Raw genomic sequence first — 48,471 nt, 5'->3', positions numbered from 1 at the left:
CTCACCCTGAGCATCACCAACACCACGGACCGGCCGGACCACAGCCACACCCACGCCGCACTCATCCTCGCCGCCGCCATCATCTGGGCCGCCAGGCACAGAAGATGACCCCGCTCCCGACCACGGCACCTCCGACACGTCCGGATGCGGAGCACGACCCCGGCCAGACCTCCACCGTCACCGGCCCTGTCGCGCATCCTGGGGAAGGCACCGACACAGGGGCGACGTCGTTCTCACCCGCGGTGCGGCTACTGAGCGGGCCGGGTGGCGCCAGGCCACCGCTTTGCACTGCGGGGCGCTGTCCGGGCCCGGGCACTCTCACCTCCCGGACCGCCCGTGAGCGCCTGACACTCCCGGGGATCCTGACCAGACCGGCGCCGGCCCGCCCGGCGGGGCGGACAGCACCGACACCGCCCTGCCCCCGCCCGCCTCCCTGGAGCTCTACGCCCGGGTACTGGCCGGCTCCGCCGAGGCGTTGGCGCACGGCTGGCTCCGACTCTGGCTGACCCCGGAGACCGGCGCGACCACGCCGGTGCGACCATCGGCAGGTTCTCCCACCTGCTGCCGGACGCCGCGCAGCGGGTCACAGCGGCCTGCGCGGAGGCCGAGACCACCGCCGCCGAGGGCGCCGCGCAGGCGGAGGAGTGGCTGCTGGCCACCTGTCCCAGGTCCGCCGTCCACGCCCAGCCGCACGACCTGCGGACGGCGGCGTGCTGAACCCTCGGCTGCGGGAACCGGTCGTGGCCACTGCCGGGCTACCCCGCGACCGGCTCGGGCCGGAGGGCCTGGTCGATGTTCTCCTCGACCCAGGAGCGAAGCGCGTTCAACGGCACCGCGGCACTCTGGCCGAGGCGGGTGAGGGAGTACTCGACGTGCAGGGGGACGACGGGGTACACGGTGCGGTCGAGGATGCCGAAGTCCTCCAGGCGGCGCAGGGTCTGGGTCAGCACCTTGGGGCTGACGCCCTGGAGGCGGCGCTGGAGTTCGCCGAACCGCTGGGGACCGTCCTCGAGGGCGCCGATGGCGAGGGCGGCCCACTTGTTCGCGAGCAGGTCGAGCAGGATGCGACAGGGGCACTGGGCGGCGTAGACGTCGTGCTGCGAGTGCTCGCCGCTGGGGCAGGTGGTCGTCATGCTCACTCTCCTCACCAGGACACTTCCCGATGGGAAGTACTAGCCCTTGAAGGTAACCATACCCGCGGGGATAGCGTCGCCGGCATCGAGGAACGGCCGCTGAACGGCCTTCCGCACTCTGATGCTTCGGGAGATGACGCATGTCCGCAGACACGATGCGCGCGGTGGTCCAGGACACGTTCGGCGGGCCGGAGGTGCTGCGGGTCGCCGAGGTGACGCGTCCGGTGCCGCTGCCGACGGAGGTGCTGGTACGGGTGCACGCGGCCGGGATCAACCCGGTGGACTGGAAGACCCGCGGCGGCTCCGGCATGGCCGGCCTGCTGGGTGAGCCGCCGTTCACGCTCGGCTGGGACGTGTCCGGCGTGGTCGAGGAGGTCGGCTTCGGCGTGACCACGCTGAAGGCCGGTGACGAGGTGTACGGCATGCCGTGGTTCCCGCGCGCCGCGAACGCCTACGCCGAGTACGTGACCGCCCCGGCCCGGCAGTTCGCCCGCAAGCCGGCCACGCTCGACCACGTGCACGCCGCCGCCGTGCCACTGGCGGCACTGACCGCCTGGCAGGCCGTCGTCGACACCGCCCAGGTGCGAGCCGACCAGCGGGTGCTGGTCACCGCAGCCGCCGGCGGGGTGGGCCACTTCGCGGTCCAGTTCGCCCGCCACCTGGGCGCCCACGTGGTCGCCACCGCCAGCGCCGCCCGGCACCCCTGGCTCAAGGAGCTCGGCGCCGACGAGGTGATCGACTACACCAGCACCCGCTTCGAGGACGCCACCACCGGCGTCGACGTCGTCATCGACCTGGTGGGCGACGAGCACGACCTGACCGGCACCCGCTCCCTGAAGGTCCTGCGCCCCGGCGGCCTGCTGGTCGCCGTCCCGGCCGGCGTCTCCCCCGAGCTGGCCGCGGCCGCCGAGGCGGCCGGCGTGCGGGTCACCCCGTTCCTGGTCGAGCCGGACGGCGCCGCGCTGACGACGATCGCCGCGCTGATCGACGCCGGCGAGGTCGCCGTCGAGGTGGAGCGGACCTTCCCGCTGGAGCAGGCCGGGGCCGCTCATGCCCGCGGCGAGGCGGGCCGCACCCGCGGCAAGCTCGTCCTCACCACCGGGGTCGGGCCCGGAGCCAACTGACCGCCGATCAGGAACGGACGGGATTCCCCGCTCGCCCCTCCCCCGTCCTCCGCCCTCCCTGTCGCGGGCTCACCCCACCTCACCGGACTCGCTCGACGCTCCACCCCGGCAGGTACTCGAAGAACGCGACGGCCTCCTCCCGCCACCTGGGGCGCCAGGCCGCGGCTTCCGCGGCGGCCGCGTGCGCGAAGCGCCGCATGTCCGCCCGCATCCGCTCCGGGACGCCGTGGCGGTGGGCGATGTCGCGGATGGCGGCGACGGTCTCCTCGGTGCAGGCTCCGTCGCCGAGTGCGGACTCCACCACGGCCCGCTCGGCGTCGGTGGCCGCCGCCAGGACGGCGCGGACGGTGTAGTTGCGCCGCCCCTCCCGGAGGTCCGTTCCGGTGGGCTTGCCCATGGTCCCCGCGTCGCCGAAGAGGTCCAGGTAGTCGTCGCGCAGCTGCCCGCAGATCCCCACCAGCCGGGCGTAGCGGCGCAGTTCCTCGTCGTGGCGGGCGGGCTGGACGCCTGCGGCGAGCAGTCCCAGCTGGAGCGGGGCGAGGACCGAGTAGCGGGCGGTCTTGTAGTCGGCCACGTCGTGCAGCACCTCCTCGCCCGGGTCCGCGGTGAAGTCCCGCTCCAGGTCGATGATCTGGCCGACGAACGTGGCCGTTGCCGCTCGCGTCTGCACCTCGACCATGGCCTGTCGGACCGGGAGCGGGGCCCGGGAATCGAGGAGGACCTGGAGGGACAGCGCGAGTGCGAGGTCGCCGGCGAGGACGGCGAGCCCGAGCGCGGTCTGCGGCCGGTCGGGGAACCGCCCCCGGTAGGCGTAGTAGGTGGAGGGCCCGCCCCGGCGGGTGGGGCTGTCGTCGATGATGTCGTCGTGGACCAGCCCGTGGGTCTGGAGCAGTTCGATGCTCAGCGCGGCGTCATCCAGCCCCGCCACGGGCTCGGCGGTCACCAGCCGGGCGGCCTCGAAGAGCAGGGCCACCCGCATCCGCTTGCCGCCGCGCAGCGACAGGTCCCGCAGCAGGGCCAGGCAGTCCGGGGTGAACCGGCTGAACGACGGAGCGTCGAAGGCGGCGGCCAGGTCCTGGAAGTACTGCTCGGACAGCGTGCTGAACCGGCGCTCGTACCCGGCGAGACGGGCCCGGATCTGCTCGGAGGGGACGGCGGCGGTATCGGTCACGAAGATGTCTTCCGTTCGGGCGGGGATGCGGGCCCGCGCAGGCGCGGAGGTGCCACGGATCCCGGTGGTGGTCCGTCACCCATGCTGCCCCATCGGCCTCCCGGTCCGAGCACCCGGTCCACCTCGCCCGGGCGGGCGGTGAGCCGCCGATCGAGAGCGGGGTCAAAGTCATCATGATCATCCGCAACTCGACCTCAGGCGAACTCGCCTTCGCCACAGGACTCCAGAAAACGGACAGTGGTGCACCCGCAGGGACCACGGCTGTCCGGAACCGGGTGTTGTCCGCGGGCCGGGTGCCCCCCAGCATGGATGACGCGGCCGGTACTGCCGCGACCGACCATGGACCCGTCCGCGCTGGGAGGTCCCGTGCACCACGGTGCGACCCGATCGGAGAACCGAGCACAGAGCCGCGAAGGCCGGTGGCTGAGCGTGCACCGGGTGGGCGGCGAGATCCGCGCACGCGGGTGTCCCACCGCCGCGCTCGGCCACCCCCTGCCGCGCCCCGGCAGGGTGGAGGGCGTCTTCGCGTACTGGGCCTGGGACGGGACCGGGGTGACGGCCGGCACCGACCGCTACGGCATGCTGCCGCTGTTCTACTGGGCGGACGAGGAGCGCCTCGTCCTGTCTCCCGAGCTCCGCGACGTACTCGCGCTCGGCGCTCCGCGCTGCTGGGACGACGACGCGCTCGCGGTCTTCCTCCGGCTCGGCTACTTCGTCGGCGACGACACACCGTTCGCCGCCATCCGCGTCCTGCCGCCCGGAGGGGTGCTCACCTGGTCCCCGGGGGCGCCTCCCCGCGTGCGCTCCCGACCGCCCGTCACGCCGCCGTCGCCGGGCATCACCCGCGCGAAGGCCGTCGACGCCTACATCGACCTGTTCCGATCCGCCATCGCCGCCCGACTCCCCTGCGCCGAATACGTCCTGCCGCTGAGCGGCGGCCGGGACTCCCGGCACATCCTGCTCGAACTGCTCCGGCAGCAGGCTCCGCCCCGACTCACCGTCACCACCGGGAAGTTCACCCCGTACGACGCGGACGTCGGAGTCGCCGGCAGGCTCGCCGCGGCGGCCGGGGTACCGCACCGGTACGTCGACCGCGCCGGGTCGGACCTCCAGGCCGACCTGACGACCAACCGCCTCCAGCAGATGTGCACCGCGGAGGGCGGCTGGGTCCTGTCCCTGGGCCGGTTCCTGAGCACCCGCACCCCGCTGACCTACGACGGCCTGGCGGGCGACGCCCTGTCCCAGGACCCACACGTGTACTTCCCACCGGTCCACGACCGCCGCCGCCTGGGGACGGCCGAAGGTCTGGCCGCCTGGATCATCGAGGCGACCGGGCTCTCACCGCTGCTGCCGCACCTTCTCCGCGCCGGCCGACTGCGCCGGTGGAGCCTCGAACGGGCGCTCGCCAGGCTGGCGGCGGAGACGGCGCGGCACCTGGACGCGGCGATCCCCCTGCTGTCCTTCGTCTTCTGGAACCGCACGCGCCGGGCCATCTCCCTGCACCCGATCCGGGTGATCGGCGACGGTGGGCTGCCGGTGCACCTGCCCTACCTCGACCACGCGCTGTTCGATCTACTGACGGCACTGACGGAGCAGGTGTTCGCGGACGGCCGTCTGCACACGGAGGTCATCAGCCGTGCCTACCCCGGCTACGCCCACCTCCCGTACGTGGAAGGGCCGATGCGGCACGGCCCGCGCGTCGCCCTGGCCCGCGCCCGCTACCTGCGCGAGCTGCTGCGCCACACCACCGGCCCCCGCCGGGCCTGGTGGCACGGCCACGACGGGATGCTCCCGCCCCTGTTGCGCGGCGCCGGTCACGGCCCCCGGCTCCACGCCGTCGACCGGATGGCGCCCTACGCCGTCTACCTGACCCAGCTCGCGGAGCTGACCGTCCATCCAGGCCCGGTCGGCCCGCCGCCCGCCCGTTGACCGGGAGCCCCCCGGCCGCAGACCGCGTCCGCCGAAACCCCTCGAAGGGACGGATCATGCTCGCAGACCCGCACGGAACCGCCCAGTGGCCGCCGCGGATCCGGATGGCGACCGACACCGCCACCGGCCTGGAACGCCGGTTCGGCGCCATGACCGGCGAGGACCTCACACCCCCGGCCGCCCAGCGCGAGGCACTGGCCGAGGCGCTCGCGACCGTCCCCGGCCTCGGCGCCCTCCAGCGGGACCTGGTCGCCGGTGTGCGCGACCACGGCGCGGCGGTACTCACCGGCATGCCCCTGAACGACGGTTCGCTGATCGCCGTGAGCAGCTGTCTCGGGGTGGTGACCGCCGAGGACAACGGTTTTCCGTGCCGCATGGTGTGGGACATCCGCGAGGACCCGCAGGCGTCCGAGGACCCCCATGCCCAGCAGCGCGACCGGTTCGACCTCCACACCGACTCCACCTTCTCCGCCCGCCCGCACGACACCATCGGCATGGTGTGCGCCGAGCCCGCCGCGGACGGCAGCGGGCGGTCCCTCCTGCTGACCGCCGACCGCCTCGTGCGGGCCCTGCGGGCTGCCGGGCACGAGGGCGAACTCGCCAGGCTCGGCCGGCCGGACTTCCCGTTCGGTCCCGGCCGCGTGGCGGGCACCGCGCCGCACCGCGCCGCTGTCCTCAGCCTCGTGGGCGGGCCCGCCCGGGTGCGCTACCGCTTCGACCTCCTGCACCGCGCGCTCGACCGGAGTACCGCGCACGGCCTGACCGACGGCGAGGTGCGCAGCGCGCTGGCGGCCATCGCGGCGGTGGAAGGCGTCCTGGCCGGTCCCGGGCTGGTCACCTCGCTGTTGCTGGAGCGTGGTGACTACCTGCTGCTCGACAACTCGCGGGTTCTGCACGGCCGGACGGCCGTTACCGCGTCCGCTGGCCGCCACCTGCGGCGCCTCAAGCTGCGCGACCACGCGGCGGCCGACCCAACGTCCTCCCTGTCCCTGTCCTGAACGGGCGGTATCCGATGGCTGACACTTCCCCTCCTGGCGCCTCCCTCGGCGGCGACTACCGCATCGTCGGCGGGCGCCTCCACAATCCTGAGGGCTGCGAACTCAACGTCGTGCTGCACTGCAACCTCCGCTGCCGTGCGTGCAGCCACCTCTCCCCCGTCCTGCCGCCGTGGTTCGCCGACCCGGCGCAGATCGCCCGGGACCTGGTCGGGCTCGCGGGGTCGTACTCCTGCGGGCACGTGAAGATCCTCGGCGGCGAACCGCTGTTGCACCCCCGTCTGCCCGAGGTGATCGCGGCGGTCCGCGACTCCGGGATCACCGACCGCGTGGCGGTGTGCACCAACGGCCGGCTGTTGTCGTCCCGCGATCCGTGGCTCTGGCGGCTGGTCGACGAGATCGAGATCTCCGTCTATCCCGGTCAGGCCCCCACACCGGTGGAACTGGACGCCCTGCGCCGACGGGCGGAGGAACACGCGGTCCGCCTCGACGTGAAGCTGGTGCCGGTCTTCCGCGAGTCCTACGCGGAACAGGGCAGCGAGGACCCGCACCTGACGGCCCGGATCTACCGCACCTGCGAGATCGTCCATGTCTGGCGCTGCCACACGGTCCACGAGGGGGTGTTCTACCGGTGCCCGCAGAGCTACTTCCTGCACCGCCCGGAGGCCCCCGGTGCCCGCGTGCCGTCGGACGGCCTGCCCATCCGCAGTGACCCGGGCTTCCTCGTGGACCTCCACGCGTATCTGACCTCGTCGCGCGGGCCTGCCGCGTGCCGCTGGTGCCTGGGGACCGTCGGCCGCCGCCGGCCTCACAGCCAGCTGCCGCGCGCCGGGTGGCGCGCCGCTCAGGACGCGCCGAGCGAGGAGCTCGTCGACCTGCGTCTGCTCGCGGAGCGCGAGCAGACGCAGGTCGCGAGCCGGTACGAGAAGCGGGTGCTCGGCAGCGGCGACTACGCGCCGTCCGAGTGGCTGCGGCGGCGGCCGACCTCCTAGATCCGGACAGGACCTAAGGGAGCACCAGGGCCCGGGCCAGTGCGGCCGCCCCGTCGGGTTCGGACGGGGCGGCCGGCATCGGACGGCGGCCGCTCCGCAGGAGCAGGTACAGCGCCTGGGCGATCGCGTCCGGGTCCGGCTCGGCGACCATCGCGTTCAGCCGGCCGGCGGCGGCCCGCAGGTGGACTCGCTGGTCGTCGAAGTCGCGCACGCCCGGGACGATCACTGCCGGCACGCCGGAACGGGCCAGTTCCTGCACGGTGTTGTAGCCGCCGTGGGTGATCGCGGCCGTCGCGTGTCGGTACACGTCGTGGTCCGGTCCGAGGTACGGGGTCACCCGGACCGGGCCGGACAGGCCCGGCGGGACGGTCACCCGGCCCCGGAAGTTCGGGCCGGTGAGGACCAGGAGATCGGCGGGCCGCGGGTCGTGGCGCGGCCCGGCTGTCCGCGACCCGTACGTCCGCACCGCGTCGAGGGCGGCGTCGAGGAAGGCGGGCGCGTCCGCGTGCCCGCCGCCGCCCGCGACCACCGCGATCCTCGGCTCCCCGGTACCCGGGGGCCAGGGCGAGCGGGTGCCCAGCAGGCGCCGGACCACGTGCGGGATCCCGGTCAGCCGTACCCCGTGGGCGGTCTCCTCCCGGCCGGGCTCGCCCAGCAGGTAGACCTGCACGATCGCGGGGGTGTGGCGGGCGACCCAGGCGGCGGGGTCGGGCCGGTTGCGCTGAAAGCGGTGCACCAGGACCTGCCGGCAGCCGAGCCTGGCGGCCCGGTCGTACAGCTCCCGCTGCACGGTGACGTCGTGCAGCACGACGTCACCGGTGGTGAGCGCCTGGTCGACCAGCGCCCGCGCCAGTCGGTGGTCGACGCTCGGCCCGGTGCCGCACAGCGGCTCGCCGACCAGGCTGTCGGCGTCGGTGGGAATGGTCACCTGGGCGAATCCGTGATCCTCGGTGAGTCGCTGCTCGCGGTCGGTGAGCAGCAGGGAATCCCACCCGAGGGCGCGCAGTTCGGTGTGGACGGCGATCAGCCGGGACACGTGGCCGAGGCCGCGGCCCCAAGCGAAGGAGACGACCCGCCCGTTCATCGCCGGACACCGTTCACGGGCAGCACCACCGCCGGGTCCGCCCGCACACCGCTCAACGCGGTGACCGTCGCGTACCCGGCGGCGAGGGCGGCGACGTCGCCGACCCGGCCGGGGAGGCCGGTCGTGCCGGTCCTGCCGGTCCTGCCGGTCTCCTGGTAGCCGATCCTGATCAGGTCCGGCCCGATGCGGACGGCCGACAGCCGGACGGCGGGGTCGTCGGCGAGGCCTGCGGCCCGGACGCCGCGCAGCCGTTCCGGAGGCACGTTGGGCGCGTTGACGTTGAGGACCACCGGGGGTCGGGCGGCCGGCAGCACCTCGCCGGGGCCCGGTACCTCGACGAGCGGCAGCACCTCGGCGAGGGCCAGCAGCGCGGTCTGCCAGTGCAGCACAGCCCCGAGGTCGATCGAGACGGCCACGCCGGGGCGGCCGAACCGCGCGGCGGTGAGCGCCGCACCGACCGTGCCCGAGTGCAGGACCGAACTCCCGAGGTTGGCTCCCGGATTGATGCCGGACAGGACCAGGTCGGGCGGCTCGCCCCAGAGCCCCTGGCAGGCGAGGGTGACGATCAGCGCGGGTGGGCCGGCGACGGTGTGGACCAGGGTGTCGTCGACCCGCCGGGTGCCGACCCGGACCAGCCCGTCCGCGGGCACCGCCCGGCTGGTTCCGCTCCCGCTGGCCTCGCCTTCGGGTGCCGCGGCCAGCACGTCCATGCCCCGGTCGGCGGCGAACGCGGCCAGCCGGTGCAGTCCCTCCGCCGCGGCCCCGTCGTCGTTGGTGACGAGTACCCGCACCTCAGCCGCCGATCATCGACATGCTGCGGGCCGGCCGGACGAAGTCCGGATGGTTGATCTTGTGGCCGGGCCACTTGTGCCACAGGGCCTCGCGGACCAGGCGTTCGAGCTCCGCGTCGTCCGCGTCGGAGCGCAGCGCGGCGCGCAGGTCGTGCTCCTCCAGGGCGAAGAGGCAGACCCGGAACTGCCCTTCGGAGGTCACCCGCATCCGGTTGCAGCTCGCGCAGAACGGCCGGGTGACGGACGGGATGAACCCGATCGAGCCGGGTGCGCCGTCCGCGAAGCGGAACACGCTGGCTGGCTGCGGGCCCTCGGCGGCGACCGGTTCGAGCGGGTAGGCGGCCGCGACGGCTGCCATGGACTCGTCCGCCGGGACCACCTTGCCGCGTTCCCAGGACTGTTCGGCGTCCAGCGGCATGTACTCGATGAACCGGACGTCGTAACCGTGCTCGCGGGCGAGCCGGGCGAAGTCGACCGCCTCGTCGTCGTTGGTGCCGCGGATCACCACACAGTTGATCTTGACCGGGTCGAAGCCCGCCACTCGGGCGGCGGCCAGGCCCGCCCGCATCCGTTCGAGCGCGTCACGCCTGGTCATCTCCTGGTACCGGTGGCGCAGAAGCGAGTCGCAGGAGACCGTGACCCGGCGCAGCCCGGCGGCGTACAGCGGTTCGGCGAGCCGGTTCAGCAGCAGCCCGTTGGTGGTCATCGACACGTCGAGGTCCGGTCCGAGCGAGCAGATGCGGCGGACGATCTCCGGGAGCTCCCGCCGTACCGTGGGCTCACCTCCGGTGATCTTGAACTCGCGGACGCCGAGGCGGTGGAAGAGCCGGGCCAGGCGGTCGATCTCGTCCACCGTCAGGATGTCGTCGCGGCCCAACCACGGCAGGCCCTCGGCCGGCATGCAGTAGGTGCATCGAAGGTTGCACTTGTCGATGACGGAGATCCGCAGGTCCCCGGCGACACGGCCGAGGGTGTCGACGAGTGGCCCCTCGGTGGGAGCCGGGCCGGGGTTGCGCCAGTCGGCGGACACGCTCATGTGGCTGACTCCTCGGGATCTGGATCGGGTGCGCATGCGTAGGTGTCGGGCAGAAGACGGCGGAAGCGGCTGAGCACGTCCTGGGGGCTGAGCTCCGAGGCGTCCACGCGGTGCACGGGCACACGCGCGGCCAGGTCCTCGGCGACGTCCTCGAAGCACTGGGCGACGAGGGCCACGTACCGGCTGGTGAAGGTGCGCTCCAGCTTGCGGTTGCGGCGACGCATCCGGCGCATGAGCACCTCGGTGCGGGCCGTCAGGTGGACGACCGCGGTGGGCGGCGGCAGCATCGCGGTGACGAGGCAGTGGTAGCGGTAGTACGCCTCGTACTGGTGAACTGACAGGTCGCCGTTCAGGTAGAGCGCCTTGGCGTAGGCGAGCGAACTGTGCACGTCCTGGTCGAGGACGCCGGCCCGGCCGGTGCGCAGGTTCTGCAGGACGCGCAGCAGCAGCGTCTCCAGCTGGCAGAGGAACGCCGCCGAGCCGTCGCCGAGGAGGTAGCGGGTGAGGTAGTTGTCCCGGCCCGGGCCCCGGGTGACGGGAACGATGTCCGGGACGTGCTCGATCCCGGTGTCCTGCGCCGCGAACCGGTTGAGCAGGGTGCTCTTGCCGACCGCCGGCGGCCCGAGGACGACCACGGCGGCCGGCGCCTCCGGCCGGTCGAGGACCGGCACCTCGCCGATCAGCCGGTGTGCGGCGGCTTCGATGACCGCCGGCGGCGGCCGGTCCTTCGAGAACCCGGCCAGTGCGACGGCCAGGGCGCCGAGCCAGCCGGTGTCGGCGTCCTCGCCTGCGGGTACGGCGCCGAGCCGGTCCACCGCCACCCAGTGGTACCCGGGCGTGGCCGTACGACCGGCGGTCCGGCCGGGCGGCCGCCAGCCGAACACCCGCAGGTTGCGGGCCGGCGTACCGGCTCGGCGGTCGGCCTCGGCGTACAACTCGCCGAGGTGGACGAGCTGTTCGGCCGGAGCATGCAGTCCGCTGCCGCGCGCCAGGGCGGTCGCGGCCGCCTGGCGGTACGAGGTCCCGGGCTCGACGGTCACCGACGGCGGCTCGGCCCGGGTCTCGGCGAGCAGGATCCGGCCACCCTCCAGGACGAGGCAGCAGGCGTCGGTGCGGGCGGACCGATGGCGTGGTGGCGGGTCGGTGAGCATCACACTCCCGGTCGATGGGGTTCGCGGGACATCGGGACCCCACTGGGGGCTGCCTGGGTGCAGGCGAGCAGGAAGACGCGCTCGGCGAACGCGGCGGGACTCAGCCCCTGGCAGAGCTCGGCGGTCTCCCGGGGCGGCAGCAGCCAGGAGAAGCGGGTCTCGCCGGTGAGCAGGGCGCACAACGGATCCCCGGGGGCCGGCAGCAGGCGGAAGGCGGCACTCGCCGAGTCTGGCTCGGGCGCACCCGCCGCCGGCTCGGCCGCGTCCACGACCGAGCCGGTCAGCGGGCGGCCGGGGGCCGCCTCCAGCCGCAGGGTGCGGACCGCCCCCGGCGGAGCGGTCCGCCGCGGTACGCCGAGCCACCACTCCCGCTCCGCGCCCGCCCACGGCGGCGGGGGTGCCGTCAGGCGGCCGTCCCAGCCCTGGCGCAGCAGGTCGGCGAGCAGCCGCTCCGGGGTGATCGGGAACAGCGCGGCGGCCCGCCAGCGGGGGACTGCCACGCCGGCCGGCAGCGTCCACAGCACCTGCCAGTCACGGACGGGCGAGCGTCGGAGGTTGGCGAGCAGCGCCCGGTACGACTCGCCCGGGAAGCGCACCCCGCCGCCGAGCTGCGGCTGCGCCTCGGTGAGGCAGGTCAGCACCAGCACGCCGGTCGCCGGGGCACCCGGACCAGGCTCCGGCCAGTCGGCGCGGCCGAGGATGCCGACGTACACGGCCCCGCCCTCGTACCGGAGGGGGCCCGAGGCGGCGGCCGGGTCCTCGCCGACGGCCAGGCGGGCGGCGATCCGGCGCCAGACGACCTCGGCGATCGGCGGACGGTCGGACGCGCGCAGCGGTGCCGGGGGGTGCGCCGGGCCGGCCCGGCGCGGATCCGGCCGGCGCGGCGCCGACAGGCGGGCCCCGGTCTCGTCCGCCCCAGCCTTGAGCAGGGCGTCCACCTCGGTGTCCAGCTCGGCCAGCGGGGAGCCGAGCCGGGCCCGCAGCAGCAACGCGAACAAGCCGATGCCGGACAGCACGACGCGTCCCTCGGCGGGCACCGGGTCGTGTCGGCTGGTGATCACGGTGAGCCCGGGTTCGGCCTCGGCGTCCAGCCCCGGTCGGATCTCGCGGAGCCTGCCACCGTACTGCGCGGCCGAGTAGCCCAACCGGGCGGCCAGCAACCCGTCGAGGTCGTCGGCACAGACCGCCAGCTCGACGTCGGGGCGGGCGCTGGGCGGCGTCCGGGTGAGGGCACCGTCCGCGCCGAGCCGGACGAAGCGCTCGGCCACGGCACGGCCCTCGGCGCCGACCAGGGCAAGGCGGTAGCAGGTGGGGCGCAGCCGGTCCAGCGACGGCGGCAGTCCGCCGAACCCGGTGCAGGGCGGGCCGAGCAGCCGGTCGAGACCGTCGTGCTCCGCGGCCTCATCGGCCTGGTGACGCGCCGCCAGGCCTTCGATCCACTCCCCCGGTGCATGGGACCGGTCCTGCGGCTCGCCGGTGGCCCGGACCCAGTCGGCGGCGCGGGCGACGACACGGACCGAACCGTCCGGCCGCACCTCGATCCGGTCCCCGGGATCGGGACGCAGGACGACCCGGCTCGCGTCGTCCGCGAGGATCAGCCGGTCGACGGTCTCGGGCGGGACCGGGAACTTGTGCCGGTTGAGCCACGCGGCCGCACCGAGCGCGTACTGTCCCTCCGGCAGCGGGACGACGTGGCGCGGCCTGGCCCGGGCCAGCAGGGCGGCCGGCGGGTCGGCCCAGTCGGGATCCGGGCCGAGCGGCACCCCGTCGACACTGCGCGTCTCCAGAATCGGCTGACACGGCGCCAGGAGCAGGTCCGGCGGGCCTGCGGAGGCCACCAGCCGGTCCACCCACTCGGGCCGGACGATGCTGTCGACCAGGTGCCAGACGAAGGTGCGGCCGCTCCGCACGGCCAGGCCGTGTTCCGGCCCCTGGAAGGTCGACGGCGTCCAGGTCAGGCGCAGGCCGGGGCGCGGGGCGAGCTCGAACCAGTCGTGCACGACGGTGGTCCGGGTGAATCCGAGCCGGTCCAGGACATGGGTGATGCGCGCATCGGCCGGGTGCAGCACGGGCACGCCGCGATCGAGCGCGTGCAGGGAGGCGGGGTCGAAGTGGTCGCGGTGCGAGTGCGAGATCCACACCGCGTCCGGCCGGGGCAGTCTCGGCACGGCGATCCGGCGGGCGGGGGCGAAGCCGAGCAGGCCGGACCGGTAGGTGTCCCCCACCAACGGGTCGCACAGCAGGCGGAAGCCGTTCGCCTCGATCAGCAGCGTCGCGTGCCCGCCCACGTCCACGGTGACTGCCATCCGTTCCCCCCTCGTGCGGTCGGTCCCGGTCGGTCGCTCATCGGGCGCTCATCAGTCGGGCGGTCATCGCCCGGGCGGGCATCAGTCGGGCGGTCATCGGCCGGGCGGTCATCGGCCGGGCGGTCATCGGCCGGGCGGTCATCGGCCGTTCAGGCGTGCGAGCAGGTCGCGGAACGCCCGTCCGCGGCAGTAGTAGTGCGCCTTCTCCCCTGCGGACATCTCGGCCAGCGTGCGTCCGTCGCCCTCGCCCGGCACGAACACCGCGTCGTAGCCGAATCCGGTGGTACCGCGCGGCTGCCGGATGACCGTGCCTCGGGCGACCCCGGTCCCCACCAGCCGAGTGCCGTCCGGATAGCCGAGCACGGCCACGGTCCGCACCCAGGCGCCCCGCGACTGCTCGGACACGCCGGCGAGTTCGCGCAGCAGCTTGGCGGTGTTCGCGGCCTCACCGGCGTGGTCGCCTGCGTAGCGGCCGGAGCGCAGTCCGGGCGCGCCGCCGAGCGCGTCGACCTCCAGGACGGTGTCGTCGGCGACGGCGGGCAGCCCGGTGGCCGCCGCCACCGCCGCCGCCTTGGCCCAGGCGTTCTCCTCGACCGTGCTGCCGTCCTCCGGGGTGTCCGGGAGCCAGAGCGGGCGCGGGACGAGGTCCAGGGCGGAGCCGAGCAGCACGGTGATCTCGGCGGCCTTGGCGGGGTTGGCGGTGGCCAGCACGACGCGGATCATGTCGAACTCCTTAACGGGAGTTGTGCATTGACCTTGCCTCTGATTGCCTCAGGCGGCACTCCCGCGTCGCCCCGGAAGTACGCCGGGTTCGGACCGGATGTGCCCCATGGCCAGGTAGCCGCCGTCGACCGGGAGGTCGGTGCCGGTGACGAAGGTCGCGCCGGGCCCGCACAGGAACAGCACCGCCGCCGCGATCTCCTCCGGCTCGCCGACCCGGCGCAGGATGTGGTGATCGCCGAGCACCGGGCCCCAGCCGGCCCGGTCGCCGCCGGTCATCCGGTCCAGCTCGGGCGTCCAGACCAGGCCCGGGGAGACGCTGTTGACCCGGATACCGTGCTCGGCCAGGTCGAGGGCCTGGCACCGGGTGAGGGCGAGCAGGGCGCCCTTGGTGGCGTTGTACGTCCACTGCGCGGGCTGTGCGATGTGCCCCGAGACCGAGGCGATGTTGACGACCGCGCCGCCGCCCGCCCCGCGCATCAGCGGAACGACGGCCGAGGTCATCAGCGCCGTGCCCTTGACGTTGGTGCCCAGACTGATGTCCCAGTCCTCGGCCGTGGCGTCCTCGCCCCGGGACAGGAACGTCGCGGCGCAGTTCACCAGCGTGCGGACCGGCAGGCCGACCGCGCCGGCGGCCTCGGCCGCCGCGAGGCAGTCGGCGGGCCGGGAGATGTCACCGTGCACGGGGGTCGCGCCGCCCTCGAACTCGGCGGCGGCGAGGCGCAGTGCGGGCGCGTCCCGGTCCACCAGCACGACGTGGGCTCCCGCGTCGGCGAAGGCGTGCGCGGTGGCCCGCCCGATCCCGGACGCGGCTCCGGTCACCACGCACACCGTTCCCGAGGGTCTCGCGGCCGACGGTCTCGGTGCGTACGGCCGGGGTGTCGGCACTGGAGCCACGGACGTCCTCCTGTCCTGGGTGCGCTCGTCGCCCGGCGCACACGACGCCGGTCGACGGGACTCGCGTCGAAGGGACTCGCCGAATCGTCCCCGGAATCGTCACCGAGCCCCGCCCCGGGGACAACGGGAAATCCGGACATCTCAGCCCTGGACGACCGGAGCATGCCAGGGCAGGACCGGGCGGACCAGGAGTTTCCGCCCGTCCGGCCACGCCAGGCGGACCTCCGTACCAGCCACGCGGACCGTCACGTCCGGCGCCTCGAGCGCCCCCGGCGCGCCGGTCAGCAGCACAGCACTGACCACCACGGTGAAAGATTCTGACGTTCCGTCAAATACCTCTGCCGAAGCGGGCGGAAGCACGAGGAGGGGCACGGCGGAACAGTGGCCGAAGGCGTTCGCTCGCACGCAGCGGTACACCTCCGCCGCCGCCCAGCCGTGCAACCCGGCCACCGCGCTGACCAACCCCGGTCCGTTCGCACCGGGCGCCACCCGGACGGCCGCGCCCGGACCTCGACCCACCGCTCCCCACTCGGCGGGTACCGCCTCCGGCTCCTCCTCGGCCGCCAGCGCGTAGCCCCCCTCGCGCACTCCCCAGCCGGCCGGCCGACACAGGCCGTGCACCCTGATCTCCCAGGGCCCGGCCGGCACCGAGACGCTCACCACGGGCGGCGGCAGCACGCCGGGTACGGGCCCGCCCGGAGGCAGCGGCCGGTGCCAGGAGGCGGCGTACCGGTCGGTCAGGGCGAGCGGGTGGATGCGCTCGCGGCGAGTGGCGGTGCCGTCCGGCAGGAGCAGCGCCAGGTGGTTGTCGAGCCGCAGCGCCTCCGTTTCCGGGCCGATCAGCGGCCCGGTGCGGGTCGAGTAGGCGAACCTGGCGTAGTGGGGGTCGTCGCGCTCGACCGCCGGCGGAGCCGTCAGATAGCAGGAGCCGTGGTTGAGCACCCGGACGAGCCCGTCGGCCGAGGTCCGCTGGACCAGGAACCCGGGAGCGGGCAACGCGGCCGACACATCCGCGCGCTCCTGCACGAGCTGCTCCTCGGGCTCCGTCCACACCGGGTGACCGGCCGGGAGCAGCAGCCCCAGGAACCCCATGGCCGCCGCGTACGGCGAACCGGGCGAGCTGTAGACCTGGGCCGCCGCGCTCTGCTCCCCGTACCAGCCGAGCGGAAGCAGGCCCCGCGGATCGGGCACTCCCCGCTCGGTGAAGTGCCGCAGCACGCCGGACGCCAGCCGTCGGGTCTGCCCTGCGGTGAGCGGGGTCGCGTCGTCCAGCGCACCGAGCCAGAACGGGGCCAGACAGGCGAAGCGGTAGCTCAGCGACCGCCCCTGGTGCAGCACGGCGCCGTCCGGCCCGAACAGCAGCCGGTACTGGGTGAGGAAGCGGTACAGCCGTTCGCGGTGGAGCGCCGCCCTCGCCCCGGCGCGTTCGCCCGCGATCCGCGCCCACAGCAGCGGGTAGAGGTGCAGCCCCCAGGCGTTGTAGTGGTCGAAGCGGCGGCCGGCATCGTAGGCCGCCGCCGGGCCGACGGCGTACTCCCCCGGGCCGCCCGAGCGGTAGTCGTGGCGGATCTCCGGCCCGTCCAGGTACCAGCCGTCGCCCGAGTACCAGGGCTCGATCTGCTCCAGCCGGGACTCGATCTCGGCCCGGTCGTGCCCGGCACCGACCGAGGCGAGGAACTCGCCGACCACCGCTTGGAAGAGCACGTGGTTGTTCTCCCGGACCCCCCGGCCGACCGTCCCGCCGAGCCACCGTGCCACCTGCTCCTGCTGACCGGACGTCAGCCGGTCCCAGATCCACGGGCGGGACTCGTGCAGGGCCACCGCGATCGACGCGGCCTCGACGATCTGCTGCGAGTAGTCGGTGACCATCGGCCAGCACTCCGGCCCCCCGGGGTCCGTGCCGGCGAGCAGCCCGGCAGTGACCTGGCCCGCGAGCTCGGCTAGCCGGCCGTGCCCGGACTCGTCCCCGGCCGCCGACCGGAGGGCTGCCAGCACCGCCATCCGCGCGAACCCCTCCAGGCCGTCGGTGTCGCCACCCGACCAACTCCCGCGCCCCGGCGGCGAGATCCGCGCCCCGAGCGGGCTGCGGTAGGGCCGCAGGGACGCCAGCAGATGATCCGCGACCGCGATCCAGTGCCGACGGGTCCAGCCGGTCACCGGCGCGCCGTCCCGGTCCTCGGGAGGCAGTTCGAGCCCGGGTGTCGGTCGACCTCGCATACGGCGGCCTCCTCGTGTCGGCGGTGTCGGCGGTGTCGGCGGCACCGGCGCCCCTCGCGCGTGCGACCGAGCACACCTGACCGAAGACCGGACAGGCCCGCTCATGCTGCCTGCGCGACGTTGCCGCCTGCCGAGTGCACGGTAGACGAGCCCACGGAGCGGGGGAACTCATGCGCGGCGGAACTGGGAGGAGGTCGATGGCGCTCTGACGCCGACGCCCCGGGCCCGGCCTGCCGGACTCCCCCGGCAGGTCCGACCTGATGGTTCGTCAATCGCGCTTGATGGTACCGGTGGTGATGGTGATGTGCTTGTACTCGACGAAGTCGTCCATCACGGCCATGCCGTTCATCCGGCCGAGACCGGACTGTTTGAAGCCGCCTTCCTCGAACTCGTCGTAGACCTTGGCCCAGTCGTTGATCCAGATGGTGCCGGCGTCCAGTTCGCGCGCGACCCGTAGCGGGCGGTCGATGTCGCGGGACCAGATGCTGGCGGCGAGGCCGTACATGTTGTCGTTGGCGAGCCGGACGGCCTCGGCTTCGGTGTCGAAGACCTGGAAGGTGAGGACCGGGCCGAAGGTCTCCTGCTGGACGATGTCGAGGGAGTTGTCGGTGACCTCCAGCAGACTGGGGTGGTAGAAGGCGCCCTTGGCGAGCGGCCCTTCGGTGTACGGGCCGCCACGGACCAGGGGTTTGGCGCCGGCGGCGATCGCGGCCTGGACGACCTGGTCGATGCGTTCGGTGTTCGGCTTGTCGATGACGGGGCCGAGTTCGCTGGCCGGGTCGGCCGCCGGGCCCACCCGCAGGTTCTCCAGTCGGTCGGTCAGGCGCTCGCGCAGCGCGTCGGCGATGCCGCGTTGGGCCAGGATGCGGCTGCCGGTCATGCAGAACTGGCCGTTGAAGACGACCAGGGCGTTGACCAGGGCGGGGACGGTGGCGTCCAGGTCCGCGTCGTCGAACACCAGCATGGGGGTCTTGCCGCCGAGTTCGAGGCCGAAGCGCTTCAGGTGCTCGGCGCCGGTGGCGGAGATCGCCCGGCCGACCTCGGTGCTGCCGGTGTAGCTGATGCACGGCACGTCGGGCGAGGCGATCAGGTAGCGGGCACCGTTGCCGTGCAGTTCGGTGAAGGCGTTGACCACACCCCGGGGCAGCGAGCGGACCTCGGAGATGATCCGGTAGATCAGCGAGTTGATCTGGGCGGTCTGGCCGGGCATCTTCACCACCGTGGTGGTACCTGCGGCGAGTGCCGGGGCGAGCGAGCGGATCAGGAGCACGAGCGGCGAGTTCCAGGGCGTGATGATGCCGGACACCCCGCGCGGCTGGCGCAGCACCATGGAGAAGGAGCCGGGCTTCACCTCCAGCGCGCGGCCGTACTCGGTGCGCACCAGTGAGGCGTAGTAACGCAGCTTGGGCGGCACCATCTCCACTTCGAAGCGCGCGTGCGGCTTGAGTTTGCCGTTCTCCAGGGCCAGTGCCTCGACGAGGTCCTCGGTGTGGTCCTGGAAGGCGTGGGCCATCTCGTTGAGTGCGCGGACGCGCAGCAGCCGGTCGTCCTTCCATCCGGTCTGTTCGAAGGCCGTCTTCGCCGCCGTGATCGCGGCGGCGGCTTCCGTCTCGCCGCCGTCGGCGTACTGGCCGATCGTCTCTCCGGTGGCGGGGTTCGTACTGCCGGCGTGCGACGGGGAGTCCACCCACTCGCCGTTGATCCAGTGCAGGGCGGTCGTGTTCATGGGTTTCCTGTCCTACGGGAGGAGGACGGCGCGGTACCTGGCCTTGCCCATGTTCTGGAAGGTGTTCTCGGCGTCGTCGAGGGGGTGGGTCTCCACCATGGGGCGGATGCCCTTGAGGGCGGCGAAGGCCATCGCCTCCTCGCTGTCCTTGGCGTGGCCGCTGTACCAGCCGGCCAGCGCCCGGCGGCCGAACACCAGGAGTTCGGGGTCGACCTGGATCGGGTCCTGACCGGTGGCGATCACGACCAAGCGGCCGTTCGGCGCGAGCCCCTGGAGCAGATCGGCCTGGGAGGGGCTGTGGCCTGCGGTGGAGATGACGGCGACCGCCCCGCCGAGTTTGGCCAGCGCCTCGCCCGCGCTGCCCTCGTCGCTGGCGATGTACTCGTCGGCGCCGAGCCGGCGGGAGACGTCCTCCTTGGCACGGCCACGGTTGATCGCCACCGTGCGGAAGCCCATCTTGTCGGCGAACTGCACGGCGAGGTGGCCGAGTCCGCCGATGCCCTGGACGGCGACGGTGTCACCGGGGCCGGCGGCGCAGTGGCGCAGCGCGTTGAAGGTGGTGATGCCCGCGCACATCAGTGGACCGGCCTCCTCGTACGAGAGCTGGTCGGGGATGCGGGCCAGGGCGTCCTGGGGTGCGACGACGTACTCGGCGTAGCCGCCGTCGTAGGAGACGCCGACGATCCTGCCCTCCGCGCAGTTGGTGAAGTCGCCCCGGCGGCAGGGGTCGCAGACGTGGCAGCTGCCGCCGTGCCAGCCGATGCCAACCCGGTCGCCGGGCTTCCAGGTGATGACGCCGGGGCCCACCGCGTCGACCTCGCCGGCGATCTCGTGGCCGGGCACCCGGGGCAGGCGCACGCCGAGCAGGCCGTAGCGGACGATGTTCTCGCCGCCGCACACCCCGCAGGCGCGTACCCGCACCCGGACCTGGTCCGGCCCCGGCTCGGGGACCGGCAGTTCGCCGACCACGAAGGGTTCGCCGACCTCGACGACCTGCACGGCTTTCATCGTTGACGTGCTCATCCTGGTGACTCCTCGTGTGCCTCGTCCTGTTCGGGCCCGGCGGGGTCAGTTGCTGGAGCCGCCGTTCATCAGGACCTCCTCGCCGGTGATGAAGAACGACCTGTCGCTGGCCAGGAATTCGGCGACGTCGGCGACGTCCTCGGGGGTGGCGAGGCGGCCGATCGGAATCGTGTCCAGCAGCGCCTTCTTGTAGGGGTCGTCGTTGCTGACGCCGGTGAAGATGCCGGCTCCGTCGATCGGGCCGGGTAGCAGGGAGTTGACCGTCACGCCCCGGTGGCCGATCTCCTGGGCGAGGACCTTCACCAGGTACTTCGGGGCGGACTTGCTGGTGCCGTAGAGGCCGAGACCGGGCTGGGGGCGCGCGGTGGAGCTGGAGGCCATGTTGATGATCCGGCCCCCGTCCGCGACGTGCCGGGCGGCAGCCTGGATCACGAAGAACGGGCCCTTGGTGTTGACCCGGAACAGCAGGTCGTAGTCGTCCTCGGTGACGTCGGTGACCGGGATGTTGACCTTCTCGACACCCGCGTTGGCGACGACGATGTCGAGCTTTCCGAAGGCGTCCAGGCCGGCCCTGAACAGCTTCTCGATCTCGGCGACGTCCGACACGTCCGCCTGCACGGCGATCGCGCGAACGCCCGATGCGGTGGCCTTCGCCACCGCATCGTCGGCCGGTGCCTTGTCCCGTGAGTAGTTGAACACGACATCCGCTCCGCGCTCCGCGAAACGTAGCGCAACGGCCCTGCCGAGTCCCTTCGACGAGCCGGTGACCAGCGCGACCTTGCCCTTCAACGGCTGTGTCATCTGGGGTCCCTCTCTCGGCCCGCTCACGTCCGGCCCGGGCCTGCGCGACGATGACCCCCTCAGGCCAGTCAACCCGCCATGCCTGCGGGGCGCATCTCCACAACGTCGCGCGCCCGATGGGTGGCGGCACGCTACGTGCAGCGGCTCGAAGACCCGCGCGAGGGCCTGGTGGCAGACGGCGCGGTGGACCGGGACGCGCTACGCACCGTGGTGGACCTGCGCCGCCGCTACCAGCCGGACGCCACCTACCTGGGGACAGCCCTGGAGCCGGACCGCGGCCTGCTGCACACCCCGGTGTCTTGAGACCCTTCCGACGCGGCGGGCTGATCGCGGATCGGCCGCTACCAGCAGCGCGGCCGCTGACTGCCGCCGCCGGCACTCCTGAAGACGAGGCTGGTGCAGCACACCGACGACCGGGCCGTGCTCCTCACCATCGCCAAGCGCGACTGAAACAGCACACCGGGCAGGTGCCGGGCAGGTGCCGGACCGGCACCTGCCCGGTGTGTGCCCTCAGGAACCCTCGCCCCCCAGCATCAAGTCCGTCCCGCCCAGGAAGGTCAGCCCGGCGGCGTCGTTCGACTCGTTCAACTCCCTCAACTCGCCGGGAAGGCGGGTCAGCGCGAGTTGCAGGGCCTGCAACGAGTCCACGCCGAAGATCGCCGTCACGCGGTCGACGACGCCCGGGTGTCCGGTGATCCGGTACGGGCAGTACCAGTCCGGCCCCTCCGGGTCGCGGCAGGGCAGCCCGACCTCCAGCAGCACCGGCCTCTGCGTCCCGTCCGGAGCGGTAAAGGCCAGCTCACGACTGGCGATGACCTGGCCAAGCCCATATTCAGCGCTCACCGCAGCAGTACAACACACCCCACGGTTCGAAGCGCCTCTCCACCGGAAGGCCGGCAAGAGCACTGCCGGGAGCACGGTCCTGGTTGGGGCCGGCTCCCGGAGCCGGCTCCCGGGTGCGGTCTCGTCCTGGGTACGGACGAACTCGCCTGCCCCTGAATGGTCCTCTTGATCAAGGCCGGGAATCACCGGCGCCATTCCTCAGAGGGGTTCTTCGTGAACGAGCATGCACCGCACAGTCGCCTCCCGCGCTCGCGCCGGGGCGGCCGGCACCGGGCGGTGGCGGTCGTGACCGCCGTGGCCGCCGGCGTGATGACGGTCGGAGCGCTGGCACCGACCGCGGCGTTCGCGGGCGGCAAGCCGGACACCGTCCAGTCGAGCCTGAACGCGCTGGTGAAGGACGACGGCCTGCCCGCCGCGCTGGCCGCCGTCAAGGGCCGCGACGGCCGCACCCGCACCTACACCGCCGGTGTCGGCGACGTCGCCACCGGAGCCAAGGTGCCCACGGACGGGCAGGTGCGGATCGGCAGCAACACCAAGACCTTCACCGCCGTCGTCGTGCTCCAGCTCGTCGCCGAGGGAAAGGTCGGCCTGGACTCCCCCGTCGAGACCTACCTGCCCGGCCTGCTGCGCGGCGACGGCATCGACGGACGCAACATCACCGTCCGCCAACTGCTCCAGCACACCAGCGGCCTGCCCGAGTACGTGGACAAGGACTCGATCCTCACCGGTCCGACGCGCTACTACGAACCGCGCGAACTCCTCGACGCGGCCCTGGCCCAGAAGGCCCACTTCGCCCCGGGCACCAGCTGGGAGTACAGCAACACCAACTACCTGCTGGCCGGCCTGATCATCCAGAAGGTCACCGGGCGGCCGCTCGGCGAGGAGGTCAACCGGCGCATCGTCGACCGCATCGGCCTGCGCCACACCTACTTCCCCACCCCCGGGGACACGGGCATCCGCGAGGCCCACCCCAAGGGCTACAACCGGGACGCCGACGGCTCGCTCCGCGACTACACCGAGCTGGACCCCTCCTGGGGCTGGGCGGCAGGCGCCGTCGTCTCCACCAACAGCGACATCACCCGCTTCTACACCGCGCTCCTCGGCGGCCGGCTCCTGCCCACGGCGCAGCTCGCCCAGATGCGCACCACCGTCCCCGCCGACGAGGTGGGCCCCGGCGCCCGCTACGGGTTGGGCCTGGTGAGCCGGCCGCTGTCGTGCGGCGGCCTCTACTGGGGCCACGGCGGGACCATTCCGGGGTACGAGACCGCCGGGGGCGCCACCGATGACGGCCGCGCCACCAGCATCGCGGTGACCATGATCCCAAGTGGTGCGGCCGGACAGCACGTTGAGGCCGCGGTGGACGCGGCCCTGTGCCGCTGACCCTCCCCGATCCGGCCTGAGCTTCCGCACCAGTACGACCCGCGGGTTCTGCGCGCCTCGGCGCGCGCGGAACCCGCGCGCTCGCGTACCCGCGCACCTGCACATCCCGCCAATTCCCCTTTCCCGTAGAGGAGTTCTTCCGTGAACGAGCACGTCCCGCACAGCCGGTCCCCCCAGTCCCACCGGAGCCGCCGCGGTCGGCACATGGTGGCGGCAGCCGTGGCCGCCGGCGTCGTGGCGGCCGGAGTGCTGGCACCGACCGCGGCGTTCGCGGGCGGCAAGCCGGACAACGTCCAGTCGAGCCTGAACGCGCTGGTCAAGGACGACGGCCTGCCCGCCGCACTGGCCTCGGTCAAGGGCCGCGACGGCCGCACCCGCACCTACACCGCGGGCGTCGGCGACCTCGCCACCGGCGCCAAGGTCCCCGTCGACGGGCAGATACGCGCCGGCAGCAACACCAAGACCTTCACCGCCGTCGTCGTCCTCCAGCTCGTCGCCGAAGGGAAGGTCGGCCTCGACGCGCCCGTCGACACCTACCTCCCCGGCCTGCTGCGCGGCGACGGCATCGACGGACGCCGCATCACCGTCCGCCAGCTGCTCCAGCACACCAGCGGCCTGCCCGACTACATGGAAACCCCCGCACTCCCGGACTTCACCACGATCCAGTACCGCTACTTCGAGCCCCGCGACCTCCTCGACGCGGCCCTCGCCCAACAGGCCCGCTTCCCCGCGGGTACCAGCTGGGAGTACAGCAACACCAACTACATCGTCGCCGGACTCCTCGTCCAGAAGGTCACCGGACGGCCCGTCGGCGAGGAGATCACCAAGCGCGTCATCGACCGCATCGGCCTGCGCCACACCTACTTCCCCACCCCCGGGGACACCGGCATCCACGAGGCCCACCCTCACGGCTACTACCGCAGCTCGCCGGACGCGCGGACGATCGACTACACCGAGATGGACTCCTCGGCGGCCTGGGCGGCGGGGGCGATCGTCTCCACCAACACCGACCTCAACTCCTTCTACGCCGCGCTCCTCGGCGGCCGACTCCTGCCCGCGGCGCAGCTCGCCGAGATGCGCACCACCGTCCCCGCCGAGCTCCTGGGCCCGGGGGTCCGCTACGGGCTGGGCCTGCAGAGCAAGCCGCTCTCCTGCGGCGGCCTCTCCTGGGGCCACGGCGGGACCACCGCGGGCTACCGCTCCCGCAACGGGGTCACCGACGACGGCCGCGCCGCCGCCATCACCGTCACCGCCATCCCGGGCGAGGCCGGCGCGCAGCACATGGCGGACGCCCTGGACGCGGCCCTCTGCCGCTGACCGCCCCACCCCTCGGGGCGCCCCCTGCCTGCGCGGGGGGGGGGCGGACACCGGACAGACGGCCTCGCGGCTCCCGTGGGCGGGGACCGCGAGGCCGTCTGTGGAGTACCGCTGCCGGGATCAGTCCGACTCGGGCAGGCTCGGCCCGCCTCAGCCCGCCTTGGCCCGCCTCAGCCCGCCGGGTTCGCGGGCCGGGCCTCGACCAGGCCGGACTCGTAGGCCGCGATCACCGCCTGGGCACGGTCGCGGACACTCAGCTTGGCGAAGATGCTGGTGATGTAGTTCTTGACCGTGGAGACGCTGATGCCCATCGCCGACGCGATCTCGGCGTTGTCCAGGCCGGTGGCCAGCAGGTGCCACACCTCGATCTCGCGGGGCGTCAGTTCGCCCAGACTGGACACCGGCAACGGCACCGGTGCCGGTGGCAGGCGGGGCGCGGTGACGTACGTGGAGATCAGCCGGGTGAGCAGGCGCGGCGCCACCGCCGCCTCCCCGGTGTGCACGGTGCGCACGGCCGCCGAGAGCTCCTCCGGGGAGACGTCCTTGGGCAGGAACCCGGAGGCGCCGGCGCGCAGGGCGGCGACCACGTACTCGTCCATGTCGAAGGTGCTCAGCGCCAGGACCCGGCAGGCCGGCAGTTCCCGCGTGAGCCGCTCGGTCGCCTGGACGCCGTCGAGAACCGGCATCCGGATGTCCATCACCACGACGTGGGGCCGGTGCCGGTGCGCGAGGTCGACCGCCTGCTGGCCGTCGTCCGCCTCGGCCACCACCTCGAAGGCCGGGTCGGGTGCCAGGATCAGGGCCAGGCCCCGCCGTACCAGCGGCTGGTCGTCGGCGATCAGCACCCTGATCCGCTCCGGGGTTCCCATCATCCGAGCCGTTCCTCTCCGTCGGCCGGCGCCACCGGCAGGCTGGCCGCCACCCGGAAGCCACCACCGTCCACGGCGCCGGCCACCATGCTGCCGCCCTGCAGCGCGACGCGTTCGCGCATGCCGATCAGACCGTATCCGGTGCGGCCCGCCCTCGGTCCGGCCGCACCGCCCGCTCCCGCCAGGGCGCCCACCAGGGTGTCGGCCGGCGCGGCGGTGCCGTTGTCGGACACCTCGACGGTGATCCGGTCCGGGTGGTACGTCAGCCGGACCCGCGCCTGGGCCCGGCCAGCGTGCTTGCGGGTGTTGGTGAGGGACTCCTGGACGATCCGGAACACCGCCAGGCCGGTGCTCGGCGGCAGCGGGCGCTCCTCCCCCAGGACGGCGAACTCAGTGGGAAGACCGGCCCTGCGGGACTCCTCGACGAGCCGTCCGAGGTGTCCGACACCGGGCTGCGGCTCGGCCGGCGACTCCTCCGGCTCGTCGCCGGCCCGGAGCACGTCGAGCAGTTGGCGCATCTCGCGCAGCGCCATCCGCCCGGAGCCCTCCAGCGTGACCAGGGCGTCGCGCACCACCTCGGCGTCACCCCCGAGGTTCGCTCTGGCACCGCCGGCCATCAGCTGCATGGTGGTGATGTGGTGGGCGACGATGTCGTGCAACTCCCGTGCGATGCGGCGCCGTTCCTGCGCCACCGCGCGGTCGGCCAGCAGCCTGCGCCTGGCCTCCACCGCGTGCTGCCAGCGTTTCAGCGCCTCGGCCGCGGCGATGACCAGCGCCACGGCGACCACGTTGGACGCCACTTGCGAGAGCGGAGGCGGCAGCGGATGCCCCCGGCCCAGCAGCGGTACGACGGCCGCCACGAGGGCGGCCGTCACCGCCACCACGAGGCCGCGCGAGCGGGCGACCGCGAACAGCGCGATGCAGAGCGTGCAGTTGAAGTGTTGCGGCACCGGCCCGCTCAGGTTCAGGGCCAGGCCGAGGGCCAGCACAGCCGTCAGCGACGCCAGCGGGTAGCGGCGCCTGGTGAGCAGCGGCATGGCCGCCAGTACGAGCAGGACCAGCGCCGTCAGGGCGATCGGCTGGCTTCCGTCCGGGCCGCCGATCGAGTAGCCGAGGAGGTCCAGGGCGGCAGCCCCGACGGCCACCAGTGCGTCACTGGCCGTCCAGGGCAGACCGTCGGCTCTCGGCGGCTGCGGCTGCGGCTGCGGCAGCGGCAGCGGCAGCGGCCGGTGGTGCGTCGACATGCTGGTGGTGGTCCTTTCCGTGGCCGGTCGGCCGTGTGCCGTCGTCCGTGAGCCGCGAGCCGTGAGCCGTGAGCCGTTCCCGCGGAGCCCTCGGGGGGGGGGAGCCTGCGGTCTATTCTCCCTGTGGCCCCCGGCCCCGGGCCGGCACCCGGGACCGATCCCGGACCAGGCCCCTGGTCCTGGTCCGGGCCTGGTGGCGGGCTCAGGTCCTGATGCCGTTCTCCTCCCGCGCTCGGACGAGAACGCCCGGTACGCCGTGATGGTCTGGAGACGTGCCGGAAATCCCCGGCGACAGCACCACAGCCGGAGGACATCGTGATCCGCGCCCTGACCGGATTCTCCACCAGGAATCCGTGGAAGGTGATCGCCGTATGGGCGGTCCTGGGAGTACTCCTGACCGTCCTGAGCCAGACGTTGATCTACCGGGTGACCCAGACGCAGACGGCCGACTTCCTGCCGAAGAGCTACGACTCGGCCGCCGCCATGAAGATCGCCCAGGACCGCTTCGGGACGAAGCCCGACGCCAACCCGGTGACCGTCCTGGTCGCGCGGGCCGACGGCCGGGCGCTGACCGCCGCGGACCGGCAGCAGATCGACGACGGGGCGAAGCGGCTGAGCCGCCTCAAGGTCACCATGCCCAAGCCCAAGGACGCCGCGCCCCTTCAGCGGGACTACTCGCAGGTCCCCCAGGTCGACCCGGCCATGACCGCGCCGGACGGGACCTTCGAGCTGCTCTCCGCCAACCTCACCGGAAACCCCGCCGACCCGGGCCTGGAGAACACCTACCGGGCGTTCCGGGACGGCACCCGGGCGGAGTTCGCCGCCCAGGGACTGCGGACCGGCTTCACCGGCGCCCTCGCCGACCAGGTCGACTCCGCCGACGACGGCAAGACCCTCGCGACCGTCGCGTCCGCCTGCGCCGTCGGCCTGATCATCCTGCTCCACATCCTCGTGTTCCGCAGCGCCCTGGCCGCGCTGCTGCCGCTGATCGCGGTGGCCCTCGTCAGCGGCGTGGCCGCCGGCGCCGTCGTGGGCACCGCCCTGCTCACCGGCATCAAGCTCGACCCGTCCGTACCGAGCCTGATCGGCGTGGTGCTGCTGGGCATCGGCATCGACTACTTCCTGTTCCTGATGTTCCGCTTCCGCGAGCAGCTGCGGGCCCACCCCGAACGCCACCACCGCGCCACCGCCGCCGAGGTCGGCCACAAGGTCGGCACCGCGATCACCTCGGCCGCGCTGACCATCGTCGCCGCCTTCGCCACCCTCGGGGTCGCCAGCTTCGGGCAGTTCCGGGTGCTCGGCCCGGCCGTCGCGGTCTCGGTCCTGGTCATGCTGCTGGCCAGCCTCACCCTGATGCCCGCCGTACTCGCGGCCTGCGGACGCGCACTGTTCTGGCCCTCACGCGCCCTCAAGACCGTGCCCCGCGACGGCGCCACCGCCCGCTTCGCCGACCTGGTGGCCCGCCGGCCCGTGGTCATGGTCCTCGCCTCGCTCGCCCTCCTGGGCGCCCTGGCCGGTGGGCTGGCCGGGATCAGGATGGACTACGGCCTGGGCGGCGGACCGCGCACCGCCTCCCAGACCACCGCCGCCGAGATCTCCCGCGTCCTGCCCGCCGGTGTGGCGGACCCGACCAGCGTCTACGTCGAGACCAAGAACGCCGGCCCCCTCACCCCCGGCGCGCTGAACGGCCTGGCCCAGCGCCTCACCCGGGCCACCGGCGTCGGCCAGGTGGCAGAGCCGGTCCTGAGCGAGAGCCGGCAGGCCGCGCGGATCGACCTCTTCCTCACCGAGGACCCGCAGTCCCAGCAGGCCCGCGACCTGGTCGCCGGCCCGATCCGCGCGGCCGTCGCCCAGGGCACACCCGCCGACCTGAACGCGCACGTCGGCGGTACCCCCGCCGTCTTCGCCGACGTCTCCACCGCCGTCGACCGCGACCTGCGGCTGGTCTTCCCGGTCGCGGCGGCACTGATCGGGGTCATCCTCCTCCTGCTGCTGCGCAGCCTGCTCGCACCGGTCGTCCTGATGCTCTCCGTCGGCCTCGGCTTCGCGGCCACCCTCGGCGCGGCCGCCCTGCTGTTCCAGCACGCGATGGGCAAGCCGGGCGTCAACTTCACGCTGCCGCTGGTCCTGTTCCTGTTCGTGGTCGCGCTCGGCACCGACTACAACATCCTGATCAGTGACCGGATCCGGGAGGAGATGGAACACCCCGGCCCGCCCCGGGCCGCGGTCGCGCGCGCCCTCCGGCACACCGCCCCGGCCATCGCGACGGCGGGCCTGGTCCTGGCCGGCTCCTTCGCCGGCCTCGCCGTGACCCCGCAGCCCTCGACCCAGCAGATCGGCTTCGCGACCGCGCTCGGCATCCTGCTCTCCGCGTTCCTGCTGTCCGTCGTCCTGGTGCCCGCCCTGGCCGCGCTCCTCGGCCGCAGCCTGTGGTGGCCCCTGCGTCCAGGCCGTACCACGGCCCGCACGGCCCCCGGGCACCCCCGCGCAGAGGCGCCGCAGTCGCCGCAGTCCCAGCCCTGGTCGCAGTGGCCCACGCCGCCGCAGCCGGACGACCACCCCTCCCCCTACCCTCAGCCCTATCCCCAGCCGTACACGCCGCAGGAGGAACAGGGCGCAGCCTCCTCCTGGACCGGAAGCAGCCACCACCCGTAGGAAGCGGGCGGGCTCGGACGACGACACCGGGCGCAACGGCCGGCGCCCCCGATTCCGTCGCGCTGCGGCTGTCGGCTTCCGCTGAACGCGCATCACCTCGGGGCCGCCGTTGGAGCCGCGCACCCGGCCGCCCGGTGGCCGATTAGGTGATCGCCGCCGGGTGCCGTACGGTCGGTACTACCGACGCGGGGTGGAGCAGCTCGGTAGCTCGCTGGGCTCATAACCCAGAGGTCGCAGGTTCAAATCCTGTCCCCGCTACTTCCGACACCGGGGCCGACGCACACTGTGCGCCGGCCCCGGTGCTGTTCTCCCTCGGTCGCCTTCGGCGCGAGCCCCCGGTCAGCTCACCGTCGTGGTGCTGAGCGCCTGTGCGGTGGCCGGGTAGCAGGCGGTGGGCACGTCGACGGTGAAGAACGAGACGGGCACGGTCGCCGTGAAGGTCAGCCCCGGGTCCGTGTAGCTCGTACCGGCCACCGAGGTGCGGATGACGCTGCCGGAGGCCCCGGCGGCCAGGTTCAGGGTCAGCGCGGGGAGCGTGAAGGTGCCGCCGCCGTCGACCGACCCGTTCACCGTGAGCACGACGTTGCCGTTGTTCACCGCGACGCTCGCGCTGCCCGAGTAGCCGGAGCCGCCGGTCAGCGACTCGCCGGTCAGCGTGGCGTTCGCGGGGACCGGCACGGTGAGGACGATGTTGCTGATCGACTGGATGCTGTAACCACCCACCGTGGTGGGCACGGTGAGCGCGTCGGGGGCCAGGGTGACGGTGAACTGGCTGCCGGCCGTGACGGTGGCGGGCGCGGCGGCGTTGACACCGGCGTTGAGGTTGAAGGTCTGTGCCGACCCGATCGGCGGGGTCGCCTGGCAGGCCAGGACGACCGGGGTGTCCGCGGCCGCGGCGGTCGGCGCGAACAGCCCGACCGCGGCCACGCCGCCGGCGAGCACGACCGAGGCACGTCGCAGAGCAGAGGTCATTCCCATGAGGGTTCTCCCGCGAAGCCTGAGGTGGGGGGTGAGGGTGGGGCGCGCGAGCGTCGGGGCGTGGGGTACCTGAGCCGCCCGCCCACCCGGCGGCCCGGCGCAGGCCGGGCGAATTCAGCATGGGCGCGTCAGGGACCTCCAACAATCCTGCTGCGCAAGGCAGTTGCAGCACTTTCCGGCCATTCTCCGGCCGCGCCGCGCTCGGCCCTCATGGCTGGTCGGCGGCGGCCGACGCATGCGTGGCGAAGGCGGCGCCCGTCATCAGCGGACGGGCCGCTTCGGGCTTGACTGACTTTTCAGTCAATGAAAGTGTTGACGGCGAGCTCGACGTCGGCGCTACCCCTGACCGGAGAATCCCCGTGCCCTACCCTGATCTGTCCCGCCGCACCATCCTGCGCTCCCTCGGCGGCGCGGGCGTCCTCGCCCTCGGCCTGACCGCCTGTTCGGACCTCGACGAACCCGTCGAGGACGCCACGCAGGCCCCACAGCCATCCGGGGCCCCACAGCCGTCCGGGTCCTCGGCGGCTCCCGGTGCGCGCCGCTTCGGCGCCGAATGGGAGAAGCACGTCCGCACCGTGATGTCCTGGCCCGCCTCGGAGAGCGTCTGGGGCGACCAGCTCCCCGACGTCCGGAGGGACATCGCCGGCCTGGCGCGGGCCATCGCCGCCCGCGAACCGGTCGTCCTGATGGCCCGCCCCGAGCAGAAGGACGCCGCGCAGAGCGCGTGCGGCTCCGCGGTCGAGGTCGTCCCCATCGCCGTCGACGACCTGTGGGCCCGCGACACCCTGCCGGTATTCGTCGAGGAGGGCGGCAAGGTCAAGGGCGTCGACTTCAACTTCAACGGCTGGGGCGACAAGCAGCAGCACGCCAACGACGGCAAGATCGCCCGCACCGTCCTGGCCAAGTACGGCGTCGAACGCATCGAGACGAAGCTGGTCGCCGAGGGCGGCTCCTTCGAGACCGACGGCCAGGGCACCCTGCTGGTCACCGAGAGCTCCGTCGTCAACGGCAACCGCAACCCCGGCATGTCCCGCGACCAGGTCGAGGCCGAGCTCAAGAAGGCCCTCGGCGTCACCACCGTGATCTGGCTGGCCGGCGTCAGGGGCAAGGACATCACCGACGCCCACGTCGACTGCCTCACCCGCTTCGCCGCCCCCGGAGTCGTCCTGCTCGACCAGGCCTTCCCCGGTTCACCCGCCGACGTCTGGTCCCGCTCCGCCGACCAGGCCCGCGGCGTCTTCACGGACGCCGTCGACGCCCGCGGCAGGAAGCTCGACGTCATCGAGCTCCAGCAGCCCGACCCCGACAGGATCACCGGCCGCGGCGACGCCTTCGTCTCCTCCTACATGAACTTCTACGTCGGCTCCAAGGGCGTCTACCTCCCGAAGTTCGGCGACGACCGCGCCGACGTCCGCGCCCAGCAGATCCTCAAGCAGCACTTCCCCGACCGCGAGATCGTCCCCGTCAAGATCGACAACATCGCCGCCGGAGGTGGCGGCATCCACTGCGCCACCCACGACATCCCGGCCGTCGAGTGAACGCGCGGTTCGCCTGACACCCGCCGGGGCGTGCGGTCTCCTCGAAGCTCCACAGAAATCGAACCGTTGATGACTTCAGGCAGCACGGGCCCCTGCCGAGAGTTCAGCAGGGGCCCACGGTGCAGAGAGCTGTGGACGGCCGGGGCCTGCCCTCGACGAGTGGCAGGCCGTCGGCATCAGCTATCGTCTGCCGCCGGTCCGACGGCCCGGCCTCACCTCAGGTGTCGGGTGAAGAACTGGGCCGCGGCGTCCCCGGCGAACTGCGGGACGCCGGTGTGCCCGCCCATGTTGGCGTGCAGGGACTTCTCCTTCGAGCCGAAGGCGTCGAACAGGTCCAGGGCCGCCTGCCGGTCGTTCCCCTCGTCGTCCCACTGCAGCAGGACATGCAGCGGAATGGTGACCTGCCGGGCCTCCTCGAACATGGAGCGAGGCACGAAACTGCCGGCGAACAGAACGGCGGCCGAGATGCGCGGCTCGACCACCGCCAGCCGGATCCCGATGGAGATCACTCCCCCCGAGTACGCGACCGGGCCGCCGATCTCGGGCAGCGCGAGGAGGGCATCCAGGGCGGCCCGCCATTCCGGGACCGCCTTGTCGACCAGCGGGAGGATGAGGGCGTCGACGATCTCGTCGCTGACCGGCTCGCCGGCCTCCAGCGCCCGGCGCAAGTCGGCGCGGGCCTGCTCCACGGCGGGCCAACGAGGCCGGTCGCCGCTTCCGGGGAGTTCGATGGTCGCCGTGGCGAAGCCGTCCGCCGCGGCGTGCCGGGCCCGGGCCACCAGTCGGGGGTACATCCTGCGCAGTCCGAGGGGAGGGTGGCCGAGCAGGATCAGCGGCGCCGGTGCGGATGCGGCTCCGGGCGTCCACAGGATGCCGGGGATCTCGCCGAGGGTGAACTCGCGCTCGAGGACACCGTCGTCGAGGCGCTGTTCAGAAGTGAAGTGCATGGTCGTGCCTTTCGGGAGGGCTCGGATACGGCGCTCCCGGACGACCTATCGCCCGACCGTGACCCCGGAGGAGAGCACCCATGTGAATACTGCGTTCACGGGTACCACCTCCTCGTTCTCTCGCACGGCCTCCGGAAACATAGCAGCGGTCACCTCGTCCGCCAAACGGGTTTTTGCGGAGTCTCCGCGACGGCGGGGTGCACCGGCGCCGGCGGCGGCCTGCCCCGCACCTCGGGCAGGTGGAGGATCGATCAGCAGCGGCACCGCACGACGGCCGGCAGCGCCTCCAACTCCACCTCGATCGCCTCCCGGAGCAAGCGTCGCGCGTGCTCCAGCGGCATCGAACCGGTCAGCCAGCGGGCGCTGAGGCCCTCGATCAGGACGGTGAGGCGTTCGGCGGAGGCCGTGTGGGCCGGCGCCGTGGCCTCGGGGCGGGCGCGGCCGAGCAGGTCCGCGACATCGTGCACCCAGGCGTGGGTGGCCCGTGCCAGTTCCTCCCGGAGATCGGGCTCGAAGACCGCGCTGGCCCTCAACTCCCCCCAGGCCGTGCTGTTCTCCCGCACGTCCGGGGTGTCCTGGAGTTCCAGGAGCAGGACCTGTTCGAGATCGCGCCGGGGATCGTCCGAGTACCCCGCCGAGTCCCCCTCCGCGGTGTAGCGGTCCGCCCGGTCGCTGATGAACTCCAGGGTCTTGCGGAGCAGCCCGGCCCGGTCGGTGAAGTGGTAGTACAGCAGCGAGGTGGACACCCCCGCCTCGGCGGCCAGTTCGCCCACGCGCAGCCCGCGCACACCACGCCGCGCGATGACGCGGGTGGCGGCGATGAGTATCTCTGTTCGGCGATCCGACACAAGCGATCACCCTACCCGGCCGGGGCCTCGCGCGGAGGAATTCCTGATCAAAATTTCAGGGCCCAACTCCCGTACGGCCAGGCGGGTGACCCCAGCCCGGGGCTCACGGCGGACTCACGGCAAGCTCGTGGCGGGCTCACGACAGGCCGGTGCGGCAAGGAAAACCGCGATACCGTACGTATCGGGTATTGACTGAATTTTTAGTTGCAGCCAAGATGTGCGTCACCCCACACCTCCCGCCCCCAAGGGAGTCCTCTTGGACACGCCCGTTCCCACCCGCCGCAGCCTGCTCGGATTCGGCGCTGCCGCGGATGCCCGCGGAGACCGATCTGCACACCCTCACCTTCATGGCCTGGCCCGCCCTGTCCTCAACGGCGCCGTCCTCGTACCGCAGTTCGGCGACGGCTACGCGGACGGGGTCGCCTACGCGGTCCTCCAGGCCAAGTACCCCGACCGCACCGTGGTCCAGCTCGACATCGACAACATCGCGAGCGGCGGCGGCATCCACTGCTCCACCCAGTCGCAGCCCGCCGCACCGCCCGCCGGCTGAGCGCGGCCGAGCCCCCGCCGACCACCTCGGTCGGCCACTCTCGGCCCCATCCTGACTGAAAATTAGAACAAGAGAGAAGGATCCGTCATGACGTTCCAGATGCCGGCCGAGTGGACCCCCCACGACGGGTGCCTGATGGCCTGGCCGACCAGGTCGGACCTCTGGGGGGAGACCTTCGAGGAGGCCAAGCGGGAGTACGCCCAGGTCGCCCGGGCGATCGCCGAGTTCGAGCCGGTCACGATGGTCGCGCTGCCGGGCCGGGGCGCCGAGGCGCAGGAGCTGTGCGGGGAGGGCGTCGAGGTCGTGGAACTCCCCATCGACGACTCGTGGTTCCGCGACTCCGGGCCGATCTTCGTCCTCGGCGAGGACGGCCGGCGGGCCGGTGTGGACTTCCGCTTCAACGCCTGGGGCGGCAAGCACCACCCGTACGACACCGACGACCTGATCGCCGGGCGGCTGCTGGAGCGCCTGGGCGTCGAGCGCGTCGACTCCCGGATGATCCTCGAAGGCGGGGCGATCACGGTCGACGGCGAGGGCACGCTGATCACCACCGAGCAGTGCCTGCTCAACCCGAACCGCAACCCGGGGATGAGCAAGGAGGAGATCGAGGCCGAACTGATCGCGAAGCTCGGCGTCAGCACGATCATCTGGCTCCCGTACGGCGGTCTGCTGGACACCGAGACCGACGGCCACGTGGACGGCGTCTGCGCGTTCGTCGCCCCCGGCAAGGTGATCGTCCAGCTGCCCGCCGACCCCGACCACCCCGACCACGAGCGCATGCGCGCCAACCACGCCGTCCTGACGGCCGCCACCGACGCCCGGGGCCGCAAGCTGGAGATCCTCGAAGTCCCGCAGAGCGCCTTCGTCGAGGTCAACGGCACCGACGTCGAGGTCGGCTACCTCAACTTCTACATCGCCAACGGCGGCGTCGTCGTCCCGGTCGCCGACGTCCCGGAGGACGAGGGGGCCCTCGCCGCCATCGCGGCCGCCCTGCCCGGCCGCAAGGTCGTCGGGGTCCGCTCCCGGGTGATCGCCTACGGCGGCGGCGGTGTCCACTGCATCACCCAGCAGGTGCCCACCGCCTGAGCCGCCCGCCCGCCGGCCCAGCCACCCGCCCCTCGCCCCGCCCGTCGCCCCGCCCGTCGCCCCGCCCGTCGCCCCGCCCGTCGCCGCGCCCGTCGCCGCGGCCCGGGCAGCGAACCCGTGCTGCCGGGGCCGCCCCTCCCCCCGCCCGCCGGACCCCCGTTGAGCCTGGAAGAAAGAACCCTCGATGCCACGAAGCCAGCGCCCGGAGCACAGATCCCCGCACCGCCGCCACGCCCTGCCGGCCGCCGCCCTGGCAGCCTTCGCCCTGGTCGCCGCCTGCGCCGGGCCGCCGAAGACCGGTGACGGAGGCAGCGGCGACCAGGCGTACAAGCTGTCCGCCGACACCCCGGCCGCCAAGGGCCGGCTCGACTCGTTCAGCTGGGCCGTGTACGCCGAGCCGCCGACCCTCGACTACATCTCGGCGTTCGACTACCCGCAGAACACCATCCTGTCCAACGTGTGCGAGAGCCTGATGCGGTGGACCCCGCAGCTGACACTGGCCCCCGGGCTCGCGGCGAAGACCACCAGCCCCGACCCCACCACCTGGGTCTACGACCTGCGGCCCGACGTGCACTTCCACGACGGCGGCGTGATGACCGCCGACGACGTGGTGTACAGCCTCGGCCGGCAGATGAACCCCGACAACGCGGCGGCCTGGGCCCAGCAGTTCCAGAACGTCAGCACCGTCACCAAGAGCGGCCCGCTCCAGGTCACCGTCAAACTCAAGCAGCCCGACTCGCAGTTCAACCAGTACATGGCCACCGCCGCGGGCGTCGTCGCGTCCAAGGCCGGCATCGAGGCGGCCGGCAAGGACTACGGCACCTCCGGCAGCCTGGACTGCACCGGCCCCTACCAGCTCGGCTCCTGGAACAAGGGCCAGTCCATCCAGCTGCGGCGCTTCGACGCCTACTGGGGCGCCAAGGCCAAGTCCGCGAAGGTCGACTTCCGCTTCCTGACCGACCCCTCGGCGCGCGTCAACGCCATGATCAGCGGTGAGGCGGACGGCGGCTACCTGATCCCGACCGAGAGCTACGACCGCCTGAGCAGGAGCGGCGTGGGCACCCTCTACTTCGGCGAGGGCCTCAGCACGGTCAACGTCAACGTCACCGACATGAAGGGCGTGCTCGGCGACGTCCGCGTCCGCAAGGCGCTGTCGCTGGCCCTCGACCGCTCCGGCTTCGTGCGCACCGGGCTCGCCGGCGCCGGCAACGCCACCGGCTCCCTCACCTCCCGCGCGGCCTGGGCCGCGGCGCCGCCGGACGTCAGGAAGGAGGCGTTCGAGGGGCTCACCCCGACCGCCCCGGACATCGACCGGGCCAAGGCCCTGGTCAAGGAGGCCGGCGCCACCGGAAAGACCGTCACGGTCGCGACCAGCTCCATCGGCCAGGACGTCTCGCTGCTGGCCACCGCCGTCCAGTCGGCCGGCGCCAGGATCGGTCTCGACGTCCAGCTCAAGACGATCGCGCCCAACGCGTTCACCGCGCTGTTCACGGACGCGAAGGCGCGCGAGGGCATCGACCTGTTCCCGGAGACGTACTACGACTCCATCACCGACCCGCTGGACCTGCTGGCCAACTTCAAGACCGGCGCCTACCAGAACTTCGCCGGCCACAGCGACCAGGCCTACGACGACCTGGTCGACAAGGCGACCGCCGCCGCCGACCCGGCGGAGCGCTTCACCCTCGAAGCGCAGCTCCAGAAGACCGCGTCCGACCAGCTGCTGTGGATCCCGGTCGCCGAGTGGCCCACCGCCGTGTTCCTCAACAAGAGGATCACCGGCGCCCCGACCACCATCTCCTACATGTACTACCCGTGGGCGGCCGACGTGGGATCGGCCCAGTGACGTCTCCCGGATCCACCGTGCGGCGGCCGGTACTCCCGGCCGCTGCCCCGCCCCCGGACGTGAGGGCCTCCACGTGAGCTTCCTGCGCTTCACCGCACGACGGCTGGCCGAGATGGCGGCCACCCTCCTCGGCACCTCCTTCGTGATCTTCGGCGCGATGTACCTGGCGCCGGGCAACCCGGCCAGCTTCCTGCTCTCGGGCCGCTCCGCCTCCCCCGAGGCACTCAAGGCGATCAACGACCAGTACCACCTGGACGAACCGTTCCTGCTGCAGTACCTGCGCTGGCTCGGCCAGATCGTCCACGGCGACTTCGGCCGCTCCATCACCTACCGCACCGACGTGTCGCGGCTGCTGGCCGACCGGCTGCCCGCCACCCTCCTGCTCGTCACCATGGCCCTGCTCCTGGTCGTCGCCGTCGGACTGCTGCTCGGCTGGATCGGGGCCGTCCGCGGCGGCGCCGTGGACTCGACCGTCCTGGTCGCCACCACCGTGGCCGTCGGCACCCCGTCCTTCGTCGCGGCCGTCCTGCTGCAGGGCCTGTTCGCGGTGAAGCTGGGCTGGTTCCCGACCGGCGGCACCGGCGACGGACCCGGCCAGATGCTGTGGCACCTGGCCCTGCCCGCCGTCGCGCTGGCGCTCTACCTGATCGGCATGCTCGCCCGGGTCACCCGGGCCGCGATGCAGGAGGTCCTCGGCCAGGAGCACGTCACCGTGGCCCGCAGCCGGGGCGTCACCGAGCACGAGGTGATCCGCCGGCACGTGTTCCGCAACGCCCTGGGCACCGTCCTGACCACGGGAGGCCTGATCGTCTCCACCCTGCTGGTGTGCACCGTCCTGGTCGAGTCCGCGTTCAGCGTCGGCGGCATCGGCCAGCTCCTCGAACTGTCCACCACCACCAAGGACTTCCCCACCGTGCAGGCGATCTCCCTGCTCATGGTGGGGCTGTTCATGGCGGTGAACCTCGTCGTCGACCTGCTGCACCCGCTGGTCGACCCCAGGGTCACCCTCGCGCCGAAGAGGTCCGCCGCATGAGCACCACCGTCCTGCGCCGCCCCGGGCTCGCCCGCCTGCGCACCGCCCGAGCACCCCTGTACCACCTCTGCCTCGGCCTCGTCGCCGTGGTCGTCCTGGTCGCCGTGCTCGCCTCCTGGCTCGCCCCGTACGACCCGAACGCCGTCGACCTGGGCAACGCCCTCGCCGGCCCCTCCGGCGACCACCTGCTCGGCGTCGACGCCGCCGGCCGGGACACCCTGTCCCGGCTGATGCTCGGCGCCCGCACCTCGCTGCTCGGCCCGCTCGGGGTGGTCGCCTTCTCCACCCTGGCCGGCGTCGCCATCGGCGTCACCGCGGCCTGGCGGGGCGGCTGGCTCGACTCCGTCCTGTCCCGCTCCACCGAACTGGTCTTCGCCTTCCCCGGCATGCTGCTGGCGATCCTGATCGTCGCGGTCTACGGCGAGGGGCTGATCGCCCCGGTGATCGCCCTCGCCATCGCCTACCTGCCCTACGTCAGCCGCCTCAGCCGCTCACTCGTCCTCGCCGAACGCTCCCGCCCCTACGTCGAGGCCCACCGCGTCCAGGGCCATTCCGGGCTCCAGATCTGCCTGCGCCACATCATCCCCGGCATCGCCCCCGTCGTCCTCGCCCAGTCCACCATCAACTTCGGCTACGCCCTGATCGACCTCGCCGGCCTCTCCTTCCTCGGACTCGGCGTCCCGGCGCTCACCCCCGACTGGGGCCGCATGGTCTTCGACGGCCAGACCGCCATCCAGCACGGCTACCCCCTGTCGGCGATCCTGCCCTGCGTCGCCATCGTGCTGACCGTCGTCGCCTTCAACGTCGTCGGCGAACGCTGGGCCGACCAGGTCGCCAGGAGGGACCGTTGAACGTCCTCGACATCCAAGGCCTGCGGCTGCGCCTGCCCGGCACGGCCCGGCCCGTCCTCGACGGCGTCGACCTCACCGTCGACGCCCGCGAGACCGTCGCCCTCGTCGGCGAATCCGGCTCCGGCAAGAGCCTCACCTCCCGCAGCGTCCTCGGGCTGCTGCCGCGCGGCGCCACCACCGAGGGCGTCGTGCGCGTCAACGGCGACGACGTCCTCACCATGAGCCCGGAGCAACTGCGCCGCCTGCGCACCGACACCGCGGCCATGGTCTTCCAGGACCCGCGCGCCTCCGTCAACCCGCTCCGGCGCATCGGCGACTTCCTCACCGAGACCAGCCGCCGGGGCCCCGGCGGGGCCGACGCCGCCGCCGGACGGGCCGCGGAGATGCTGGCCGCCGTCGGGCTCCCGGAGACCACGCTCGGCAGGTACCCGGGGCAGCTGTCCGGCGGCATGCTGCAACGCGTCATGATCGCGGGGGCGCTGATGGGCGACCCCGCCCTGATCCTCGCCGACGAGGCCACCACCGCGCTGGACGTCACCACCCAGGCCGAGGTCGTCGCCCTCCTCGGCGACCTGCGCGAACGCTTCGGCACCGCACTGGTCTTCGTCACCCACGACCTCGGACTCGCCGCCGCCATCAGCGACCGCGTCTACGTCATGTACGCGGGACGGATCGCCGAAACCGGGCCCGCCGAGGCCCTGTTCGAGCGGCCGCGCCACCCCTACACGGCCGCGCTGCTCGCCTCCACCCCCCGCCTGGACACCCCCCGGGGCCGGCTGGCCGCCATCGGCGGCAGGCCACCGAGCCTGCGCGAGGACCTGACGGGCTGCCCCTTCGCCGCCCGCTGCCCGCTCGCGACCGAGGTGTGCACCGAGCGGGCGCCGGCCCTGCTGCCGCTCGCCGACGAGCCGGCCCGGCGGGCCGCCTGCCACCACGGCGACCGCGTCGCGGAGGTGACCGCCGATGCCTAGGAGCACTGCCGGTAGCGGCACCACGACCAGCCCCGCCACGACGAGCCCCGGAGGAGAACCAGCGATGCCGAAGACCGTCCTGGAGGCCGTCGGCCTGCACCGCGCGTACGGGAGCGTCCAGGCGGTCGACAACGTCTCCTTCACCCTGGCCGAAGGCGGATCGCTGGGCATCGTCGGCGAGTCGGGGTCGGGCAAGACCACCACCGCCCGGATCGTCGTCGGGCTCGAACGGGCGGACTCCGGACGCGTCCTGGTGCACGGCCGGGACCGCACCGAGCACCGGCGCGGCCGGGCCCACCGGCTGGCCCGCGCCCGCGAGGTCCAGATGGTCTTCCAGGACCCGTACCTGTCCCTCGACGCCCGCACCAGCGTCGGCACCGCGCTGCGCGAAACGCTCAGGCTGCACTTCCCCGACGCGGACCACCCCCGCCGGATCGCCGAACTCCTCGACCAGGTCGGCCTCGGCGAGCGCGAGGCCGAGGCCCTGCCCCGCCGGCTCTCCGGCGGCCAGCGCCAGCGCGTCGCCATCGCCCGCGCGCTGGCCGTCGAGCCCGCCGTCCTCGTCCTCGACGAGGCGGTGGCCGCCCTCGACGTCTCGGTGCAGGCGCAGATCCTCAACCTGCTCGCCGACATCCGCGAACAGACCGGCATCGGCTACCTGTTCATCACCCACGACCTGGGCGTCGTCCGGTGCGTCACGGACGAGGTGGTCGTGATGCGGAACGGCCGGATCGTCGAGTCCGGCCCCACCGCCGAGGTCCTCGCCCGGCCCCGGCACGCCTACACCCGGCTGCTGCTCGACTCCGTGCCCAGGCCGGGCTGGGACCCGCGGTCCATCGCGGCCGCCCGCCGGGCCCTGTAGCCGGGCCCTCCGGACTGCCGGGCCTTCCGGACTGTCGGGGTCCCGCGGGGTCGGCGGACTCCACGGGGCCCCGGTGTCGTTCGGCCGACGGGCGGACGACGCCGGGGCCTATGCCGTCCCGGCGTCGGCCGGGGCCTGTGCCGTCCCGGACGGTGCTCCGGCGAGCGCGCGCACCAGCGTCCCCAGCACCGTCGCCGCGTCCACGTTCGAGTCGAGGGACTGGATGGCCGCGAGGCCGTCCACCGCCGCCGCGACCGCCTCGCCCAGGGGTCGCGGGTCGATGCCGCCGCCCCGCTCGTCGGCGAGCACCTGGAAGAGCCGGACGAAGCACGACCGCCAGCGCAGGTACTCCTGCTCCAGACTCCCCCGGACGCGTTCGTCGTTGAGGGCGTGCCAGTGCAGGGCCGCGTGCAGGTGCGACAGGTCCGGGCTCTCGCCCCGGGTCAGCAGGCCGATCACGCGCTCGGCCCGCTCGGCGAAGTCGCCGGGGCCGTCCACCGCTTCCTCCAGCGGGGAGATCCACTCCGGCCGGATGTCCTCGATCACCGCCACGATCAGATCGGTGCGGTCGCGGAAGTGGTAGTGGCACATCCCGTGCGAAACGCCGCACAGCGCGGCGACGTTGCGCGTGGTGAAGCGCCCGGCGCTCTCGCCGGCCAGCAGGGTCCGGGCGGCGGAGACGAGCCGTGACCGGGTCTGCTCCCCCTTGGCCGACGAGCGCGTGCGCCCCTGCGGAACCACGGGGGCCGCCTGAACCTGTTCCTTCTCGCCTGTCGCCATGGCGCAACTCTAGGGCGTGTCCGACCCACGCCCCCGCTCCAGGAATCTTCGTCCGATCCTGCGCAGATAATTGACCGAGCGCTCGGTTAGTTCTACCTTTCGAGTCAATCCCGTTGCCGAGACGGGCAGTTGACCGGAGGACCCGATGAACGATCACGTCCCGAGCAGACCCGGCCTGGGCAGGCCCGGCCTGGGCAGACGACAGTTCCTCACCGCGGCCGGACTCACCGCCGCCGGCCTGGCCGTGACGTCGGCGGCAGGCTCAGCCGCCGCGGCGGCCGGCCTCCGCAGCTCCCGCAACGAGGACACCGCACTGGCGGGTGCGTTCGCCGTCCCGATCGACGGCGCGCGGCACACCCGGACCTGGATGGCCTGGCCCGACAGCACCACGATCTGGCGCAGCCAGCTCGGCGGCATCCAGTCGAACATCGCGCTGATCGCCAGGACCATCGCCAAGTACGAGCCGGTCATCATGTGCGCCAACCCCGCGAGCGCCGCCAAGGCCCGCTCCCTGTGCGGCTCGTCGGTCACCGTGATCACCACCATCCCCGTCGACGACTGCTGGATGCGCGACACCGGCCCGGTCTTCCGCACCGACGGGCCGGGAGCCCTCGACGCCGTCGGCCTCAACTTCAACGGCTGGGGAAACCGGCAGACCCACGCCAACGACGCGCTGGTCGCCCGGCGCATCGCCGCCTACGTCGGGGTGCCGTTCACCGCCGCCGGCCTGATCGCCGAAGGCGGCGCCATCGAACAGGACGGCGCCGGCACCCTGATGGCCACCCGCAGCAGCATCGTCAACGACAACCGCAACCCCGGGATGAGCCAGGCGCAGATCGAGACCGCGATGTGCCAGGCCTACGGCGCGTCCAAGGTCATCTGGTTCACCGGCATCAGGAACCAGGACATCACCGACGACCACGTCGACGCCACCTCGCGCTTCCTCGCCCCCGGCGCCGGGCTGGTCCAGCTGCCGCTGGCGACCGACACCGACGCGTGGGCCAGCGACGCGCGCGAGCAGTACCAGATCCTGTCCGCCGCCACGACGGCCGCAGGCGGTCCGACCGCGGTGACCAGACTCCAGGGCCCGGACTACTACAGGATCCGCTCCACCAACCAGAACTTCGTCGCCTCCTACGCCAACTACTACGCGTGCAACGGCGCCGTGATCTCCGCCCAGTTCGGAGACAGCACGGCCGACGCCGCCGCCCGGGCGACCCTGGCCCGGCTCTTCCCCGGACGCACCGTCGAGCAGCTCGACATCGACTCCCTCGGCGCCGGCGGCGGCGGCATCCACTGCGTCACCCAGCAACAGCCCGCCGTCTGACACCCGGCGGAGCGGCGCGCACACCGGCACGGCCCACCGGCCACGCGCAGGCGTGCGCGCCGAACCCCCCGCAACTGCCCCGGGCGTCCGGCCGGCACGCCCGAACACCTCGTCCACCGCGACATCGTCAGCGCCCTGCCCACCCTGGACACCAGGATCACCCCCGCCCCGACCGACCCCGGCTTCCCCAGCATGCGCGGACGGAGTTTTGAACGATCAGTGCAGGACCCGGCCGGCGGGGGTGCGCCGGAAGAGGTTGTTCACCCTCCACGAACGGGACCGGGCCGGCCGGTCGGGAGGCCCGGGGGAATCTCCCCCGGGCTCCCACAGAGTGACGTCAGGTCGCTCCTCCGCGGCGTCCCCGGCCCGGTCGTCCGGCCGGTGATGCCGGTTCGCGTCAGAGCAGCCGCGCTCCCGGCTTGACCTCCCGGTCCGGGGCGATCAGGACCACGTCGCCGCCGCCCTCGCCCGGCACCCCGAGGACGAGGACCTCGGACATGAAGTCCGCGACCTGCCGGGGCGGGAGGTTCACCACGGCCATCACCAGGCGACCTTCGAGGTCATCGAGCGCGTACAGGTCGGTGATCTGGGCGCTGGACTTCCGAACGCCCAGATCACCGAAGTCGATCCACAGCTTGTACGCGGGCCGGCGGGCGCGCGCAAACGCCTCGGCACGGACGATCCGGCCCGCACGGATGTCGACGTCCAGGAAGTCGGTGATCGTGATCCCGTCCGCCGCCATCAGACCATCACCGAGGGAAGCAACCCGACCGACATCGGCAGGGCGGAGTGGCAGGCGAGGGAGTCGTGCGTGTGGGAGATGTGACCCTCCAGGGCGGGCTTCCGCGTGAAGAAGATCAGCATATCCCTGGTGGAGGTCTGCTGCGGGTCGGCGGCGACCACCGGGGAGAGGCTGTGCTTCCGCTCGTGGTCGACGACCAGCATGGTGTCGAGGAAGTGGCGGTGCTGGTACTGGCCCACGACGAGCTCCGGCTCAACCTCGTCCCAGCGGACCGCGTTGATCTGCCGCATGTCGTGGAGGAAGGTGATGGCGCTGTCGGCGGTCATGTTCTCACTGCCGAGCAGGGTGGTCATGGTGTGGTCCACGCCGTCGCTGTGCACCCCTTCGAGGGCGGGCTCGCCGACGAGTTCGGGCGTGGTGACGGTCCGCAGGTTGAACAGGGTGCACACCCAGCCGGGGTAGTCGTAGTCCAGCTTCGGGCGGTGCGCGATCTCCACGTCCTGGACCATGAACGCCTTGAACAGGAGCAGCCCCTGGAAGGCCCGGTTCAGCTGGAGGTCGTCACCGACCTCCGCGAACTCACGCTTCTGTCCGGAGTCATGGCGTACGAAGTCCTCGTCCGCCGAGAGCGCGAACGGCTGGAATTCGCCCCGGTCGATCGTCCCGTTCTTCACGTCGAAGTGGAAGCGGCCGTTCTTCGACTGGCGGAAGGGGAGGGTGGGGTCGTCCGGCAGGTCGTCACTCACCCGCTGGAGCTGGGCCAGGTCGGCGTCGGTGGCGCCGAGCCCCTTCAGTAAGCCGGCCATGCGCTCTCCAGGGACGAAAGCCGAACGCTGCTCGACATACTCCTTCTTGATCCGGGTCAACTCGGATATGACCTGGTCGAGGTCGTTGGTGTTCATAGAATGAATACTCCGTTCCGGTTCAGGGGACGACTCCCCGCAGGCTCTCGTGTCATCGGTGACGTCCGCCCTGGGGCGGAACCGATCGCCTCCGACGAGAAAAACCTACGAGCAGCTGATCAATGATCAGTCAACGATGGATCTACGTGCGCGTCATGGCTGATTCAAGGTCTTGACGGCTCCACGGACCCGCAGATCACAGTCAAGTGACGGCCAGTCATACACATGAACTCCTGACGGTCAAGCCGACCACAGAGATCCGGTCAGGACCGCTTTCACCACAACCGGGTTCACGTAGTCCGGGGAAGCACGGACCGCATCGCCACCGAATACGTGTCGTGAATTCGGCCGTCGACCGTCGGCCGTCTCAGAGGCGCACCAGCGCCTCGCGGGTCAGGTCGGCCAGGGCCGGGTAGCCGTCGACCGCCATGAGCAGGTCGGCCTCCGCCAGCAGTGAGCGCAGCACGTGCACGATGCCGTCCTCGCCGCCGAGCGCCAGCCCGTACGCGTACGGGCGGCCGACGCCGACCGCGGTGGCGCCGAGGGCGAGCGCCTTGACGACGTCGGCGCCGCTGCGCACCCCGGAGTCGAAGAGCACCGGCAGAGCGCCCGCCGCCTCGACCACGGCGGGCAGCGCGTCCAGGGCGGGCAGGCCTCCGTTGGCCTGGCGGCCACCGTGGTTGGAGCAGTAGAGACCGTCGACGCCGCCGTCCCGGGCCCGGCGGACGTCCTCGGGGTGACAGACGCCCTTGAGGATGATCGGCAGGTCGGTGAGCGAGCGCAGCCACGGCAGGTCGTCCCAGGTCAGCGGGTTGCCGAAGAGACCGGCCCACTCCAGGATCGCCGCACCCGGATCCTCCTCGGGAGCCTTGGCCAGGCGGGCCCGGAAGACCGGGTCGGTGAAGTAGTTCGCCAGGCAGTGGCCGCGCAGCTGGGGGAAGTTGGAGGTGGCGAGGTCGCGCGGGCGCCAGCCGGTGATCCAGGTGTCCAGGGTGACCACGATGCCCCGGAAGCCGACCGCCTCCGCGCGGTGCACCAGGCTGGCGGCGAGGTCTCGGTCGGTCGGGGTGTAGAGCTGGAAGAAGCCGGGCGTGTCGCCGAACTCGGCCGCGACCTGCTCCAGCGGGTCGACGGTGAGGGTGGAGGCCACCATCGGCACGCCGGTGCGGGCGGCGGCCCTGGCGGCGGCGAGGTCTCCGTGGCCGTCCTGGGCGCAGAGGCCGATCACGCCGACCGGCGCCAGGAACAGCGGCGAGGGCAGGGTGTGGCCGAACAGGTCGACGGTCAGGTCGCGACGGGCGGCGCCGACCATCATCCGGGGGTAGAGGCCCCACCGCTCGAAGGCCCGGACGTTGGCGCGCTGGGTGTGCTCGTCCCCCGCGCCGCCGGCCACGTACGACCAGATCGACGGGGGGAGGGCGGCCTGCGCCCCGGCCTCCAGCCCGGCGTACGTCATCGGCAGGGCGGGCTGCACCCCGCGCAGGCCCTCGAAGTAGATCTCGTTCTGGTAGTCACCGAACTGCTGGGCCATGGTTCCCAACCTCCTGTTGGTGCGGTGCGGTGCGGTGCGGTGTCCGTGTGCGGGAGTGACGGGAGTGACGGTTGCGTTGATCTGATGTCTACCGGCCCCTGCGAGCGTTCGGACGTCTTGCCGTAGGTACGTAGGGAGCGTCATCCGTGTTTCGAACGATTGTTGTCCGTACGGCTGTTGCCGGTGCGGCCGTGCTGGTGCCGGTGGTGGGCGCTGTTGCCGTGGGCGCGGGGGCCCCCGTGCGACAGGGCTCGCCGACCGAGCCGTCGGCGCAGGCCTGCGGCGGGTCGGCCGACGTGCACTGCCTCTCGGGGCGCATCGCGTGGAACGGCACCGGTCTCGTCATCCGCTACCGGGGGTGAGGGGTCCGGTCGGCGGTCGCCAGGGCGGCCAGCATCGACGTCACGTCGGCGGCCTCCGGGGCGCTGAGGCGGCTGAGCAGTAGGCGCGCCTTCGCTTCCTGATGCCGGGCGGCGTGGTGGTCGCTGCGGGCGGTCATCGCATGGGCCAACACCAGGTGGGCGAGAGCGCGTTCGCGCTGTCGCCCACCTGCTTCTGCGAGGTCCAGTGCCCGCTCCGCCTGCTGAACGGCCTCGTCGAGCCGTCCGAGCAGGCGCAGGACGTCGGCCAGGCGGCTTCGGGCGGCCGACTCCCGGTTGAGATCGCCGGTGACGCCCGCGCAGCAGATGCAGGACCGCAGCTGCGCCGCGGCGTCGTCGAGTCGGCCCAGTTCCTGGTAGGCGAGGCCGAGGACGTAGTGCACGTACGCGGTCATCGCGACGTCGGCGGTCCCCCCGGGTTCGGCGAGGATCCGCTGACAGGTCTGCACCGCCGTGGCCACGTGACCGGTGCGGATGCGGGACAGGGCCGCGTTCGCGGTGCTCGCCACCTCGCCGGACCGGTGGCCGAGCTGCCGGGCGAGCGCCACCGCCTCGTCGAAGGCGGCGATCGCCTCCTCGTGCCGGCCCTCGGCCTGGGCGATGAGGCCCAGGTCGTTGAGGGCTTGCCGGAGAACGGCCGGGTCCTCCGCCTCCCGGCAGGCTTCGGCCGCCTGCCGGGCCTGTGCGCCGGCCTCGCCGAGCCGGGCCCGGGCCAGCAGGACCGTGCCGAGGAGGAACCGCGACCGGCCCTCCGCGCAACGGTCGCCGGCCGCGACGGCGGCGGCGATCAGCGTGCGGGTGGCGTCTTCCGCTCGGCCGCCGACGGCGCCGAGGCCGAGCGGGCTGAGGGCGATCAGCAGGTTGACGGCCGCCCGCAGGTCGGTCATCGCCGAGGGCCGGCCGTCGGCGAGGGCGCGCAGGGTGTCCGTCGCGACGGCGGCCGCGAGCGCCACGGCGCCGGGTGTCTCGGTCCGGGCCCACCGGCGGGCGTCCGCCAGATCCGCGAAGACCGGGGATACCGGGGAGACCGGGGAGACCGAGGGGCGCAAGGAAGCCGGGGCGACCGGGGAGCGGCCTGGACGGGCGGCCGGGGAGCGGCCAGGAGGGGCGGCCGGCTGCTGGAGCGGCTCGCCGAAGACGTCGGCGACCGGGTCGCCGGGTACGGCGAGGGTGAAGGCCGTACGGGCGCAGCCGAGCAGATGGGTCAGCAGCCGCTGCTGGGCGCCGGCCCGTTCGTGGTCGCCGGTCCGCAGCGACGCCCGGCGGGCGAAGGCGCGCACCAGGTCGTGGTAGCGGTAGCGCCCGGCGCCCGTCGACTCCAGCAGCGCCTGGTCCACCAGCGACTCCGCGAGCCGCTCCGCCTGGTACTCCGCCAGGCCCAGGACTGCGGCTGCCGATGCCAGACCGAGGTCGGGCTCCGCCCAGGAGAGCATCCGGAACGCCGTGGCCAGGGGTGGTGGGAGCAGCCGGTAGCTGAGCTCGAAGACCTGCTCGATCGCCAGGTCGCCCGTGCGCAGGGCGTCGATGCCCTCGCGGTCGTCGGCCAGGCTCCGGACGAGCTCGGCGATCGGCTGGTCCGGGGTGGCGGCGAGCCGGGCCGCGGCGATCCGTACGGCCAGGGGGAGCCGGCCGCAGGCATCGACCAGCATCCTGGCCTGGGGGCCCTGTCCGGACCGGCGTGCCGCGCCGATGACCGAGTCGAGCAGGCCGATCGCCTCGGGCTCGCTGAACACGTCCAGCGCGACGTGCAGGACCGACGGCACACTGGTGAGCACCGTGCGACTGGTGACGATGACCGCGCAGTCCGACGAGCCGGGCAGCAACGGCTGGATCTGGGCCTCGTCGCGTGCGTTGTCCAGGAGGATGAGCAGCCGTCGTCCCGCGCTGGCGGTCCGGAA

Annotated in this window: 41 protein-coding genes and 1 tRNA gene (1 of these 42 cut by a window edge); 18 read left to right on the top strand and 24 right to left on the bottom strand. The window is 72.9% G+C overall.

Features of this window, described 5'->3' with window-relative positions; genetic code table 11:
- Positions 1–755 precede the first annotated feature (755 nt).
- Positions 756–1,133: a helix-turn-helix domain-containing protein gene (locus AB0O82_RS21325; protein ID WP_363585541.1), complete on the bottom strand. Its 378-nt coding sequence runs from the start codon at positions 1,131–1,133 to the stop codon at positions 756–758.
- 140 nt (positions 1,134–1,273) lie between these two features.
- On the opposite strand from AB0O82_RS21325, the gene AB0O82_RS21320 reads away from it, so the two are divergent.
- Positions 1,274–2,257, top strand: a complete 984-nt coding sequence (locus AB0O82_RS21320) for an NADP-dependent oxidoreductase (RefSeq protein WP_363585540.1) — start codon at positions 1,274–1,276, stop codon at positions 2,255–2,257.
- 79 nt (positions 2,258–2,336) lie between these two features.
- Here AB0O82_RS21320 and AB0O82_RS21315 read toward each other — a convergent pair whose 3' ends face one another.
- Complete coding sequence (locus tag AB0O82_RS21315) at positions 2,337–3,428, bottom strand: polyprenyl synthetase family protein (RefSeq protein ID WP_363585539.1); 1,092 nt, start codon at positions 3,426–3,428, stop codon at positions 2,337–2,339.
- Between the two features lie 438 nt (positions 3,429–3,866).
- On the opposite strand from AB0O82_RS21315, the gene AB0O82_RS21310 reads away from it, so the two are divergent.
- The 3 genes from AB0O82_RS21310 to AB0O82_RS21300 are packed head-to-tail and all read left to right on the top strand — an operon-like array spanning position 3,867 to position 7,344.
- Positions 3,867–5,357: an asparagine synthetase B family protein gene (locus AB0O82_RS21310; protein WP_363585538.1), complete on the top strand. Its 1,491-nt coding sequence runs from the start codon at positions 3,867–3,869 to the stop codon at positions 5,355–5,357.
- Between the two features lie 56 nt (positions 5,358–5,413).
- Positions 5,414–6,355 (top strand): TauD/TfdA family dioxygenase, encoded by a 942-nt coding sequence (locus AB0O82_RS21305; RefSeq protein ID WP_363585537.1) that lies wholly within the window; start codon positions 5,414–5,416, stop codon positions 6,353–6,355.
- Positions 6,356–6,369: 14 nt separating this feature from the next.
- Complete coding sequence (locus AB0O82_RS21300; RefSeq protein WP_363585536.1) at positions 6,370–7,344, top strand: radical SAM protein; 975 nt, start codon at positions 6,370–6,372, stop codon at positions 7,342–7,344.
- Positions 7,345–7,357: 13 nt separating this feature from the next.
- Here the strand turns inward: AB0O82_RS21300 and AB0O82_RS21295 are convergent, their stop codons facing one another.
- From AB0O82_RS21295 to AB0O82_RS21245, 11 genes are all read right to left on the bottom strand, one after another.
- The gene (locus AB0O82_RS21295) at positions 7,358–8,428 is read right to left on the bottom strand and encodes a glycosyltransferase (RefSeq protein WP_363585535.1); all 1,071 of its coding nucleotides are present in this window, start codon (positions 8,426–8,428) and stop codon (positions 7,358–7,360) included.
- The gene (locus AB0O82_RS21290; RefSeq protein ID WP_363585534.1) at positions 8,425–9,219 is read right to left on the bottom strand and encodes a 5'/3'-nucleotidase SurE; all 795 of its coding nucleotides are present in this window, start codon (positions 9,217–9,219) and stop codon (positions 8,425–8,427) included. The genes AB0O82_RS21295 and AB0O82_RS21290 overlap by 4 nt, the downstream gene beginning before the upstream one ends.
- Position 9,220: 1 nt before the next feature.
- Complete coding sequence (gene moaA, locus AB0O82_RS21285) at positions 9,221–10,291, bottom strand: GTP 3',8-cyclase MoaA (RefSeq protein WP_363585533.1); 1,071 nt, start codon at positions 10,289–10,291, stop codon at positions 9,221–9,223.
- Positions 10,252–11,406, bottom strand: coding sequence for a deoxynucleoside kinase (locus AB0O82_RS21280; protein ID WP_363585532.1), 1,155 nt, complete (start codon positions 11,404–11,406; stop codon positions 10,252–10,254). Before AB0O82_RS21280 ends, moaA begins: the two co-directional genes overlap by 40 nt.
- Entirely contained in the window at positions 11,406–13,712 is a 2,307-nt protein-coding gene (locus AB0O82_RS21275; RefSeq protein WP_363585531.1) for an MBL fold metallo-hydrolase, read from the bottom strand. The genes AB0O82_RS21280 and AB0O82_RS21275 overlap by 1 nt, the downstream gene beginning before the upstream one ends.
- Positions 13,713–13,850: 138 nt before the next feature.
- Complete coding sequence (locus AB0O82_RS21270; RefSeq protein ID WP_363585530.1) at positions 13,851–14,435, bottom strand: non-canonical purine NTP pyrophosphatase; 585 nt, start codon at positions 14,433–14,435, stop codon at positions 13,851–13,853.
- A 48-nt stretch (positions 14,436–14,483) separates the two neighbouring features.
- A complete protein-coding gene (locus AB0O82_RS21265; protein WP_363585529.1) occupies positions 14,484–15,254 on the bottom strand; it encodes an SDR family oxidoreductase in 771 nt (256 codons plus the stop codon).
- A 216-nt stretch (positions 15,255–15,470) separates the two neighbouring features.
- Entirely contained in the window at positions 15,471–17,546 is a 2,076-nt protein-coding gene (locus tag AB0O82_RS21260) for a DUF2264 domain-containing protein (protein WP_363585528.1), read from the bottom strand.
- A gap of 268 nt (positions 17,547–17,814) precedes the next feature.
- Positions 17,815–19,272: an aldehyde dehydrogenase family protein gene (locus AB0O82_RS21255; RefSeq protein ID WP_363585527.1), complete on the bottom strand. Its 1,458-nt coding sequence runs from the start codon at positions 19,270–19,272 to the stop codon at positions 17,815–17,817.
- Between the two features lie 12 nt (positions 19,273–19,284).
- Complete coding sequence (locus AB0O82_RS21250) at positions 19,285–20,295, bottom strand: alcohol dehydrogenase catalytic domain-containing protein (protein WP_363585526.1); 1,011 nt, start codon at positions 20,293–20,295, stop codon at positions 19,285–19,287.
- 45 nt (positions 20,296–20,340) lie between these two features.
- On the bottom strand, positions 20,341–21,096 hold the full coding sequence (locus AB0O82_RS21245) for a glucose 1-dehydrogenase (RefSeq protein ID WP_363585525.1): 756 nt from the start codon (positions 21,094–21,096) through the stop codon (positions 20,341–20,343).
- 135 nt (positions 21,097–21,231) lie between these two features.
- On the opposite strand from AB0O82_RS21245, the gene AB0O82_RS21240 reads away from it, so the two are divergent.
- Complete coding sequence (locus AB0O82_RS21240; protein ID WP_363585524.1) at positions 21,232–21,399, top strand: hypothetical protein; 168 nt, start codon at positions 21,232–21,234, stop codon at positions 21,397–21,399.
- Between the two features lie 207 nt (positions 21,400–21,606).
- Here the strand turns inward: AB0O82_RS21240 and AB0O82_RS21235 are convergent, their stop codons facing one another.
- Positions 21,607–21,939, bottom strand: coding sequence for a hypothetical protein (locus tag AB0O82_RS21235; RefSeq protein ID WP_363585523.1), 333 nt, complete (start codon positions 21,937–21,939; stop codon positions 21,607–21,609).
- Positions 21,940–22,248: 309 nt separating this feature from the next.
- On the opposite strand from AB0O82_RS21235, the gene AB0O82_RS21230 reads away from it, so the two are divergent.
- Both AB0O82_RS21230 and AB0O82_RS21225 read left to right on the top strand, forming a co-directional pair.
- Positions 22,249–23,319, top strand: a complete 1,071-nt coding sequence (locus tag AB0O82_RS21230; RefSeq protein WP_363585544.1) for a serine hydrolase domain-containing protein — start codon at positions 22,249–22,251, stop codon at positions 23,317–23,319.
- 204 nt (positions 23,320–23,523) lie between these two features.
- On the top strand, positions 23,524–24,636 hold the full coding sequence (locus AB0O82_RS21225) for a serine hydrolase domain-containing protein (protein WP_363585543.1): 1,113 nt from the start codon (positions 23,524–23,526) through the stop codon (positions 24,634–24,636).
- A 170-nt stretch (positions 24,637–24,806) separates the two neighbouring features.
- Here the strand turns inward: AB0O82_RS21225 and AB0O82_RS21220 are convergent, their stop codons facing one another.
- A complete protein-coding gene (locus AB0O82_RS21220) occupies positions 24,807–25,505 on the bottom strand; it encodes a response regulator transcription factor (RefSeq protein ID WP_363585542.1) in 699 nt (232 codons plus the stop codon).
- Complete coding sequence (locus tag AB0O82_RS21215) at positions 25,505–26,749, bottom strand: histidine kinase (protein WP_363585522.1); 1,245 nt, start codon at positions 26,747–26,749, stop codon at positions 25,505–25,507. Before AB0O82_RS21215 ends, AB0O82_RS21220 begins: the two co-directional genes overlap by 1 nt.
- 315 nt (positions 26,750–27,064) lie before the next feature.
- On the opposite strand from AB0O82_RS21215, the gene AB0O82_RS21210 reads away from it, so the two are divergent.
- On the top strand, positions 27,065–29,404 hold the full coding sequence (locus AB0O82_RS21210; RefSeq protein ID WP_363585521.1) for an MMPL family transporter: 2,340 nt from the start codon (positions 27,065–27,067) through the stop codon (positions 29,402–29,404).
- A gap of 184 nt (positions 29,405–29,588) precedes the next feature.
- Positions 29,589–29,662, top strand: a tRNA-Met gene (locus AB0O82_RS21205).
- Between the two features lie 81 nt (positions 29,663–29,743).
- Here AB0O82_RS21205 and AB0O82_RS21200 read toward each other — a convergent pair.
- A complete protein-coding gene (locus AB0O82_RS21200) occupies positions 29,744–30,376 on the bottom strand; it encodes a cyclase (protein ID WP_350878819.1) in 633 nt (210 codons plus the stop codon).
- A 365-nt stretch (positions 30,377–30,741) separates the two neighbouring features.
- Here AB0O82_RS21200 and AB0O82_RS21195 point away from each other — a divergent pair, with 365 nt between their 5' ends.
- On the top strand, positions 30,742–31,920 hold the full coding sequence (locus tag AB0O82_RS21195; RefSeq protein ID WP_363585520.1) for an agmatine deiminase family protein: 1,179 nt from the start codon (positions 30,742–30,744) through the stop codon (positions 31,918–31,920).
- Between the two features lie 212 nt (positions 31,921–32,132).
- Here the strand turns inward: AB0O82_RS21195 and AB0O82_RS21190 are convergent, their stop codons facing one another.
- Together AB0O82_RS21190 and AB0O82_RS21185 are read right to left on the bottom strand one after the other, a co-directional pair.
- Complete coding sequence (locus AB0O82_RS21190; RefSeq protein ID WP_363585519.1) at positions 32,133–32,867, bottom strand: alpha/beta hydrolase; 735 nt, start codon at positions 32,865–32,867, stop codon at positions 32,133–32,135.
- A 251-nt stretch (positions 32,868–33,118) separates the two neighbouring features.
- Positions 33,119–33,715 (bottom strand): TetR/AcrR family transcriptional regulator, encoded by a 597-nt coding sequence (locus AB0O82_RS21185; RefSeq protein ID WP_063352386.1) that lies wholly within the window; start codon positions 33,713–33,715, stop codon positions 33,119–33,121.
- Between the two features lie 256 nt (positions 33,716–33,971).
- Here AB0O82_RS21185 and AB0O82_RS21180 point away from each other — a divergent pair, with 256 nt between their 5' ends.
- From AB0O82_RS21180 to AB0O82_RS21150, 7 genes are all read left to right on the top strand, one after another.
- Positions 33,972–34,265, top strand: coding sequence for an agmatine deiminase family protein (locus tag AB0O82_RS21180; protein WP_363585518.1), 294 nt, complete (start codon positions 33,972–33,974; stop codon positions 34,263–34,265).
- 87 nt (positions 34,266–34,352) lie between these two features.
- A complete protein-coding gene (locus tag AB0O82_RS21175; RefSeq protein WP_363585517.1) occupies positions 34,353–35,351 on the top strand; it encodes an agmatine deiminase family protein in 999 nt (332 codons plus the stop codon).
- A gap of 184 nt (positions 35,352–35,535) precedes the next feature.
- Positions 35,536–37,194: an ABC transporter substrate-binding protein gene (locus AB0O82_RS21170; RefSeq protein WP_363585516.1), complete on the top strand. Its 1,659-nt coding sequence runs from the start codon at positions 35,536–35,538 to the stop codon at positions 37,192–37,194.
- A 73-nt stretch (positions 37,195–37,267) separates the two neighbouring features.
- The gene (locus AB0O82_RS21165) at positions 37,268–38,227 is read left to right on the top strand and encodes an ABC transporter permease (RefSeq protein WP_363585515.1); all 960 of its coding nucleotides are present in this window, start codon (positions 37,268–37,270) and stop codon (positions 38,225–38,227) included.
- Positions 38,224–39,078 (top strand): ABC transporter permease, encoded by an 855-nt coding sequence (locus tag AB0O82_RS21160; protein WP_363585514.1) that lies wholly within the window; start codon positions 38,224–38,226, stop codon positions 39,076–39,078. The genes AB0O82_RS21165 and AB0O82_RS21160 overlap by 4 nt, the downstream gene beginning before the upstream one ends.
- Positions 39,075–40,049 carry an ABC transporter ATP-binding protein gene (locus AB0O82_RS21155; RefSeq protein ID WP_363585513.1) on the top strand — a complete coding sequence of 325 codons (975 nt, stop codon included), beginning with the start codon at positions 39,075–39,077 and terminating at the stop codon, positions 40,047–40,049. Before AB0O82_RS21160 ends, AB0O82_RS21155 begins: the two co-directional genes overlap by 4 nt.
- Positions 40,050–40,113: 64 nt before the next feature.
- Positions 40,114–40,911, top strand: coding sequence for an ABC transporter ATP-binding protein (locus AB0O82_RS21150; RefSeq protein ID WP_363585512.1), 798 nt, complete (start codon positions 40,114–40,116; stop codon positions 40,909–40,911).
- Between the two features lie 108 nt (positions 40,912–41,019).
- Here AB0O82_RS21150 and AB0O82_RS21145 read toward each other — a convergent pair whose 3' ends face one another.
- Positions 41,020–41,691 carry a TetR/AcrR family transcriptional regulator gene (locus tag AB0O82_RS21145; RefSeq protein WP_363585511.1) on the bottom strand — a complete coding sequence of 224 codons (672 nt, stop codon included), beginning with the start codon at positions 41,689–41,691 and terminating at the stop codon, positions 41,020–41,022.
- A 145-nt stretch (positions 41,692–41,836) separates the two neighbouring features.
- Here AB0O82_RS21145 and AB0O82_RS21140 point away from each other — a divergent pair, with 145 nt between their 5' ends.
- Positions 41,837–43,018 carry an agmatine deiminase family protein gene (locus AB0O82_RS21140; RefSeq protein WP_363585510.1) on the top strand — a complete coding sequence of 394 codons (1,182 nt, stop codon included), beginning with the start codon at positions 41,837–41,839 and terminating at the stop codon, positions 43,016–43,018.
- A 397-nt stretch (positions 43,019–43,415) separates the two neighbouring features.
- Here AB0O82_RS21140 and AB0O82_RS21135 read toward each other — a convergent pair whose 3' ends face one another.
- The 4 genes from AB0O82_RS21135 to AB0O82_RS21120 all read right to left on the bottom strand — a co-directional run.
- Positions 43,416–43,760 (bottom strand): tRNA-binding protein, encoded by a 345-nt coding sequence (locus AB0O82_RS21135; protein ID WP_363585509.1) that lies wholly within the window; start codon positions 43,758–43,760, stop codon positions 43,416–43,418.
- Positions 43,760–44,662, bottom strand: coding sequence for a 2OG-Fe dioxygenase family protein (locus AB0O82_RS21130; RefSeq protein WP_363585508.1), 903 nt, complete (start codon positions 44,660–44,662; stop codon positions 43,760–43,762). Before AB0O82_RS21130 ends, AB0O82_RS21135 begins: the two co-directional genes overlap by 1 nt.
- 367 nt (positions 44,663–45,029) lie before the next feature.
- Positions 45,030–46,193, bottom strand: a complete 1,164-nt coding sequence (locus AB0O82_RS21125; protein ID WP_363585507.1) for an alpha-hydroxy-acid oxidizing protein — start codon at positions 46,191–46,193, stop codon at positions 45,030–45,032.
- 349 nt (positions 46,194–46,542) lie between these two features.
- Positions 46,543–48,471, bottom strand: partial view of a BTAD domain-containing putative transcriptional regulator gene (locus AB0O82_RS21120; protein WP_363585506.1) — the 3' portion only. It continues 1,281 nt past the right edge of the window; the window shows 1,929 of its 3,210 coding nt (coding positions 1,282–3,210); the start codon falls outside the window, past its right edge; the stop codon is at positions 46,543–46,545.

The organism is Kitasatospora sp. NPDC088264 (assembly GCF_040685715.1).
GTDB lineage: Bacteria > Actinomycetota > Actinomycetes > Streptomycetales > Streptomycetaceae > Kitasatospora.
Note: the sequence above shows the minus strand (reverse complement) of the source record. Positions and strands in the feature narration are given on the sequence as shown.

Excerpts from the sequence above, each read along its gene's own strand:
- AB0O82_RS21325 (WP_363585541.1), bottom strand. The coding sequence starts at position 1,133 with ATGACGACCACCTGCCCCAGCGGCGAGCACTCGCAGCACGACGTCTAC.
- AB0O82_RS21320 (WP_363585540.1), top strand. The coding sequence starts at position 1,274 with ATGTCCGCAGACACGATGCGCGCGGTGGTCCAGGACACGTTCGGCGGG.
- AB0O82_RS21305 (WP_363585537.1), top strand. The coding sequence starts at position 5,414 with ATGCTCGCAGACCCGCACGGAACCGCCCAGTGGCCGCCGCGGATCCGG.
- AB0O82_RS21300 (WP_363585536.1), top strand. The coding sequence starts at position 6,370 with ATGGCTGACACTTCCCCTCCTGGCGCCTCCCTCGGCGGCGACTACCGC.
- AB0O82_RS21295 (WP_363585535.1), bottom strand. The coding sequence starts at position 8,428 with ATGAACGGGCGGGTCGTCTCCTTCGCTTGGGGCCGCGGCCTCGGCCAC.
- moaA (WP_363585533.1), bottom strand. The coding sequence starts at position 10,291 with ATGCGCACCCGATCCAGATCCCGAGGAGTCAGCCACATGAGCGTGTCC.
- AB0O82_RS21280 (WP_363585532.1), bottom strand. The coding sequence starts at position 11,406 with ATGCTCACCGACCCGCCACCACGCCATCGGTCCGCCCGCACCGACGCC.
- AB0O82_RS21275 (WP_363585531.1), bottom strand. The coding sequence starts at position 13,712 with ATGGCAGTCACCGTGGACGTGGGCGGGCACGCGACGCTGCTGATCGAG.
- AB0O82_RS21270 (WP_363585530.1), bottom strand. The coding sequence starts at position 14,435 with ATGATCCGCGTCGTGCTGGCCACCGCCAACCCCGCCAAGGCCGCCGAG.
- AB0O82_RS21260 (WP_363585528.1), bottom strand. The coding sequence starts at position 17,546 with ATGCGAGGTCGACCGACACCCGGGCTCGAACTGCCTCCCGAGGACCGG.
- AB0O82_RS21255 (WP_363585527.1), bottom strand. The coding sequence starts at position 19,272 with ATGAACACGACCGCCCTGCACTGGATCAACGGCGAGTGGGTGGACTCC.
- AB0O82_RS21250 (WP_363585526.1), bottom strand. The coding sequence starts at position 20,295 with ATGAGCACGTCAACGATGAAAGCCGTGCAGGTCGTCGAGGTCGGCGAA.
- AB0O82_RS21245 (WP_363585525.1), bottom strand. The coding sequence starts at position 21,096 with ATGACACAGCCGTTGAAGGGCAAGGTCGCGCTGGTCACCGGCTCGTCG.
- AB0O82_RS21230 (WP_363585544.1), top strand. The coding sequence starts at position 22,249 with ATGACGGTCGGAGCGCTGGCACCGACCGCGGCGTTCGCGGGCGGCAAG.
- AB0O82_RS21225 (WP_363585543.1), top strand. The coding sequence starts at position 23,524 with ATGGTGGCGGCAGCCGTGGCCGCCGGCGTCGTGGCGGCCGGAGTGCTG.
- AB0O82_RS21220 (WP_363585542.1), bottom strand. The coding sequence starts at position 25,505 with ATGGGAACCCCGGAGCGGATCAGGGTGCTGATCGCCGACGACCAGCCG.
- AB0O82_RS21215 (WP_363585522.1), bottom strand. The coding sequence starts at position 26,749 with ATGTCGACGCACCACCGGCCGCTGCCGCTGCCGCTGCCGCAGCCGCAG.
- AB0O82_RS21200 (WP_350878819.1), bottom strand. The coding sequence starts at position 30,376 with ATGACCTCTGCTCTGCGACGTGCCTCGGTCGTGCTCGCCGGCGGCGTG.
- AB0O82_RS21190 (WP_363585519.1), bottom strand. The coding sequence starts at position 32,867 with ATGCACTTCACTTCTGAACAGCGCCTCGACGACGGTGTCCTCGAGCGC.
- AB0O82_RS21175 (WP_363585517.1), top strand. The coding sequence starts at position 34,353 with ATGACGTTCCAGATGCCGGCCGAGTGGACCCCCCACGACGGGTGCCTG.
- AB0O82_RS21170 (WP_363585516.1), top strand. The coding sequence starts at position 35,536 with ATGCCACGAAGCCAGCGCCCGGAGCACAGATCCCCGCACCGCCGCCAC.
- AB0O82_RS21160 (WP_363585514.1), top strand. The coding sequence starts at position 38,224 with ATGAGCACCACCGTCCTGCGCCGCCCCGGGCTCGCCCGCCTGCGCACC.
- AB0O82_RS21150 (WP_363585512.1), top strand. The coding sequence starts at position 40,114 with ATGCCGAAGACCGTCCTGGAGGCCGTCGGCCTGCACCGCGCGTACGGG.
- AB0O82_RS21145 (WP_363585511.1), bottom strand. The coding sequence starts at position 41,691 with ATGGCGACAGGCGAGAAGGAACAGGTTCAGGCGGCCCCCGTGGTTCCG.
- AB0O82_RS21140 (WP_363585510.1), top strand. The coding sequence starts at position 41,837 with ATGAACGATCACGTCCCGAGCAGACCCGGCCTGGGCAGGCCCGGCCTG.
- AB0O82_RS21135 (WP_363585509.1), bottom strand. The coding sequence starts at position 43,760 with ATGGCGGCGGACGGGATCACGATCACCGACTTCCTGGACGTCGACATC.
- AB0O82_RS21130 (WP_363585508.1), bottom strand. The coding sequence starts at position 44,662 with ATGAACACCAACGACCTCGACCAGGTCATATCCGAGTTGACCCGGATC.
- AB0O82_RS21125 (WP_363585507.1), bottom strand. The coding sequence starts at position 46,193 with ATGGCCCAGCAGTTCGGTGACTACCAGAACGAGATCTACTTCGAGGGC.